The sequence below is a fragment of the Streptomyces coerulescens genome, assembly GCF_042657965.1.
Lineage (GTDB): Bacteria > Actinomycetota > Actinomycetes > Streptomycetales > Streptomycetaceae > Streptomyces > Streptomyces coerulescens.
The window spans coordinates 56114-110592 of sequence record NZ_JBHSKM010000005.1; the positions used below are offsets into that span (position 1 = coordinate 56114).

General features: G+C 69.7%; 62 protein-coding genes and 1 pseudogene (2 of these 63 running past the window's edge). 31 read left to right on the forward strand and 32 right to left on the reverse strand.

The features are described from left to right. Both ACFPQ9_RS10425 and ACFPQ9_RS10430 read right to left on the reverse strand, forming a co-directional pair. Positions 1 to 584 carry the start of a hypothetical protein gene (locus ACFPQ9_RS10425; RefSeq protein ID WP_380850221.1) on the reverse strand. It extends 991 nt beyond the left edge of the window, so the window shows 584 of its 1575 coding nt (coding positions 1–584); its start codon is at positions 582 to 584; the stop codon falls past the left edge of the window. A gap of 144 nt (positions 585 to 728) precedes the next feature. After that, positions 729 to 1847: an alpha/beta hydrolase gene (locus ACFPQ9_RS10430; protein ID WP_380850224.1), complete on the reverse strand. Its 1119-nt coding sequence runs from the start codon at positions 1845 to 1847 to the stop codon at positions 729 to 731. A gap of 256 nt (positions 1848 to 2103) precedes the next feature. Between ACFPQ9_RS10430 and ACFPQ9_RS10435 the strand changes: the two genes are divergently transcribed. The 6 genes from ACFPQ9_RS10435 (at position 2104) to ACFPQ9_RS10460 (ending at position 7350) form a co-directional block, all read left to right on the forward strand. Next, on the forward strand, positions 2104 to 3945 hold the full coding sequence (locus ACFPQ9_RS10435) for a phosphatidylglycerol lysyltransferase domain-containing protein (protein ID WP_380850227.1): 1842 nt from the start codon (positions 2104 to 2106) through the stop codon (positions 3943 to 3945). Between the two features lie 160 nt (positions 3946 to 4105). After that, positions 4106 to 5032, forward strand: coding sequence for a dihydropteroate synthase (folP, locus tag ACFPQ9_RS10440; protein WP_380850230.1), 927 nt, complete (start codon positions 4106 to 4108; stop codon positions 5030 to 5032). Next, a complete protein-coding gene (locus ACFPQ9_RS10445; protein WP_380850233.1) occupies positions 5029 to 5532 on the forward strand; it encodes a nuclear transport factor 2 family protein in 504 nt (167 codons plus the stop codon). The genes folP and ACFPQ9_RS10445 overlap by 4 nt, the downstream gene beginning before the upstream one ends. A 304-nt stretch (positions 5533 to 5836) precedes the next feature. Continuing rightward, positions 5837 to 6196, forward strand: coding sequence for a dihydroneopterin aldolase (gene folB / locus ACFPQ9_RS10450; protein ID WP_107904545.1), 360 nt, complete (start codon positions 5837 to 5839; stop codon positions 6194 to 6196). Further along, positions 6193 to 6804 (forward strand): 2-amino-4-hydroxy-6-hydroxymethyldihydropteridine diphosphokinase, encoded by a 612-nt coding sequence (gene folK, locus ACFPQ9_RS10455; protein ID WP_380850236.1) that lies wholly within the window; start codon positions 6193 to 6195, stop codon positions 6802 to 6804. Before folB ends, folK begins: the two co-directional genes overlap by 4 nt. Before the next feature lie 57 nt (positions 6805 to 6861). Further along, positions 6862 to 7350 carry a DUF3180 domain-containing protein gene (locus ACFPQ9_RS10460; RefSeq protein ID WP_380850239.1) on the forward strand — a complete coding sequence of 163 codons (489 nt, stop codon included), beginning with the start codon at positions 6862 to 6864 and terminating at the stop codon, positions 7348 to 7350. A 22-nt stretch (positions 7351 to 7372) separates the two neighbouring features. On the opposite strand, the gene folE is transcribed toward ACFPQ9_RS10460, so the two are convergent. The 6 genes from folE to dacB form a co-directional block, all read right to left on the reverse strand. After that, complete coding sequence (gene folE / locus ACFPQ9_RS10465) at positions 7373 to 7978, reverse strand: GTP cyclohydrolase I FolE (protein WP_380850242.1); 606 nt, start codon at positions 7976 to 7978, stop codon at positions 7373 to 7375. 139 nt (positions 7979 to 8117) lie between these two features. Next, positions 8118 to 10157, reverse strand: a complete 2040-nt coding sequence (ftsH, locus tag ACFPQ9_RS10470) for an ATP-dependent zinc metalloprotease FtsH (protein ID WP_380851000.1) — start codon at positions 10155 to 10157, stop codon at positions 8118 to 8120. Positions 10158 to 10340: 183 nt separating this feature from the next. Further along, positions 10341 to 10901, reverse strand: a complete 561-nt coding sequence (gene hpt, locus ACFPQ9_RS10475) for a hypoxanthine phosphoribosyltransferase (RefSeq protein WP_380851003.1) — start codon at positions 10899 to 10901, stop codon at positions 10341 to 10343. Positions 10902 to 10972: 71 nt separating this feature from the next. Further along, a complete protein-coding gene (gene tilS, locus ACFPQ9_RS10480; RefSeq protein ID WP_380850245.1) occupies positions 10973 to 12136 on the reverse strand; it encodes a tRNA lysidine(34) synthetase TilS in 1164 nt (387 codons plus the stop codon). Positions 12137 to 12348: 212 nt separating this feature from the next. Continuing rightward, a complete protein-coding gene (locus ACFPQ9_RS10485) occupies positions 12349 to 13488 on the reverse strand; it encodes a zinc-dependent metalloprotease (protein ID WP_380850248.1) in 1140 nt (379 codons plus the stop codon). Between the two features lie 71 nt (positions 13489 to 13559). Beyond that, the gene (gene dacB, locus ACFPQ9_RS10490) at positions 13560 to 15146 is read right to left on the reverse strand and encodes a D-alanyl-D-alanine carboxypeptidase/D-alanyl-D-alanine endopeptidase (protein WP_380850251.1); all 1587 of its coding nucleotides are present in this window, start codon (positions 15144 to 15146) and stop codon (positions 13560 to 13562) included. A gap of 124 nt (positions 15147 to 15270) precedes the next feature. On the opposite strand from dacB, the gene ACFPQ9_RS10495 reads away from it, so the two are divergent. Together ACFPQ9_RS10495 and ACFPQ9_RS10500 are read left to right on the forward strand one after the other, a co-directional pair. Beyond that, complete coding sequence (locus ACFPQ9_RS10495) at positions 15271 to 15762, forward strand: inorganic diphosphatase (protein WP_380851006.1); 492 nt, start codon at positions 15271 to 15273, stop codon at positions 15760 to 15762. Between the two features lie 119 nt (positions 15763 to 15881). Further along, positions 15882 to 17507, forward strand: a complete 1626-nt coding sequence (locus tag ACFPQ9_RS10500; protein ID WP_380850254.1) for a threonine/serine exporter family protein — start codon at positions 15882 to 15884, stop codon at positions 17505 to 17507. 28 nt (positions 17508 to 17535) lie between these two features. On the opposite strand, the gene ACFPQ9_RS10505 is transcribed toward ACFPQ9_RS10500, so the two are convergent. After that, the gene (locus tag ACFPQ9_RS10505) at positions 17536 to 18453 is read right to left on the reverse strand and encodes a DedA family protein (RefSeq protein ID WP_380850257.1); all 918 of its coding nucleotides are present in this window, start codon (positions 18451 to 18453) and stop codon (positions 17536 to 17538) included. A 139-nt stretch (positions 18454 to 18592) separates the two neighbouring features. Between ACFPQ9_RS10505 and ACFPQ9_RS10510 the strand changes: the two genes are divergently transcribed. Continuing rightward, positions 18593 to 18958 (forward strand): YbjQ family protein, encoded by a 366-nt coding sequence (locus tag ACFPQ9_RS10510; protein ID WP_380850260.1) that lies wholly within the window; start codon positions 18593 to 18595, stop codon positions 18956 to 18958. 43 nt (positions 18959 to 19001) lie between these two features. On the opposite strand, the gene ACFPQ9_RS10515 is transcribed toward ACFPQ9_RS10510, so the two are convergent. Next, positions 19002 to 19763 carry a MerR family transcriptional regulator gene (locus tag ACFPQ9_RS10515; protein ID WP_380850263.1) on the reverse strand — a complete coding sequence of 254 codons (762 nt, stop codon included), beginning with the start codon at positions 19761 to 19763 and terminating at the stop codon, positions 19002 to 19004. 88 nt (positions 19764 to 19851) lie between these two features. On the opposite strand from ACFPQ9_RS10515, the gene ACFPQ9_RS10520 reads away from it, so the two are divergent. Beyond that, positions 19852 to 21270 (forward strand): glutamate decarboxylase, encoded by a 1419-nt coding sequence (locus tag ACFPQ9_RS10520; RefSeq protein ID WP_380850266.1) that lies wholly within the window; start codon positions 19852 to 19854, stop codon positions 21268 to 21270. Positions 21271 to 21283: 13 nt separating this feature from the next. Here the strand turns inward: ACFPQ9_RS10520 and ACFPQ9_RS10525 are convergent, their stop codons facing one another. The 5 genes from ACFPQ9_RS10525 to ACFPQ9_RS10545 form a co-directional block, all read right to left on the reverse strand. After that, positions 21284 to 22045: an ABC transporter permease gene (locus tag ACFPQ9_RS10525; RefSeq protein WP_380850269.1), complete on the reverse strand. Its 762-nt coding sequence runs from the start codon at positions 22043 to 22045 to the stop codon at positions 21284 to 21286. Continuing rightward, on the reverse strand, positions 22042 to 23022 hold the full coding sequence (locus tag ACFPQ9_RS10530) for an ATP-binding cassette domain-containing protein (RefSeq protein ID WP_380850272.1): 981 nt from the start codon (positions 23020 to 23022) through the stop codon (positions 22042 to 22044). Before ACFPQ9_RS10530 ends, ACFPQ9_RS10525 begins: the two co-directional genes overlap by 4 nt. Before the next feature lie 96 nt (positions 23023 to 23118). Beyond that, on the reverse strand, positions 23119 to 23760 hold the full coding sequence (locus ACFPQ9_RS10535; protein WP_380850275.1) for a PadR family transcriptional regulator: 642 nt from the start codon (positions 23758 to 23760) through the stop codon (positions 23119 to 23121). A gap of 98 nt (positions 23761 to 23858) precedes the next feature. Beyond that, positions 23859 to 25319 (reverse strand): aldehyde dehydrogenase family protein, encoded by a 1461-nt coding sequence (locus ACFPQ9_RS10540; RefSeq protein ID WP_380850278.1) that lies wholly within the window; start codon positions 25317 to 25319, stop codon positions 23859 to 23861. A gap of 91 nt (positions 25320 to 25410) precedes the next feature. Then, on the reverse strand, positions 25411 to 26235 hold the full coding sequence (locus ACFPQ9_RS10545; protein WP_380851009.1) for a helix-turn-helix domain-containing protein: 825 nt from the start codon (positions 26233 to 26235) through the stop codon (positions 25411 to 25413). 333 nt (positions 26236 to 26568) lie between these two features. Between ACFPQ9_RS10545 and ACFPQ9_RS10550 the strand changes: the two genes are divergently transcribed. Then, complete coding sequence (locus ACFPQ9_RS10550) at positions 26569 to 27093, forward strand: ATP-binding protein (RefSeq protein WP_380850281.1); 525 nt, start codon at positions 26569 to 26571, stop codon at positions 27091 to 27093. Positions 27094 to 27177: 84 nt separating this feature from the next. On the opposite strand, the gene ACFPQ9_RS10555 is transcribed toward ACFPQ9_RS10550, so the two are convergent. The 8 genes from ACFPQ9_RS10555 to rpmG form a co-directional block, all read right to left on the reverse strand. Further along, positions 27178 to 27432 (reverse strand): DUF397 domain-containing protein, encoded by a 255-nt coding sequence (locus ACFPQ9_RS10555; protein ID WP_030944073.1) that lies wholly within the window; start codon positions 27430 to 27432, stop codon positions 27178 to 27180. A 168-nt stretch (positions 27433 to 27600) separates the two neighbouring features. Further along, complete coding sequence (locus ACFPQ9_RS10560; RefSeq protein ID WP_380850284.1) at positions 27601 to 28086, reverse strand: SRPBCC family protein; 486 nt, start codon at positions 28084 to 28086, stop codon at positions 27601 to 27603. Beyond that, positions 28083 to 28436, reverse strand: coding sequence for an ArsR/SmtB family transcription factor (locus ACFPQ9_RS10565; RefSeq protein WP_380850287.1), 354 nt, complete (start codon positions 28434 to 28436; stop codon positions 28083 to 28085). The genes ACFPQ9_RS10560 and ACFPQ9_RS10565 overlap by 4 nt, the downstream gene beginning before the upstream one ends. Before the next feature lie 15 nt (positions 28437 to 28451). Next, a complete protein-coding gene (locus ACFPQ9_RS10570; protein WP_380850290.1) occupies positions 28452 to 28823 on the reverse strand; it encodes a VOC family protein in 372 nt (123 codons plus the stop codon). Between the two features lie 87 nt (positions 28824 to 28910). Beyond that, entirely contained in the window at positions 28911 to 29141 is a 231-nt protein-coding gene (gene rpsR / locus ACFPQ9_RS10575) for a 30S ribosomal protein S18 (RefSeq protein WP_380850293.1), read from the reverse strand. Positions 29142 to 29144: 3 nt separating this feature from the next. Then, positions 29145 to 30320 carry a CobW family GTP-binding protein gene (locus ACFPQ9_RS10580; RefSeq protein WP_380850296.1) on the reverse strand — a complete coding sequence of 392 codons (1176 nt, stop codon included), beginning with the start codon at positions 30318 to 30320 and terminating at the stop codon, positions 29145 to 29147. 4 nt (positions 30321 to 30324) lie between these two features. Beyond that, the gene (locus ACFPQ9_RS10585; RefSeq protein WP_380850299.1) at positions 30325 to 30573 is read right to left on the reverse strand and encodes a type B 50S ribosomal protein L31; all 249 of its coding nucleotides are present in this window, start codon (positions 30571 to 30573) and stop codon (positions 30325 to 30327) included. Between the two features lie 8 nt (positions 30574 to 30581). Next, complete coding sequence (rpmG, locus tag ACFPQ9_RS10590) at positions 30582 to 30746, reverse strand: 50S ribosomal protein L33 (protein ID WP_015658813.1); 165 nt, start codon at positions 30744 to 30746, stop codon at positions 30582 to 30584. A gap of 62 nt (positions 30747 to 30808) precedes the next feature. Between rpmG and rpmB the strand changes: the two genes are divergently transcribed. The 4 genes from rpmB (at position 30809) to ACFPQ9_RS10610 (ending at position 32569) form a co-directional block, all read left to right on the forward strand. Then, a complete protein-coding gene (gene rpmB, locus ACFPQ9_RS10595; protein WP_380850303.1) occupies positions 30809 to 31045 on the forward strand; it encodes a 50S ribosomal protein L28 in 237 nt (78 codons plus the stop codon). Further along, positions 31045 to 31350 carry a 30S ribosomal protein S14 gene (gene rpsN / locus ACFPQ9_RS10600; RefSeq protein WP_380850306.1) on the forward strand — a complete coding sequence of 102 codons (306 nt, stop codon included), beginning with the start codon at positions 31045 to 31047 and terminating at the stop codon, positions 31348 to 31350. The genes rpmB and rpsN overlap by 1 nt, the downstream gene beginning before the upstream one ends. A gap of 159 nt (positions 31351 to 31509) precedes the next feature. Beyond that, entirely contained in the window at positions 31510 to 31995 is a 486-nt protein-coding gene (locus tag ACFPQ9_RS10605) for a hypothetical protein (RefSeq protein ID WP_380851012.1), read from the forward strand. 61 nt (positions 31996 to 32056) lie between these two features. Then, positions 32057 to 32569: a DUF4232 domain-containing protein gene (locus tag ACFPQ9_RS10610; RefSeq protein WP_380850309.1), complete on the forward strand. Its 513-nt coding sequence runs from the start codon at positions 32057 to 32059 to the stop codon at positions 32567 to 32569. Positions 32570 to 32605: 36 nt separating this feature from the next. Here the strand turns inward: ACFPQ9_RS10610 and ACFPQ9_RS10615 are convergent, their stop codons facing one another. Next, on the reverse strand, positions 32606 to 33733 hold the full coding sequence (locus ACFPQ9_RS10615; RefSeq protein ID WP_380850312.1) for a DUF2786 domain-containing protein: 1128 nt from the start codon (positions 33731 to 33733) through the stop codon (positions 32606 to 32608). Between the two features lie 99 nt (positions 33734 to 33832). Between ACFPQ9_RS10615 and ACFPQ9_RS10620 the strand changes: the two genes are divergently transcribed. Next, positions 33833 to 34615, forward strand: a complete 783-nt coding sequence (locus tag ACFPQ9_RS10620; RefSeq protein ID WP_380850315.1) for a Clp protease N-terminal domain-containing protein — start codon at positions 33833 to 33835, stop codon at positions 34613 to 34615. Between the two features lie 316 nt (positions 34616 to 34931). After that, positions 34932 to 36641 carry a bifunctional 3'-5' exonuclease/DNA polymerase gene (locus ACFPQ9_RS10625; protein ID WP_380850318.1) on the forward strand — a complete coding sequence of 570 codons (1710 nt, stop codon included), beginning with the start codon at positions 34932 to 34934 and terminating at the stop codon, positions 36639 to 36641. Between the two features lie 470 nt (positions 36642 to 37111). Here ACFPQ9_RS10625 and ACFPQ9_RS10630 read toward each other — a convergent pair whose 3' ends face one another. The 4 genes and pseudogenes from ACFPQ9_RS10630 to ACFPQ9_RS10645 all read right to left on the reverse strand — a co-directional run. Then, on the reverse strand, positions 37112 to 38005 hold the full coding sequence (locus ACFPQ9_RS10630; RefSeq protein ID WP_380850321.1) for a glycosyltransferase family 2 protein: 894 nt from the start codon (positions 38003 to 38005) through the stop codon (positions 37112 to 37114). A gap of 193 nt (positions 38006 to 38198) precedes the next feature. After that, positions 38199 to 38612: a DUF3052 domain-containing protein gene (locus ACFPQ9_RS10635; protein WP_380850324.1), complete on the reverse strand. Its 414-nt coding sequence runs from the start codon at positions 38610 to 38612 to the stop codon at positions 38199 to 38201. 210 nt (positions 38613 to 38822) lie between these two features. Then, positions 38823 to 40277, reverse strand: a complete 1455-nt coding sequence (locus ACFPQ9_RS10640; RefSeq protein WP_380850327.1) for a YyaL domain-containing protein — start codon at positions 40275 to 40277, stop codon at positions 38823 to 38825. 784 nt (positions 40278 to 41061) lie between these two features. Continuing rightward, positions 41062 to 41274 (reverse strand): annotated as a pseudogene (locus ACFPQ9_RS10645) (hypothetical protein); the annotation flags it as partial. A 103-nt stretch (positions 41275 to 41377) separates the two neighbouring features. On the opposite strand from ACFPQ9_RS10645, the gene ACFPQ9_RS10650 reads away from it, so the two are divergent. From ACFPQ9_RS10650 to ACFPQ9_RS10665, 4 genes are all read left to right on the forward strand, one after another. Beyond that, a complete protein-coding gene (locus ACFPQ9_RS10650) occupies positions 41378 to 41656 on the forward strand; it encodes a hypothetical protein (protein WP_260827028.1) in 279 nt (92 codons plus the stop codon). Continuing rightward, positions 41653 to 42045, forward strand: a complete 393-nt coding sequence (locus ACFPQ9_RS10655) for a type II toxin-antitoxin system VapC family toxin (RefSeq protein WP_380850330.1) — start codon at positions 41653 to 41655, stop codon at positions 42043 to 42045. Before ACFPQ9_RS10650 ends, ACFPQ9_RS10655 begins: the two co-directional genes overlap by 4 nt. 268 nt (positions 42046 to 42313) lie before the next feature. After that, a complete protein-coding gene (locus ACFPQ9_RS10660; protein WP_380850333.1) occupies positions 42314 to 43717 on the forward strand; it encodes a hypothetical protein in 1404 nt (467 codons plus the stop codon). A gap of 613 nt (positions 43718 to 44330) precedes the next feature. After that, positions 44331 to 45290 carry a hypothetical protein gene (locus ACFPQ9_RS10665; protein ID WP_380850336.1) on the forward strand — a complete coding sequence of 320 codons (960 nt, stop codon included), beginning with the start codon at positions 44331 to 44333 and terminating at the stop codon, positions 45288 to 45290. A gap of 617 nt (positions 45291 to 45907) precedes the next feature. On the opposite strand, the gene ACFPQ9_RS10670 is transcribed toward ACFPQ9_RS10665, so the two are convergent. Together ACFPQ9_RS10670 and ACFPQ9_RS10675 are read right to left on the reverse strand one after the other, a co-directional pair. Continuing rightward, positions 45908 to 46129 (reverse strand): hypothetical protein, encoded by a 222-nt coding sequence (locus tag ACFPQ9_RS10670; protein WP_380850339.1) that lies wholly within the window; start codon positions 46127 to 46129, stop codon positions 45908 to 45910. Positions 46130 to 46228: 99 nt separating this feature from the next. Then, on the reverse strand, positions 46229 to 46708 hold the full coding sequence (locus tag ACFPQ9_RS10675; RefSeq protein WP_380850342.1) for a hypothetical protein: 480 nt from the start codon (positions 46706 to 46708) through the stop codon (positions 46229 to 46231). Positions 46709 to 46919: 211 nt separating this feature from the next. On the opposite strand from ACFPQ9_RS10675, the gene ACFPQ9_RS10680 reads away from it, so the two are divergent. From ACFPQ9_RS10680 to ACFPQ9_RS10710, 7 genes are all read left to right on the forward strand, one after another. After that, on the forward strand, positions 46920 to 47207 hold the full coding sequence (locus tag ACFPQ9_RS10680; RefSeq protein ID WP_380850345.1) for a hypothetical protein: 288 nt from the start codon (positions 46920 to 46922) through the stop codon (positions 47205 to 47207). Positions 47208 to 47426: 219 nt separating this feature from the next. Continuing rightward, the gene (locus ACFPQ9_RS10685; RefSeq protein ID WP_380850348.1) at positions 47427 to 48140 is read left to right on the forward strand and encodes a hypothetical protein; all 714 of its coding nucleotides are present in this window, start codon (positions 47427 to 47429) and stop codon (positions 48138 to 48140) included. Continuing rightward, complete coding sequence (locus ACFPQ9_RS10690; protein WP_380850351.1) at positions 48137 to 48955, forward strand: zinc finger domain-containing protein; 819 nt, start codon at positions 48137 to 48139, stop codon at positions 48953 to 48955. The genes ACFPQ9_RS10685 and ACFPQ9_RS10690 overlap by 4 nt, the downstream gene beginning before the upstream one ends. Continuing rightward, complete coding sequence (locus ACFPQ9_RS10695; protein WP_380850354.1) at positions 48952 to 49242, forward strand: hypothetical protein; 291 nt, start codon at positions 48952 to 48954, stop codon at positions 49240 to 49242. The genes ACFPQ9_RS10690 and ACFPQ9_RS10695 overlap by 4 nt, the downstream gene beginning before the upstream one ends. After that, positions 49239 to 49427: a hypothetical protein gene (locus ACFPQ9_RS10700; protein ID WP_380850356.1), complete on the forward strand. Its 189-nt coding sequence runs from the start codon at positions 49239 to 49241 to the stop codon at positions 49425 to 49427. Before ACFPQ9_RS10695 ends, ACFPQ9_RS10700 begins: the two co-directional genes overlap by 4 nt. Continuing rightward, positions 49424 to 49768, forward strand: a complete 345-nt coding sequence (locus ACFPQ9_RS10705) for a hypothetical protein (RefSeq protein ID WP_380850359.1) — start codon at positions 49424 to 49426, stop codon at positions 49766 to 49768. Before ACFPQ9_RS10700 ends, ACFPQ9_RS10705 begins: the two co-directional genes overlap by 4 nt. A 14-nt stretch (positions 49769 to 49782) precedes the next feature. After that, positions 49783 to 50550 carry a hypothetical protein gene (locus tag ACFPQ9_RS10710; protein ID WP_380850362.1) on the forward strand — a complete coding sequence of 256 codons (768 nt, stop codon included), beginning with the start codon at positions 49783 to 49785 and terminating at the stop codon, positions 50548 to 50550. A gap of 59 nt (positions 50551 to 50609) precedes the next feature. Here the strand turns inward: ACFPQ9_RS10710 and ACFPQ9_RS10715 are convergent, their stop codons facing one another. Then, on the reverse strand, positions 50610 to 51545 hold the full coding sequence (locus tag ACFPQ9_RS10715) for a hypothetical protein (RefSeq protein WP_380850365.1): 936 nt from the start codon (positions 51543 to 51545) through the stop codon (positions 50610 to 50612). 88 nt (positions 51546 to 51633) lie between these two features. Between ACFPQ9_RS10715 and ACFPQ9_RS10720 the strand changes: the two genes are divergently transcribed. Further along, entirely contained in the window at positions 51634 to 52806 is a 1173-nt protein-coding gene (locus tag ACFPQ9_RS10720) for an HNH endonuclease (RefSeq protein ID WP_380850368.1), read from the forward strand. A gap of 84 nt (positions 52807 to 52890) precedes the next feature. Here ACFPQ9_RS10720 and ACFPQ9_RS10725 read toward each other — a convergent pair whose 3' ends face one another. Beyond that, positions 52891 to 53484, reverse strand: coding sequence for a hypothetical protein (locus tag ACFPQ9_RS10725; RefSeq protein ID WP_380850371.1), 594 nt, complete (start codon positions 53482 to 53484; stop codon positions 52891 to 52893). Positions 53485 to 53545: 61 nt separating this feature from the next. On the opposite strand from ACFPQ9_RS10725, the gene ACFPQ9_RS10730 reads away from it, so the two are divergent. Then, on the forward strand, positions 53546 to 53989 hold the full coding sequence (locus tag ACFPQ9_RS10730) for a helix-turn-helix domain-containing protein (protein WP_380850374.1): 444 nt from the start codon (positions 53546 to 53548) through the stop codon (positions 53987 to 53989). Continuing rightward, on the forward strand, positions 53989 to 54479 hold the 5' end (the start) of the coding sequence (locus ACFPQ9_RS10735) for a PBSX family phage terminase large subunit (protein ID WP_380851015.1). Its footprint extends 742 nt past the window's final position; only the first 491 of its 1233 coding nucleotides appear in the window; the start codon lies at positions 53989 to 53991; the stop codon falls past the right edge of the window. Before ACFPQ9_RS10730 ends, ACFPQ9_RS10735 begins: the two co-directional genes overlap by 1 nt.

Consider the following 54479-nt stretch of genomic DNA (forward strand, 5'->3'; position numbering starts at 1 on the left):
TCCGCCCCGGCCGGGGCAGCCACAGCCCCCGCCTCCTCGGCGGTCTCTGCGGTCCCGGCGACGGCGTCGTCATCGGCGGCCTCGGCCGCCGAGTCACCCGGCACCGGCGGCAGCGCACGCGCGGGCGTGGCGGCCTCTATCTCCAGAACCCGGCGCTCCTCCAGGACGCTCGCCCGCTCGGTCTCCGCCGTGGCGTACCGCCGCAGCAGCGAGGCGTGCTCGTTGCGCAGCCCGGCCAGCTCCGCCCGCTTGCCCCGCAGCCGCTGCTCCAGCTTCACGCGCAGCTCGCGCGACTCGTCGAGGTCGGCCTCCAGTTCGGCGACCCGCTCCTCGTGCCGCCACTCGTCGCTGGCACGCGCGCGCGTGAGGTCGGCGACCTGCTTGCCCGCCTGTGTGTCCCAGCGGCGCATGACGACCGCACCCAGGACCGCCGTAGCCGCGGCGGCCGCGGCGAGGCCGCGCAGCGCCATGGGTTCGGTGAACATCCAGGGGGCGAGCGCACAGACGACGGACACGCCCGCGATCGCCGACGGGGGCAGCATCCTGTGCAAGGGCGGGGAATGGCGGTGACGTCCACGTGGCATGGCCAGAAACTTACCGCGCGTAGGCGAATCTTGGAGCCCCGCCCCGTAAAAAGACAGCCATCCCGAGTCGTTCACTTGGCATCCGGATTCAGTTCCGCGATCGAATTGACCACGAACCAAGATCGAAGAGCCGGATCGGCCACCTCACCTGCCGCCCAGCCGTCCGCTCATCCACTCCAGCGTCCCCGGAATCTCCCGCCGCCAGGTGTTGAAGTTGTGCCCTCCGCTTTCGAGGATGATCGATGAGATCCGGGTCAGCCCGGTCGCCTTCACACGGTCAATGAACTTCAACGTGTCCTTGTAGTTGGATTCTCCAACTTTGCTGCTGCTGACGAGCAGTGAAGTGTCCGGAGCCGGCATGTGCTCGAGGTACCACCACAGGTTCGCGCGATTGCGCAGTTCCTCGTCGCCGTGGAAGAGATCGCCGGTCGTGGCGTCGATCGGCGCCTTGTAGTAGGCGGAAAGCCCCGCCCCCGCGGCGTACACCCGTGGATGGTGCATGGCGAGCTTCAGCGCGCAGTAGCCGCCGGTGGAGTCGCCGATGATGCCCCAACTGCCCGGACTCCCGCCGACCCTGTAGTGGCCGCTCACCGCCTCGGGCAGATCCGCCGCGAAGAACGTCTCGGTCCGCGGCCCCCCGGGAATGTCCACGCACTCCGTGTCCCGCGGCGGCGCCACGGTCGGCCGCATCATCACCAGGATCATCGGCTCCATACGGCCCTGCGCGACCAGCCGGGCTGCCGTGCGCGGGTAGTCGAGCTTGTCCACCAGCGCCCGGGCCGTGCCCGGATAGCCGGTGAGGACGACGGCCGCCGGGAACGTACGCGTCCGGTATTCCGGCTGAAAATACTCGGGCGGCAGATAGATGTACGCGGGCGTCGCGATGTGTGTCGTACGCCCCACGATGTCGACCTTCTGGATCTGGCCTCCCCGCTGCGGACCGTCGCTCGCCGCCCCCGGCATCCGCTGCGTCCCGGTGACCCGCAGCGGCCCGCCCGCCGGCACATGGTCCACGACGACGCCCTGGTCCTTCTCCTGCCCGAACAGGTCGGCCCAGCTCGCGTAGAACCCGAAGGCCTGGTTGGCGAGGAGCCCGACCGCCGCGAAGAGCGCCAACTGCGTGGCGAGCAGCAGCCCGACGCGCCCGGCGACGACCCGCGGCCCCTGCCGTGCCAGCCGTGGCCACAGCCACACCGTGCCGACGAACAGCCCTACGGCCGCGAGCACCGTCAGCGCCAGCACCTTGTCGCTCGTGAGACCCATCGATGGTTACCTGTCCGCACTTTCCGCCCGGGACCACGCGCGGACACTGCCGCACGCGTCACCTCCCCCGCTCCTTCGCAAGGGCTTGCCCCGGACTTTCCTTGGCCTTTGAAACGGTTTTGGGGAGCCGAGTGAACCTCTCCCCTCAAGACACCGTCCTAGAGGGCGCAATGTCGCCGGATGCCCGAATCGGCACCGGATCCAAGGTCTCTCGCAGAACTAATGGGATGCGATGTCTGTCAGGACAGATGTGGAAATGTCGGGCAAGGTTCCTCAACGATCACCCCAGGTGAACCAGGTGGGGCAGCTGGCGAGCCGCGCGCGGAACGTGCTGCGCGGCCCGCGCCCCGAGGCCGTTCCCGTCCTCCTCGGCAGAGCCTGCGCCCTGGTCGGCCTGCTGGACGTCGCCGCCGGCGTCTTCCCGCGCTTCCGGCACAGCCGTATGCACGCCATCGCCGAAGTACTGCCCGGCGCGACGGGCCCGTTCGCGGCCGCCCTCTCGCTCAGCGCCGGCGTGCTGTTGCTGCTGCTCGCGCACGGCCTCAAGCGCGGCAAGCGCCGGGCCTGGCGCGCCGCCGTCATCCTGCTGCCGGCCGGAGCGGTGGCCCAGTTCAGCTACCGCCACTCCGTCATCGGCGTCCTGATCTCTCTCGCGCTGCTCGCGCCCCTGCTGCGCCACCGCGACCAGTTCGCGGCCCTGCCCGACCCGCGCAGCCGCTGGCGCGCGCTCGCCAACTTCGTTCTCATGGGCGCCGGTTCACTCGCCCTCGGCCTGGTCATCGTCAGCGCCCACCCGGGGACCCTGCTCGGCGACCCGAGCCTGGCGGACCGCATCACCCACGTCCTGTACGGCCTGTTCGGCTTCGAGGGCCCGGTCGACTACCGGGGCAGCACCTCCTGGACGGTCGCCTTCTCCCTCGGCGCTCTCGGCCTGCTGACCGCCGTCACCACCATCTACCTGGCCTTCCGCCCCGAGCACCCGGCCGCGGCCCTGACCGAGGACGACGAGGACCGGCTTCGCGCCCTGCTCGCCAAGCACGGCGGCCGCGACTCCCTCGGTCACTTCGCGCTGCGCCGCGACAAGGCCGTCGTCTTCTCCCCCAGCGGCAAGGCCGCCGTCACCTACCGCGTCGTCTCCGGCGTGATGCTCGCCAGCGGCGACCCCATAGGCGACGTCGAGGCCTGGCCCGGCGCGATCGAGCGCTTCATGGACGAGGCCAAGGCCCACTCCTGGACCCCCGCCGTCATGGGCTGCTCCGAGACCGGCGCCGAGGTGTGGACCCGCGAGACCGGACTCGACGCCCTCGAACTGGGCGACGAGGCGGTGGTGGACGTCCCGGATTTCTCCCTCACCGGCCGCGCGATGCGCAATGTGCGTCAGATGGTCAAGCGCATCGAGCGCGCCGGTTACGAGACCCGGGTACGACGTGTCCGTGACCTCGGCGAAACCGAACTGGAGCGGATCCGGCAGGCCGCCGAGGACTGGCGCGGCACCGACACCGAGCGCGGCTTCTCCATGGCCCTGGGCCGCGTCGGCGACCCGTCCGACGGCGACTGCCTGATCGCCACCGCCCACAAGGCCGACGAGGAGCCCGGACCGTACGGCGACCTCAAAGCGATCCTCCACTTCGTGCCCTGGGGCACCGACGGCGTCTCGCTCGACCTGATGCGCCGCGACCGCGCGGCCGACCCCGGCATGAACGAACTGCTGATCGTGGCCGCCCTCCAGGCCGCCCCGAAGTTCGACATCGCGCGCGTGTCCCTCAACTTCGCCATGTTCCGCTCGGCGCTCGCCCGCGGCGAGAAGATCGGCGCGGGCCCGGTGCTGCGCGCCTGGCGGGGCCTGCTGGTCTTCCTCTCCCGCTGGTTCCAGATCGAGTCGCTGTACAAGTTCAACGCCAAGTTCCAGCCCCGCTGGGAGCCCCGCTTCGTGGTCTACCGCGCCTCGGCGGACCTGCCCCGCCTCGGCCTCGCCGCCATGCAGGCGGAAGGCTTCGTGAACATGGCCCTGCCCCTGCCCCGCTTCCTGCGCCGCCGCACGGCCGCACGCCGCCCGTGCGCACACCGGGTGGCGGAGCGCGACGTCCGGGCGGCGTAGCAGCCAACGGTTCAGCAGCCCACCAAGGGGCGCGAGGCTGTGTTCGACATGCGGCTCCGCCGCGTGGGCGCGACCAGCCACGACGGACCCGCACCCGCCCACAGCCCGGTCCAACCCCCACCTGTCCCGGCCCTCCCAGCGGAGCGCCTACGCTGAACGTATGAGCAAGCACAGCGGACGCGGGCGCGTCGCGGGCCTTCCCCAGTGGGACCGGTGCGCGGTCATGGGAGTCGTCAACGTGACCCCCGACTCCTTCTCCGACGGCGGCCGCTGGTTCGACACGACGTCCGCCGTGAAGCACGGCCTCGCCCTGGTCGAGGAGGGCGCCGACCTGGTCGACGTCGGCGGCGAGTCCACCCGCCCCGGCGCCACCCGGGTCGACGAGGCCGAGGAACTGCGCCGCGTCATCCCCGTCGTCCGCGGCCTCGCCGCCGAGGGCGTCACGATCTCGGTCGACACCATGCGCGCCTCCGTCGCCGAGCAGGCCCTCGCCGCCGGAGCCGCCCTCGTCAACGACGTCAGCGGCGGCCTCGCCGACCCCGCGATGATCCCGGTCGTCGCCGACGCCGGCGCCCCCTTCGTCGTCATGCACTGGCGCGGCTTCCTCGCCGGCGGCAACGTCAAGGGCGTGTACGACGACGTCGTCGCCGAGGTCGTCGAAGAGCTCCACGCACGCGTGGAGGCCGTTCTGGAGGGCGGCATCGCCCCCGACCGGATCGTCGTCGACCCCGGCCTCGGCTTCTCCAAGGACGCCGAGCACGACCTCGTCCTCCTCGCCCACCTGGACCGGCTGCTCACCCTCGGCCACCCCCTGCTCGTCGCCGCCTCCCGCAAACGGTTCCTCGGCCGGGTCCTCGCCGGCCCCCAGGGCGCGCCGCCGCCCGCCCGGGAGCGCGACGCCGCCACGGCCGCCGTGTCGGCGCTCGCCGCGCAGGCCGGCGCATGGGCCGTACGCGTGCACGAGGTGCGCGCCACGGCGGACGCGGTGCGCGTCACACGCGCCATCGAGGAGGCGCGTGAGGCCGGGACCGCGCCCGGCGCGCACACCGAGCGCAGCGTCGCGCACGGCCCCGAAGGAGCCCGGTGAGCGCCCCCCACACCGACGTCGAGCAGGTGGAGGCCGCCAACACCGCCTTCTACGAGGCCGTGGAGCGCGGCGACTTCGAGCAGCTGTCCAAGCTCTGGCTCACCCCGACCGACCTCGGCATCGACGAGACGTACCACGACCCGGCCGACGCCGGTGTGATCTCCTGCGTGCACCCCGGCTGGCCGGTGCTCACCGGACGCGGCGAGGTCCTCAGGTCCTACGCGCTGATCATGGCGAACACCGACTACATCCAGTTCTTCCTCACCGACGTACACGTCTCCGTCACCGGCGACACCGCCCTGGTGACCTGCACCGAGAACATCCTCAGCGGCGGCCCCGCGCCCGACGCGGGCGAGGAGCTCGGCCCGCTCGTCGGCCAGCTCGTGGTCGCCACGAACGTGTTCCGGCGCACGACCGAGGGCTGGAAGATGTGGTCGCACCACGCCTCGCCGGTTCTGGCCGAAAACGACGACGACGAGAACGACGACACCCCCGCCTGACGGGGTAGGCGCCCTACAGGACCCTCAGGGCCGCAGGCCCACCACCACCCGCACGGGGGTCCGCCGGACCCGCCGGGACCAAGAAGTGGTTGGAATCACGTGTGCGCGGGTAGGGGCGGCTACCAACCCGTGAGCCGCCGGATTCCCCAGGGGAAACACACGGTGAATCCTGCCGGCCCCGGACCGGGCCCACGCCCCCGTGGCCCGGCCCTGTCAGTGCCCGCAGGTAGATTCGTTCGAGGCCGGTGTGCCGCCCGCACACGGCATCGACCGGCCGTCACCGACGATTGCAGGAGTGATTCGCGTGGATCGTGTCGCGCTGCGCGGCCTGAAGGCCCGCGGGTACCACGGCGTGTTCCCCGAGGAACGCGCGCAGGGCCAGATCTTCGTCGTGGACCTCGTCCTGGGGCTCGACACCCGGCCCGCCGCCGCCGACGACGACCTGGCGAAGACCGTGCACTACGGCATCGTGGCGGAGGAGGTCGTCGCCGTCGTCGAGGGCGACCCGGTCAACCTCATCGAGACGCTCGCCGAACGCATCGCCCAGGCCTGTCTGAAGCACGAAGGGGTCCACGAGGTCGAGGTCACCGTCCACAAACCGGACGCGCCGATCACGGTCCCCTTCGACGACGTGACCGTCACCATCACCCGGAGCCGAGTATGACTGCACCCTTCATCAAGGGCCCCAGCGACCCGACCGTACAGCCGGTACCCGCCTCCGTCGTCGAGCAGGTCGACGCCGCCGACACCACCCTCAGCAACCCCAAACGAGCCGTGATCTCCCTCGGCTCCAACCTCGGCAACCGCCTGGAGACCCTCCAGGGCGCCATCGACGCGCTCGAGGACACCCCGGGCGTGCGCATCAAGGGCGTCTCCCCCGTCTACGAGACCGAGCCCTGGGGCGTGGACCCCGGCAGCCAGCCCTCCTACTTCAACGCGATCGTGGTCCTCAAGACCACGCTCCCCCCGTCCTCCCTCCTGGAGCGCGCGCACGCGGTCGAGGAGGCCTTCCACCGGGTCCGCGACGAGCGCTGGGGCGCACGCACCCTCGACGTCGACATCGTGGCCTACGCCGACGTCGTCTCCGACGACCCGCACCTCACACTCCCCCACCCGCGCGCCCACGAACGGGCCTTCGTCCTCGCCCCCTGGCACGACCTGGAACCCGAGGCGCAGTTGCCCGGCCGCGGCACCGTCGCCGAACTCCTCGGCACGATCACCCTGGACGGCGTGGCGCCGCGCGCGGACCTGGAACTCCAGCTGCCCGAATAGTCGTTAAGGTCAAGACGACCACAATCCGCGGGCACCCGGGGGAGCTGAAGGAACACCGTGAGAGAGCTGCGCATCAGGCTGCTGGCCGGCGTGTTCATCATCGCCGGAGTCCTGTCCTGGGCGGGTGCCCGCCTGTGGAACGCCGTCGGGACCCTGCCCAGCGTCCCCCTGGCCGCCCCCATCGTCCTCGCCCTGATCGCCGTGGTGCTCCTGTCCACGGCGATCTCGATCCGCGCCCGCCTCAAGGCCCAGCGCGAGCGCCACCCCGAGGCCAAGGGCGTCGACCCGCTGATGGCAGCCCGCGCGGTCGTCTTCGGCCAGGCCAGCGCCCTGGTGGCCGCCCTGGTCGCCGGCATGTACGGCGGCACGGGCGTCTTCCTCCTGGAGTACCTCGACATCCCCGCCCGCCGCGACCAGGCCATCTACGCCGGCTTCTCCGTCCTGGCCGGCCTCGGCGTCATAGCGGCGGCAGTCTTCCTGGAACGAGTCTGCAAACTCCCCGAGGACGACGAACACAACGGCGCGGGGGCCACGCCGACGACGTAGCCCCCGATCGGCGTGCGACGGGTCAGCGGGCCATGATGAGGCTCATCGCCTCGTTGCGGGTAGCAGCGTCCCGCAGCTGACCGCGCACGGCTGACGTTATGGTCTTCGCGCCCGGCTTGCGGATGCCACGCATCGACATGCACATGTGCTCGCACTCCACGACGACGATCACTCCGCGCGGCTCCAGGATCTCCATCAGCGAGTCCGCGATCTGCGTAGTGAGACGTTCCTGCACCTGCGGCCGACGGGCATAGACATCCACCAGCCGTGCCAGCTTGGACAGCCCCGTGATCTTGCCGGACGTGGCCGGGATGTAACCGACGTGAGCAACACCGCGGAACGGCACCAGATGATGCTCACATGTGCTGTACACCTCAATGTCCTTCACGAGCACCATTTCGTCGTGCCCGATGTCGAACGTCGTCGTCAGCACATCTTCGGGCTTCTGCCACAGGCCCCCGAAGATCTCCTTGTACGCCCGCGCCACCCGCCCCGGCGTCTCCCGGAGTCCCTCGCGGTCCGGGTCCTCGCCGACCGCGATCAGCAGTTCGCGTACGGCGTTCTCGGCGCGCTTCTCGTCGAACTCGCCGATGCGGCCCTCGCCGTCCAGCGTCACGGGGTCGGTCATGTGGTGCCTCGTTCCTTCGCGGGTGGCGCGTGTGGGTCACGCGTCTGAACTGCGGGCATACGAAATGCCGCGCCCCCCAGGCTAGAACCAGGGGGGCGCGGCATCCATTCCGGGCCCGGTGCGCTCACCGGGCGGGGCGTCAGCTCTCGGGACGCTCCTCGGGAGCCGGCTCCGTGGCCGGGGCGGGCTCCGTGACCGTGGACTTGGCGGTGCTGATCGCCGGGGTCGCGCCGTTGGCGCCGTTCGTCAGGGCGAGCTCCTTGGGGGAGAGCACCGGCGGACGGGTGGACGGCGTGCGGCGGGAGGACCCGGTCCAGGCAGGCCGCGGCGGGCGCTTGACGATGGGGGCGAAGATCTCGGCGATCTCCTCCTTGCCCAGCGTCTCCTTCTCCAGCAGCTGCAGGACGAGGTTGTCGAGGACGTCGCGGTTCTCGACCAGGATTTCCCAGGCCTCGTTGTGCGCGTTCTCGATGAGCTTCTTGACTTCCTCGTCCACCAGCGCGGCGACCTCTTCCGAGTAGTCGCGCTGGTGAGCCATCTCACGTCCGAGGAAGGGCTCGGTGTTGTCGCCGCCGAACTTGATCGCGCCGAGACGCTCGGTCATGCCGTACTGCGTGACCATCGCGCGTGCGGTGGTCGTGGCCTTCTCGATGTCGTTCGCGGCGCCGGTGGTCGGGTCGTGGAAGACGAGCTCCTCGGCCGCGCGGCCGCCCAGCATGTAGGCCAGCTGGTCCAGCATTTCGTTGCGGGTCGTGGAGTACTTGTCCTCGTCCGGCAGGACCATCGTGTAGCCCAGGGCACGGCCTCTGGACAGGATCGTGATCTTGTGGACCGGGTCGGAGTTCGGGGAGGCCGCCGCGACCAGGGCGTGTCCGCCCTCGTGGTACGCGGTGATCTTCTTTTCCTTGTCCGACATGATCCGGGTCCGCTTCTGCGGGCCCGCCACGACGCGGTCGATGGCCTCGTCGAGCATCTGGTTGTCGACGAGCTTCTTGTCCGAGCGGGCGGTGAGCAGCGCGGCCTCGTTGAGGACGTTGCTCAGGTCCGCGCCGGTGAAGCCCGGGGTGCGGCGGGCGACCGCCGACAGGTCGACATCCGGGGCGACCGGCTTGCCCTTCTGGTGGACCTTGAGGATCTCCAGACGGCCCTGCATGTCCGGGCGGTCGACCGCGATCTGGCGGTCGAAGCGGCCGGGACGGAGCAGTGCCGGGTCGAGGATGTCGGGGCGGTTCGTGGCGGCGATCAGGATGACGCCGCCCTTCACGTCGAAGCCGTCCATCTCGACGAGGAGCTGGTTCAGGGTCTGCTCGCGCTCGTCGTGACCGCCGCCGAGGCCGGCGCCGCGGTGGCGGCCGACCGCGTCGATCTCGTCGACGAAGACGATCGCCGGGGCGTTCGCCTTGGCCTGCTCGAACAGGTCACGGACTCGGGAGGCACCGACACCGACGAACATCTCGACGAAGTCGGAACCGGAGATCGAGTAGAAGGGGACGCCCGCTTCGCCGGCGACGGCGCGCGCGAGGAGCGTCTTACCGGTGCCGGGAGGCCCGTAGAGCAGGACGCCCTTGGGGATCTTTGCGCCGACGGCCTGGAACTTGGCGGGCTCCTGGAGGAACTCCTTGATCTCCTGGAGTTCCTCGACGGCCTCGTCCGAGCCGGCGACGTCGGAGAACGTCGTCTTCGGGGTGTCCTTGGTGATGAGCTTGGCCTTGGACTTGCCGAAGTTCATGACTCGGGAGCCGCCGCCCTGCATCTGATTCATCAGGAACAGGAAGACGACGACGATGAGGACGAAGGGGAGCAGGGAGAGCAGGATCCCGACGAACGGGTTCTGCTTGGACGGCGAGACGGTGTAGCCGTCCGGGATCTGCTTGTCCTGGTACTTGTTCTGCAGCGTGCTGGCGATGGTCACGCCTTGGTCGCCGATGTAGCTCGCCTGGATCTTGGTGGCGCCCTCGACCTTTTCGCCGTCCTTGAGCTGGACCTTGATGGTGTTCTCGTCACCTGTGGTCAGCTTGGCCGACTCGACCTTGTTGTCATTGATCGCCTGGACGACCTGGCCGGTGTCCACCGTCTTGTAGCCGCCGGACGAGCCGACGACCTGCATCAACACGACCACGGCAAGGACGGCCAGCACGATCCACATGACCGGCCCACGGAAGTATCGCTTCACGTCCATCCATACGGAGCGGTGCCGCCCCGTCCCTCCTGCCATAGTGAGTTTGATAAGACAGTTCTTCTGACGGTACCCCAGCTTCGACGCCCGTAGCTGCACGGGACGGCTGCCAAGCCCGTCTGCATGCTCCAACGGCGCGAAACCCGCTGGGGTTCCCGATCGTCCTACAAAGACGGCCCTGTCGGCTCAGCCGCCGTAGACGTGGGGCGCGAGCGTACCGACGAACGGGAGGTTGCGGTACTTCTCGGCGTAGTCGAGGCCGTAGCCGACGACGAACTCGTTGGGGATGTCGAAGCCGACCCACTCGACGTCGATGGCGACCTTGGCGGCGTCCGGCTTGCGCAGCAGGGTGCAGATCTTCAGGGTCTCGGGCTCACGCGAGCCGAGGTTGTTGATCAGCCAGGACAGGGTCAGGCCGGAGTCGATGATGTCCTCGACGATCAGGACGTGGCGGCCCTTGATGTCGGTGTCGAGGTCCTTGAGGATCCGCACGACACCGGAGGACTGGGTGCCGGCGCCGTAGGACGACACCGCCATCCAGTCCATGGTGACGGGGGTGGACAGGGCCCGGGCGAGGTCGGCCATGACCATCACCGCGCCCTTGAGGACACCGACGATGAGCAGGTCCTTGCCCTCGTATTCCGCGTCGATCTTCGCTGCCAGCTCTGCCAGCTTGGCGTCGATCTCTTCTTTGGTGATGAGTACCTGCTGGAGGTCGGCACCCATGTCTTTCGCGTCCACCCGCATCACTTTCGGTCGGTCGTCCCGCATTCTCGGCTCACCGGCCCCTCCTTCGTCTGCTGTGGAGGGGTCGGGAATCAGCCTTGCCGAATCACCAGTCTGCCACCCTGGCGCTGGGCGACGACTTTGCCGGGGAGATTGATGGCTCCCTGGCCGCGCCAGCCGGTGATCAGACGGTCGACTTCCTCGATGTGACGGGCGAACAGCGAACCGGCGGGTGCCCCGGCGTCGATGGCGGCGCGGCGCAGGATCCGGCGGCGTACGGCGGGCGGCAGCGCGTAGAGCTTGGCGCATTCCAGGAGGCCGGTGGCGTCGCGTACGGCGGCCTCGGCCTGGCTGGCCCAGGCGTCGAGGGCGTCGGCGTCGTCGCGGGAGAGCTGGGCGGTGCGGGCGAGGGCTTCGACGACGCCCTTGCCGAGTGCCTTCTCCAGGGCGGGCAGGCCTTCTTGGCGCAGGCGTGACCTCGTGTAGGCGGGGTCGGAGTTGTGGGGGTCGTCCCAGACCGGCAGGGCCTGGACCATGCAGGCCTTGCGGGCGGTCTGCCGGTCGAGTCCGAGGAAGGGGCGGCGGTAGCGGCCGCCGGCCCCCGAGACCGCGGCCATTCCGGACAGGGAGCGGATGCCGGAGCCGCGGGCGAGGCCGAGCAGGACGGTCTCGGCCTGGTCGTCGCGGGTGTGGCCGAGCAGGACGGCGAAGGCGCCGTGGCGTACGACCGCGTCGTCGAGGGCGGCGTAGCGGGCGTCGCGGGCCGCGGCCTCGGGTCCGCCGGTGCGGCCGACGGTCACGGCGAGGGACTCGACCGGGTCGAGGCCGAGTTGGCGCAGCCGCAGGACGACTTCTTCGGCGCGTAGGTCGGAGCCGGGCTGGAGGCCGTGGTCGACGGTGATGCCGCCGGCGCGGATGCCGAGTTTGGGGGCTTCGAACGCGAGGGCGGAGGCGAGGGCCATGGAGTCGGCGCCGCCGGAGCATGCCACGAGCACGAGCGGGGAGGGGGGCCGCTCGTGCGGGGCAGCGCGCGGGGGCTCCTGCGGGCTCTGGCCGGGGAGCTCGTACGACGTTTCGAGCGCGGTGCCGTGGGCGGCGCGCCGGCTGCCGGGGGACGGCGCGGGCGGCGTCTTGATGGCCGTGCGCGGGCTGCTCGGCGCGGGTACGTCGTAGATGCGGCTGTGTTCGGTGAGGATGTCGTGGAGGACGCGGCGGACCGCCAGGCGTATCGCCGCGACCGCAGGATGGGGACCCATGTCCGGTTCCCTTCATGAAGTTGTCGGGGGGTGAGCCCGAGGTTCGGTCACTCAGAGTGTGTAGATGGTGACAGAACCGGGCCGTGCCCCGAGCATTGCACGCCTACCCATGGCTCACGGTCCCTCGGACGGGTGATTGGAGGGGCGTTCGCCTGCCGTCGGCCGGATTCGGTTCACGACCTTCGTATGAGATGCACGACTCGGCGCGCGTTTCACGACTCCGCCTTGCGGTGCACCCGCGCGATCCAGTCCGCCGGTTTGGCGATCTCCGTCTTGGTGGGGAGGGTGTTCGGGGACGTCCACACGCGGTTGAAGCCGTCCATGCCGACCTGTTCGACGACGGCCCGCACGAAGCGTTCGCCGTCGCGGTACTGCCGGAGTTTGGCGTCCAGGCCGAGCAGTTTGCGCAGGGCCATGTCCAGTCGGGAGGCGCCCTTGGCGCGGCGCTGCTGGAATTTTTCGCGGATCTCGGCGACGGAGGGGACGACGGCGGGGCCGACGCCGTCCATCACGAAGTCGGCGTGGCCTTCGAGGAGGGACATGACGGCGGTGAGGCGGCCGAGGATCTCCCGCTGGGCGGGCGTCTGCACCAGTTCGACGAACGAACGTCCGCCGTCGTCCTCCTCGGCGTCGGGCCGGCTGCCGGAGAGGGACTGGGCGGCCTCGCGGATGCGTTCCAGGACGGTCATGGGGTCGACGTCGGTCTCTTCCAAGAACGACTGGATTTCGCCCTCCAGGTGGTCCCGCAGCCAGGGCACCGCGCTGAACTGGGTGCGGTGGGTCTCCTCGTGCAGGCACACCCACAGGCGGAAGTCGTGGGGCTGTACGTCGAGTTCACGCTCGACGTGCACGATGTTGGGGGCGACGAGAAGGAGGCGGCCGCCGCCACTCGGTGAACCGGGGGGGCCGCCCGCGGGGAGGTCGCGGGTGGCGGGGGCGAAGGTCTCGTACTGGCCGAGTACGCGGGAGGCGAGGAAGGACAGCAGCATGCCGAGTTCGACGCCGGTGACCTTGCCGCCGACCGCGCCGAGGACGGCTCCGCCGGGGCTGGTGGTGCGTCGTTCCTGCATCTTGTCGAGCAGGGGCTTGAGGATCTCCCGGAAGCCGGCGACGTTGGCCCGGATCCAGCCGGGGCGGTCGACGACGAGGACCGGGGTGTCGTGGATGTCGTCCGTGCCCATACGAGTGAAGCCCCGGACGTGTTCCTCCGAGGCCTTGGCATGTCGGCGCAGCTCGGCGACGACGGCGCGGGCGTCGTCGCGGCTCACCTCCGGGCCCGGCCTCACGAACCGGGTCGCGGTCGCCACCGCGAGATTCCAGTCGACCATCTCGGCACCACCGATGCTCGTCATGTGTCAACCGTACGTGAGCGGTCCCGCTTGGGGCAGGCCATGGAGTTCGGTGGCACCGGGTGCGGGTGGGGTCAGCTGCAGCCGCAGGACGCCAGGGCGGTCGCCGTTCTGTCCAGTGCCGACCGGGCCGCGCCCGTGTCGTCGCCCGTCGACAGGAACGCGAAGGCGAGCAGCCGGCCGTCCTGGTCGACGACCGTGCCGGCCAGGGAGTTCACGCCGTGCAGGGTGCCCGTCTTCGCGCGGACGACGCCGGCAGCGCCGTCCGTGTAGCGGCTGCTGAGGGTGCCGGTGAAGCCGGCCACGGGCAGGCCGGTGAGGACGGGGCGGAGTTCGGGGTGGGCCGGGTCGGCGGCCTTGGCCAGCAGGGCCGTCAGCAGGTCGGCGGTCAGTCTGTCGGCGCGGTCGAGGCCGCTGCCGTCCTTGAAGTCGGCGCCCGCGACGGGGAGCCCGAGCTTCTTCAGCCGGGCTTCGATGGCCTTGCCGGCGCCGTCGAGGTCGGCGCGTGCGCCGCTCGCCACGGCGGTGTGGCGGGCGAGGGCCTCGGCGATGTCGTTGTCGCTGTTGGTGAGCATGCGCTCGACCACGGAGGACAGGGGCGGTGAGGAGACCTCGGCGAGCGGCTCGGCCCGGTCGGTCGCCTTCGAGGGTCCGGGCGCGGTCGTCTTGATGCCGTGATCGGCGAGGAGGGCCGCGAACCGGTCGGCCGCGTCCTTCGCCGGGTCCTCCACCCGCTCGACCGGGCCGCTGGTGGAGTCGTCGGTGCGGGCCTCGTCGACCATCAGCGCGCTGATGGGGGCGAGGTTCTCGTTCTCCCCGATGGGGTGCAGTTCGGGGCCGGCGTAGAGCGTCTTGTCGTACGAAAGGGTGACCTGGCGCAGGTCCCGCTTCTTCAGTGCCTGGGCGGTGCGGTCCGCCAGTTCGCGCAGGCTCGCCCAGCCCTCGGCGTCCTTGCGGGCCGTGAGGGTGGGGTCGCCGCCGCCGACGAGCACCAGTTCTCCGGTGTCGGTCTCGAGTGCGGTGCGGGTGGTGAGGCGGTGGTCGGGGCCGAGCGCGGAGAGGGCGGCGACGGCCGTGGCGATCTTCGTGGTGGAGGCGGGGGTGAGGGCCTTGCCGGAGTCGTCGTCGTAGAGGCGTTCACCGCTGGCGACGTCGATGATCGCCACGGATCTGCTGCCGAGTGCCGGGTCGTTCAGGAGCGGGCCGACGAGTCCGGCGACGGCCTTGCCGTTCGGGGCCGACCCGGCGGTTCCGACGCCGCCGCCGACGCCGGTCAGGACGGAGGCCGCGCTGGGGGCCGGGCGGGGTCCTTCGGCCGCTGTGCGGGAGGAGTCGGACGTATCGGTATGACGACCGTGATCTGTGCCACCCGTACGTTCCTGGGCGACCGCCCGGTCCCGCTCGGCCGTACGCTGACCGGTGGAGTCCCAGGGGCCGGCGACGGTCACCACTCCGGCGGCCAGCGCCAGTCCGGCGGTGGCGGCGCCCGCGGTGTACTGCCAGGTCTTCAGCTTGTGTGTCCGCGCGGTCTGTGGGGAAACGGCTCGGGCGAGCCGTGCGACCCGCGGTTTCGTGGCCGTCGCGGCGCGCGCGAGACGTGGCCGTACGGCTTCCGCGGCTCGTGCCAGACGGGGTCGTACGGCGCCCGCGACCCGCGTCATATGCGGTTTCGCGGCTCGCCAAGGCCTCATCTCCGGCACGACCACCAGCCCCTTTCGCGATCACACACCTGCGTGAGGGACACTTAACCACCAGAACTATGTGTTGATCATGGAGGAGCCACCGGTGGAGTTCGACGTCACGATCGAGATTCCGAAGGGTTCGCGGAACAAGTACGAGGTGGACCACGAGACCGGTCGGATCCGCCTGGACCGTCGACTCTTCACTTCGACCGCCTACCCGACCGACTACGGCTTCGTCGAGAACACCCTCGGCGAGGACGGCGACCCGCTGGACGCGCTGGTCATCCTGGACGAGCCGACCTTCCCGGGCTGCCTGATCAAGTGCCGCGCGATCGGCATGTTCCGGATGACGGACGAGGCCGGCGGCGACGACAAGCTGCTGTGCGTCCCGGCGACGGACCCGCGTCAGGAGCACCTGCGCGACATCCACCACGTCTCCGAGTTCGACCGCCTGGAGATCCAGCACTTCTTCGAGGTGTACAAGGACCTGGAGCCCGGCAAGTCCGTCGAGGGCGCCGACTGGGTGGGCCGCAGCGACGCCGAGGCCGAGATCGAGCGGTCCTACAAGCGCTTCAAGGACCAGGGCGGCCACTGAGGCACATCCTTGGCTTTTAGCCATGTGAACGGGCTGTACGCGTGCGCGTGCAGCCCGTTCGTGTGTCTGTGCGCATACTGAGTGCGGCAGGAGGGTGTCGTACGAGGAGTGCTGCGCAGGTGACGGAAGCGGAGGACCGCAAGCCGCAGTCGGACGAGGCGAGGATGGCCTTCACGCCGCCGGCCGGTATCGAGGTGGGGGAAAGCGAGTCGGAGACCACCTCCGAATTCGCTCTCCCCACGGGGCTGGACGCACCCCAGCCGCCGGAACCGGAGGGCTCGGCGTTCAGTACGCCGGGCGTGTACGGCGTCGAGGACGCCGCGCCGGCGTTCACGCCCGCGACCGGCATCCCGCGGATAAGCCTGACGAAGGATCTGCCCTGGCAGGACCGGATGCGCACGATGCTGCGCATGCCGGTGGCCGAGCGGCCCGCGCCGGAGCGGATGCCGAGGGTGGAGGAGGAGGGTCCGGCCGTTCCGCGCGTGCTGGACCTGACCCTGCGTATCGGCGAACTGCTGCTGGCGGGCGGTGAGGGCGCGGAGGACGTGGAGGCCGCGATGTTCGCGGTGTGCCGGTCCTACGGCCTGGACCGCTGCGAGCCGAACGTCACCTTCACGCTGCTGTCGATCTCGTACCAGCCCTCACTGGTGGACGATCCGGTGTCGGCGTCGCGTACGGTGCGGCGGCGCGGCACCGACTACACACGGCTGGCCGCCGTGTACCACCTCGTCGACGAGCTGAGCGACCCGGAGAGCCATATCTCCCTGGAGGAGGCCTACGGGCGGCTCGCGGAGATCCGCCGGAACCGTCACCCGTACCCGACCTGGGTGCTGACCGCGGCGAGCGGACTGCTCGCGGGCGCGGCGTCCGTGCTGGTCGGTGGTGATCTGATCGTGTTCATCGCGGCCATGTTCGGCGCGATGCTCGGCGACCGGCTCGCGTGGCTGTGCGCGGGGCGCGGGCTGCCGGAGTTCTACCAGTTCACGGTGGCCGCGATGCCGCCGGCCGCGATAGGGGTCGCGCTGACGCTGGCGCACGTCGATGTGAAGGCGTCCGCGGTCATCACAGGTGGGCTGTTCGCGCTGCTGCCCGGGCGGGCCCTGGTCGCGGGTGTGCAGGACGGGCTGACCGGCTTCTACATCACCGCCTCCGCGCGGCTGCTGGAGGTGCTGTACTTCTTCGTCGGCATCGTGGTCGGGGTGCTGGTGATCCTGTACTTCGGGGTCAATCTCGGCGCCAAGCTCAACCCGGACGCGGCGCTGAGCATCTCCCCACGGCCGTACTGGCAGATCGCGGCGTCGATGCTGCTGTCGCTGACGTTCGCGGTACTGCTCCAGCAGGAACGATCCACCGTGATCGCGGTGACCCTCAACGGCGGTGTCGCCTGGGTCGTGTACGGCGCCATGCACTACACCGGCGAGTTCTCGCCGGTCGCCTCCACGGCCGTCGCGGCGGGGCTGGTGGGCCTGTTCGGGCAGCTGATGGCCCGGTACCGGTTCGCGTCGGCGTTGCCTTACACGACGGCGGCGATCGGGCCGCTGCTGCCGGGTTCCGCCACCTACTTCGGGCTGCTGTCGATCGCGCAGAACGAGGTGGACGCGGGGCTGGTGTCGCTGGCCACGGCGGCTTCCCTGGCCATGGCCATCGCGATCGGGGTGAACCTGGGGTCCGAGATCTCCCGGCTGTTCCTGCGGATCGGGTCGCCGGAGAAACGGCGGGCCGCCAAGCGCACCCGAGGGTTCTGAGCGCCTGGCAGCCCGGTCGTGGGGTGCTTCAGTAGCCCTGGTTCGGCGGGTACTGCTGGTTCTGGTTCTGCTGTCCGCCGTAGGGCTGCTGCTGGCCGTAACCCTGGGGGTACTGCTGGGCGTACGGCTGCTGGGGCTGGTTGCCGTAGTACTGCTCGTCGTAGCCGTACTGCCCGCCGCCCTGGTTGCCGTAGTGCTGCTGGTCCTGGTTGCCGTACGGCTGCTGGGGCCGGTCGTCGGACGGGATGCGGCGCAGCTGGGTGGTCGCGTCGTCCATCTGCTGGTGCTGCTGGGGCTGTGCGGCGGCAGGGGCCTCGGCCGCGGCGCGCTTCTTCTTGGCGCGCTCGCGCAGGACCTCGATGATGATCGGGACCACGGAGACGAGGACGATCAGCACGAGGATCGCTTCGACGTTCGTCTTGATGAACTCGATCTGGCCGAGCCAGTAGCCCGCGAGGGTGACGCCGGTGCCCCAGGCGATGCCGCCGATGATGTTGTACGTGAGGAACGTGGCGTACTTCATACGGCCGGCGCCCGCGACGATGGGGGCGAAGGTGCGCACGATCGGCACGAAGCGGGCCAGCACGATCGCCTTGGGGCCGTACTTCTCCATGAACTCGTGCGCCTTCTCCAGGTTCTCCTGTTTGAAGAGCTTGGAGTTGGGCCGGCTGAACAGCTTCGGGCCGAAGAACTTGCCGATCATGTAGCCGACCTGGTCGCCGATGACGGCCGCCAGGACGATCAGCGTGCAGACCAGCCACAGCGGCTGGCTGATGTAGTTCCCCTCGGCCACGAACAGGCCCGCTGTGAACAGCAGGGAGTCCCCGGGCAGGAACGCGAAGAGTCCGGACTCGGCGAAGACGATCAGCAGGATGCCGGGGAGGCTGAAGGTCTCGATCAGATAGTCCGGGCTGAGCCACTCGGGGCCGAGCGCAAGCGTGGTCACGGGATTGTGGCTCCTGCGGGGGGAAGGGACGGGCGGGCTGTGACTGGCGGGTCAAAAATATCAACGCTGCGCCGGTCGCCCAGGTTCCTTGGACCCGTTCAGGATGCACTGTGCCCCCGCTGGGACAAAGCTGTGAGCCATGGGCATCGAAGAGTACGGCGGCGGGCAGGGACCGCATCCCGACGTTCTGGTGGTGACCACGAACGACATTCCCGGCCACCGGGTCACGGAGGTCATCGGTGAGGTCTTCGGACTGACCGTGCGCTCCCGCCACGTCGGCAGCCAGATCGGCGCCGGGCTGAAGTCGCTGGTCGGCGGTGAGATCAAGGGGCTCACCAAGACTCTCGTGGAGACCCGGAACCAGGCCATGGACCGGTTGGTCGAGCAGGCACGCGCGCGTGGCGCGAACGGCGTGCTGGCGTTCCGGTTCGACGTGACCGAGGCGGCCGACGTGGGCACCGAGGTGTGCGCCTACGGGACCGCGGTGGTCCTGGCCCGGGAGTGACCTCGGTGGTCCTGGCCCAGGAGTAGGAGCCCGGGCCAGGACGTCAGGAGGAGTGCCGGGCCGCGTTGGCGACGATCGCGGCCCGCAGATGCTCGGCGAAGCCCGGACGCATGCTGTCGTAGAACGCCGTGAAGCGTTCGTCCGCGACGTACATCTCGGCGAGGCACTGGTGCATCTCGTAGCCGCACTCGTAGTACCAGCTGCCGATGTGCTGCCGGTGTTCCTCGGCGAGGTCCATGGCGCCTTCACCGGTGGCCGGTTCACCGGCGGCGAGCAGGGCGATGTAGCGCTCGCTCCAGTCGGCCGCCTCCGCTTGCATCCGCTGCCAGTCCTCCTTGGTGTAGGTCGCGGCACGGCGCTGTGACTCGGCGTAGGCCTCCGTGTTGCCCCAACGCCGTTCCGTCTCCTCGGCGTACTGCTCCGGGTCGTTGTCGCCGAAGACCTCGAAGCGCTCTTCCGGCGTCAGATTGATTCCCATCTTGCGTGCCTCCATGGCGTGCTCCACGGCCTCCGCCATCTTGCGCAGCTTCTCGATCCGGGCGGTCAGCAGCTCGTGCTGCCGGCGCAGGTGTTCGCGCGGGTCCGCGTCCGGGTCGTCGAGCAGGGCGGCGACCTCTTCGAGCGGGAAGCCGAGCTCGCGGTAGAACAGGATCTGCTGCAGCCGGTCGAGGTCGGCCTCGTTGTAGCGCCGGTGGCCCGCGTGGCTGCGCTCGCCGGGTACGAGCAGGCCGATGTCGTCGTAGTGGTGCAGGGTGCGCACCGTCACGCCGGCGAAGCCCGCGACCTGTCCCACGGAGTAGCTCACTTCCGCTCCCTTCTCGGTTCGCGCTCCACACTGGGGCCTCACGCGGCGTGAGGTGCAAGCCGGGCGACTCGGATCTACCGTCGATTACATGCCACTGCACCGTGGGAACAGCGAAGCACCGGACGGCGGCGGCCCGCGCAGGCTCTCCGTGAACCCCTTCTACGGCGAGGCGAACCCGGTGGGCGGAATGACCGAGGCCCCGCCCACGCATCGGCTGCCCGACGCCCCCATGTCGCCGTCGTCGGCGTATCAGCTGGTGCACGACGAACTGATGCTGGACGGCAACTCACGGCTCAATCTCGCCACCTTCGTCACCACGTGGATGGAGCCGCAGGCGGGCGTTCTCATGGGCGAGTGCCGCGACAAGAACATGATCGACAAGGACGAGTACCCGCGCACCGCCGAGCTGGAGCGGCGCTGTGTGGCGATGCTCGCCGATCTGTGGAACGCGCCCGACCCGTCGGCTGCGGTGGGCTGCTCCACGACCGGCTCCAGCGAGGCGTGCATGCTCGCCGGGATGGCGCTGAAGCGCCGCTGGATGGCACGCAACACCGACCGTTACCCCGCGGCCCGCCCCAACCTGGTGATGGGGGTCAACGTCCAGGTCTGCTGGGACAAGTTCTGCAACTTCTGGGAGGTGGAGCCCCGTCTGGTGCCGATGGAGGGCGAGCGGTTCCATCTCGATCCGCAGGCGGCGGCCGAGCTGTGCGACGAGAACACCATCGGCGTCGTCGGGATCCTGGGCTCGACCTTCGACGGTTCCTACGAGCCGATCGCGGACCTGTGCGCCGCGCTCGACGCCCTCCAGGAACGCACCGGGCTCGATGTCCCGGTGCATGTCGACGGTGCGTCCGGGGCGATGGTGGCGCCGTTCCTCGACGAGGACCTGCGGTGGGACTTCCGGCAGCCGAGGGTCTCCTCGATCAACACCTCGGGCCACAAGTACGGCCTGGTCTACCCGGGCGTCGGCTGGGCCCTGTGGCGGGACAAGAAGGCGCTGCCCGAGGAACTGGTGTTCCGCGTGAACTATCTGGGCGGCGACATGCCGACCTTCGCGCTGAACTTCTCGCGGCCGGGTGCACAGGTCGTGGCTCAGTACTACTCGTTCCTGAGGTTGGGGCGGGAGGGGTACCGGGCCGTGCAGCAGGCCGCGCGGGAGGTGGCCGGGCAGGTCGCCGAGGCGGTGGAGAAGCTCGGCGACTTCCGGCTGCTGACCAGGGGCGACGAACTGCCCGTGTTCGCCTTCACGACGGCGCCGGACGTCAAGGCGTACGACGTCTTCGACGTCTCGCGGCGGATGCGTGAGGCCGGCTGGCTGGTTCCGGCGTACACGTTCCCGCCGAACCGCGAGGACCTGTCGGTGCTGCGGGTGGTCTGCCGCAACGGCTTCTCCACCGATCTGGCCGAGCTGTTCGTGGAGGACCTGAGCCGGTCCCTGCCGGAGCTGCGCCGGCAGCCGCACCCCGTCACCCGGGACAAGGGCGCGGCCACCGGCTTCCACCACTAGGGCCGGGGCGGAGTCAGCGGCTCAGGCGGCCGAACCGCCACACCGCCAGCGGGAAGAACACCGCCAGGAGCAGCAGGGGCCAGACGATCGCCGGCCCGAGGTGTTCGGTGCCGGTGCCGCGGAACAGGTCGCGTACGGCGGTGGCGGTGTGGGACATCGGGTTCCACTCGACGACCGTGCCCAGCCAGCCGGGCATGGAGTCGGGCAGGGCGAGGGCGTTGGACAGGAAGCCGATGGGCCAGACCAGGATCTGCACGGCCTGCACCATTTCCGGCTTGCCCGCCACCAGGGCCAGGTGGATGCCGATCCACAGCATGGCGAAGCGGAACAGCAGCAGCAGTCCCAGGGCGCCCAGGAAAGCCACCGGGCCGCCGTCCACGCGCCAGCCGAGCGCGAACCCGACCCCCATGAGGGCGAGCAGGGCCAGCGCCGACTGGAGCATGTCGGCGACCGAACGGCCCACCAGGACCGCCCCGTTGGTCATCGGCATGGACCGGAAGCGGTCGATCACGCCCTTGTTGAGGTCCTGGGTGACCGCGATCATCGTGCCCTCCAGGCCGAAGGCCATGGTGAGCGCGAGCATGCCGGGCAGCAGGTAGTCGATGTAGGAGCCCTCGACGCCGCGTCCGCCGCCGATGAGATAGCCGAACATCAGCAGCAGCATCACGGGAAAGACCAGGTTGACGACGACCTGCACGGGCTGGCGCGCCCAGTGCGCCAGTTCGCGGCGGGTCATGGTCCAGGAGTCGGCCAGGGCGTAGGCGTACGTGCTCATGCGGGCTCCTTCACTCGGTTGTCGTCCCCGGTCAGGTGCAGGAACACCTCGTCCAGCGTCGGGCGCCGCAGAGCCACGTCCTCGGCCTCGATCCCGGCCGCCTCCAGGGCCCGTACGACGCCGGAGAGCGCCGCCATCCGGTCGGTGACGCGGGCGCTGAGCAGCCGGCGGTCCGCGTCGACGGAGACGGCGTCCTTCGGTACGGGCAACAGGGCCACGGCGGCGCCCAGTTGGCCTGCGTCGCGCAGGACGACGTCGATGCGGTCGCCGTCGGTGAGCGCCTTGAGCTGGTCCGCCGTGCCGTCGGCGGTGACCCGGCCGGCGTCGACGACCGAGATGCGGTCGGCGAGCTGGTCGGCCTCCTCCAGGTACTGGGTCGTGAGCAGGACCGTGGTACCGCCGCCGACCAGGGAGCGGACGGCGGACCAGACCTCGGCGCGGCCGCGCGGGTCGAGTCCGGTGGTGGGTTCGTCCAGGAAGAGCACCTGCGGGTCGGTGCCGTGCCGGTTGCCGATGAGCGAGGCGGCCAGGTCGAGGCGGCGCCGCATGCCGCCGCTGTACTGCTTGACCGGCTTGCGGCCGGTGTCGGCCAGGCCGAAGCGCTCCAGGAGTTCACCGGCGCGCACGCGTGCGTGGCGGGCGCCGAGGTGGTGCAGGCGACCGAACATCTCCAGGTTCTGCCGGCCGTCCAGTTCCTCGTCCAGGGCCGCATGCTGGCCGAGGAGGCCGATGCGCAGGCGCACCTCGTACGCCTGGCGGACCACGTCGTGCCCGGCCACCTCGACGCGGCCGCTGTCCGGCCGCAGCAAGGTGGACAGGATGCGGACCAGGGTCGTCTTGCCCGCGCCGTTCGGCCCGAGCACTGCGTGCACCGTGCCGCGCGCGACCGTGAGGTCGAGCCCGTCCAGTGCGTACTTGCCGTTCTTGCCGCCGTACTTCTTGCGTGCCCCTTCGACGATGATCGCCGTGTCGGCCACTGAGAACTCCCTCGCTAGTCAAACTTGACTACCAGCCCGAAGCTAATACCCCGCGTTCGGTTAGTCAAACTTGATTAGCGGTCGTCCTCGGCTTGATCAGTGATCGTCCTCGGGGTGCCGCTCCCCCGTCGCGTACGGATTGTCCTCGTCATCGGCGAGGACGCCGACGAAGGGGTCGCCCTCCCCGGCGAACGTGTACGCGCCGCCCTCGATCCGGCCGATGAGCCCTTGCGTCCACTCGGCCTCGGCGTCGGCGGTGTGGATCCAGAGATTCATGATCTCGCCGATGTGACCGAGCTGACCCGGCCCGTCCTCCGGCACGTAGTGCTCGGTGACGGCGGAGCGCCACTCCTCGATGCGCCGGATGCGCTCCTTGAGCAGGGCGACCGTCTCGCCGCGCGGCAGGTCGACCATGAAGCCGATGGCCGCCGACTTGACGTCCATCTTCTGGTCGTAGGAGGTCAGCGCCTCGCGAACCAGGCCGAGGTACTCCTCGACGCCCTTGTCGGTGATCTCGTACTCGGTGCGCGGCGGCCCGCCGGCCGTGGACGGCGCGACCTCATGGGCGAGCAGCAAGCCCTGCTTCGCCATCTGCTTCAGGGCGTGGTAGATCGAGCCGGGCTTGGCGTTGGACCACTCGTGCGCGCCCCAGTACTCCAGGTCGTTGCGCACCTGGTAGCCGTGGGCACGCCCGTGCTGGCGCACCGCGCCGAGCACGAGAAGACGGATCGCTGACATGCGGTCCAGGTTGACATACGGTCCAGGTCATGCCCGCGCCGCCCGGCGCGCCGGGCCGGGGCCGAGATCAGCCCCGGCGGGGGCGGGGAGCGATCCGGTCAGAACGGGAACCCGCTGCGCCCGTGCTGCACCGAGATCCACTTGGTCGTGGTGAACGCGTCCAGCATCGTCTCGCCGTTCAGCCGGCCGAGGCCGGAGTGCTTCTCGCCGCCGAAGGGCACGATCGGCTCGTCGTGGACGGTGCCGTCGTTCACATGGAACATGCCCGTGTCGATCTGCTTGGCGAAGGCCACACCGCGCTCGATGTCGCCGGTGTGGACCGCGCCGCTCAGACCGTACGGGGTGTCGTTGACGAGGCGTACGGCCTCCTCCTCGCCGTCGAAGGTGAGGAGGAAGGCGACCGGGCCGAAGACCTCCTGCCGCAGCAGGGGCGAGTCGGCCGGGAGGCCGGTCAGGACCGACGGCTCGACCAGGTTGTCGCGCGTCGTGCCGTGCACCAGAGCCGTAGCACCCTCGGCGATCGCCTGCTCCACGGCGCCCGAAATGGCGTCCGCCTGGGAGGAGTTGATGACCGGGCCGATGACGGTCTCGGGGTCGCGCGGGTCGCCGGCCTTGAGCGACTTCACCTTGGCGACGAACTTCTCGGTGAACTCGTCCGCGATCGAGCGGTCCACGAGGACGCGGTTCGCGGCCATGCAGACCTGGCCCTGGTGGACGTACCGGCTGAAGACCGCCGCGTCGACGGCGTAGTCGACGTCGGCGTCGTCGAGGACCACGAGCGCGCTGTTGCCGCCGAGTTCGAGGACCGAGCGCTTGAAGTGCGAGGCGCAGACGGTGGCGACGTGGCGGCCGACCTTGTCGGAGCCGGTGAAGGAGATGACCTTCGGGACGGGGTGCTCGATGAAGGCGTCGCCGATCTCGGCGATGTCCGTGATGACGACGTTCAGCAGACCGGCCGGAAGGCCCGCGTCCTCGAAGATCTTCGCGACCAGGGAACCACCGCAGATCGGGGTGTTCTGGTGCGGCTTCAGCACCACGCCGTTGCCGAGCGCGAGCGCCGGGGCGACCGACTTCAGGGAGAGGAGGAAGGGGAAGTTGAAGGGGCTGATCACACCCACGACGCCTACCGGCACGCGGTAGACGCGGTTCTCCTTGCCGTCCACCGGAGAGGGAACGATCTTGCCCTCGGGGCGCAGCGCCAGATGGACCGCCTCGCGCAGGAACTCCTTGGCCAGGTGGAGTTCGAACGCCGCCTTCAACCGGGTGCCGCCGAGCTCGGCGATGATCGCCTCGGCGATCTCCTGCTCACGGTCCTCTATCAGGCGCAGCGCCTTCTCGAAGACGGCACGGCGGGCATAGGGGTTGGTCGCGGCCCACTGCTTCTGGGCGCGGGCGGCGGCCTTGTAGGCGTCGTCGACCTCGTCGACCGTGGCTATGGTGATCGACGCGAGCTTCTCGCCGTCGTAGGGGTTGAAGTCGATGATGTCCCAGGAGCCGGTGCCCGGGCGCCACTCACCGTCGATGTACTGCTGAGCCAGGTCGGTGAAGTAGGACGACATGTGATCCCTCAATCCCTAGCAGACCCGCGATCGGCACGGCCGCCATCGCGCTCGTCTTCACGGTCTGATCACACGTCATCGTACTTGTGATTCAAGAGAGTTGAAGGAGACCCCGGAGAAGATCCCGGCTCTCGTCCGGACCCGGGCTGTCCTGCTGTAGCTCCTTGAGCGCCGTCTCGTACTGGGCGACGTCCTCGTGCTTGTCGAGATAGAGCGCCGAGGTGAGCTGCTCCAGATAGACGACGTCCGACAGGTCGGACTCGGGGAAGCTGAGGATCGTGAAGGCGCCGGACTCGCCGGAGTGACCGCCGAGGCTGAACGGCATGATCTGGAGCCGTACGTTGGGCCGCTGGGAGATCTCGATCAGGTGCTGGAGCTGGCCCCGCATTACCTCGCGGTCGCCGTAGGGACGGCGCAGCGCGGCCTCGTCCAGGACGATGTGGAATTCGGGGGCGCTCTCGGAGACGAGGTACTTCTGCCGCTCCAGGCGCAGCGCCACGCGCTTGTCGACGTCGGTCGCGCTCGCGCCCTTCATACCGCGCCTGACGACCGCGCGGGCGTACGCCTCGGTCTGGAGCAGACCGTGCACGAACTGCACCTCGTAGGCGCGAATGAGACTTGCGGCGCCCTCCAGGCCGACGTATGTGGGGAACCAGCTGGGCAGGACGTCCGAGTAACTGTGCCACCACCCGGCCACGTTGGCCTCGCGTGCGAGGGAGAGCAGTGAGGCGCGCTCCTGCTCGTCCGTGATGCCGTACAGCGTCAGCAGGTCCTCGACGTCCCGTGTCTTGAAGCTCACCCGGCCCAACTCCATGCGGCTGATCTTCGACTCGGACGCACGGATCGAGTAACCCGCCGCTTCGCGGGTGATTCCGCGCGCCTCCCGCAGTCGCCTCAGTTGCGAGCCGAGCAGCATGCGCCGCACCACCGATCCGGGCTCTCCCGCGCTCACGTTCGCCAGCCTCCCCAACCGTCTTCAGGGCCCGCAGTCTGCCACTAAATCACTTCGAGCAGTACTCGTCCGATTACAGAGATGGAAAGAAGACAAGGATTTCACCCAGGAAGGAGACAGTGGAACGCAAGGAGAGGAAGCGAAGTTGGCGGAAAAAATGGCCAACAAGCGGTACGGGAGCGTCCAATTCGGTCACGTGCACGTGCATCTGCCCTTGCATCTGCTCTGCGCATCAGAAACCATGGTCCCGCGCAACCGCTGCATCGCAACGACCGCGAACTCTCGGGAGTGCCTCGCATGGGGACGAATGGATCGACCATGCTCGAGCCGTTACGGCAGGGCCTTCCGCCACTGGACCCCGCAGCCGTCTCCAGCGCCGCCTCCTGCGCACTGCCCGCCCGCTACGAAGCGGTCCGCGAGGCACGCAGGTTCACCCGCCGCACGATGGACCAGTGGGAACTGGGCTACCGCTTCGACGACGTGTGCCTCGTGGTCTCGGAACTGGTGACCAACGCCCTGCGGCACGCGCTGCCCGCCGGTGCGCAGCTGCTGCCCGAGCAGACGCCGCCCGTGCGGCTGCATCTGATGCGGTGGACCGAGCGGCTGGTGTGCGCGGTGCGCGATCCCAGCCACGACAGCCCGGTGGCGCGCGACTCCGACGACTTCTCGGCGGAGTCCGGGCGCGGTCTCTTCCTCGTCGACTCCTTCAGTGACAGCTGGGGGTGGCAGCCGCTGGCGGGGACGCTCAGCGGGAAGGTGGTCTGGGCGCTGTTCCGGCTCCAACCCGATCAGGCCGCCGCCGGTGGCCCGGCGGACTCATGAACCGCGGTGCTCGTCGGCGCCGCGGTTCTACGCGCGTCACGGAGTGGAACGCGTCGATTGCCCTGGGTTGTACACCCAGATAGGTCAGCCCACGACGAGGTGGTCGAACTCGCCGTCCTTGACGCCGAGGAGCATGGCCTCTATCTCGGCGCGGGTGTAGACGAGCGCCGGGCCGTCCGGGAAACGCGAGTTGCGTACCGCCACGTCCCCGCCGGGCAGCCGCGCGAACTCCACGCAAGAACCCTGCGAGTTGCTGTGGCGGCTCTTCTGCCAGGCGACCCCGTTCAGCTCCGTGGCTGCCATGCCGTTGTACACGTCGTTGTACACGTCGTGGTCCACAGGTCGCTCCCCGGTGGTGCGGTGGCTCGAGGCCATTGAGGCAAGAGGTGATGCAGTGGTGCGGAAGTCAACTGCTTCCGGATCATAGCTCTGTTCACGTGCAACTGCATGAGCAGATGCACGTGCACGCGGGGTGTTCCTGTGGTTACTCCTGTGACGTACGCGGGCTCACATGCGTTCCAGCGCATGCCCCAGAGATCGCATCACATGCGTCCGCCAGCCCTCGCCCATGATTTTCCTCGCCATGACTTGAGCCGGGTCGTCCGGATCGAATCCCTCGTGCACTAGAAAGAGACGCGTTCCGCGCCCTTCTTGTTCCAAACTCCAAGTAACCGTCCAATTGGCGGAGTTGAGCGGAGAAGGGTCACTCCAGCGGAGGCTCAGCATCCGCTCGGCCCGGTACGCCAGGACCTCCACCTCGATGGTTCCGGAGAAGTTCGTGTTGGGCCGCGGGACCGAGGTCATCGTGTAGCGGTGCCCGACCTCCAGCCGGAAACCCTCCACGCCCTGCATCTGCCACTGCACGAGCAGGTCGGATTCGGTCAGGGCGCGCCAGACCTTGGCGGGCGGGTGCGGGAAGTACTGATCCACGCGCACGACGGTCAGGTCGTCATCGGGCTCGGGGCCGAGGTGCGGGCCGGGTTCGGTGCTCATGCCGGCCCATCGTCGGGCATACGGTCGAGCAGTTCGCCGAGACCCTTCATACGGTCGCGCCAGAACCGCTCGTACGGATGGAGCCAGTCCTGCACCTCGGCGAGCGGGGCCGCCTCCAGACGGTAGATGCGTTGCCGGCCGGAGCGCTGCTCGGAGACGAGGCCGGCGTCCCGGAGCACCTTCAGATGCTCCGAAAGGCTGGGCCGGCGCATGTCGAAGCGGTCGGCCAGGGCCTGGACCGACTGGGGCCCGCCGTCGCGCAGCAGCCGCAGCACCTCACGGCGCGTGCCGTTGGCGAGCGCGGCGAAGACGCGGTCCTCTGCGGCCTCGCGGGCCCCGGTCGCGGTCATGCCCTGCCCTTTCCGTTACTGAGCGGCCTCCGTCAGCAGCATCAGTCCGTTGCCGTCGGGGTCCTGGAAGCCGGCCATCCGCCCCCAGGGCAGATCGTCCGGTCCCTCGACGGAGACTCCGGCCCGCGCGAGCCTCGCGCAGTCCGCGTCGACGTCGGTCGTGACCAACATGATCCCCCGGGTCGTGCCGGGCTCGAAACCGCCCATCCCCGGACCGGACAGCGTGAAGACGGTCTGCGCACCCTTGGGCGCGACCTGGAGCCACCTCCCCTGCGGCATGTCCAGGTCGGCGGTGACCTCGAAGCCGAGGACCTCCGTGTAGAAGCGCAGGGCGCGGTCCTGGTCGGCGACGGGGAGCGTGACGAACGAGGCGTGAGTGATGTTCATGGGTACAACAATAGGTAGGAGATTCCCTACGAGTCAAACGTAGGGAATCTCCTACCTATAGAGTCCCGAGGGGATCGCGGGAGACGGCTACCGGGACGAGTACGGCAGCAGCGCCATCTCCCGCGCGTTCTTGACGGCCCTCGCCAACTGGCGTTGCTGCTGGGCCGTGACGCGGGTGACCCGGCGGCTGCGGATCTTGCCCCGGTCGGAGATGAAACGCCGCAGCAGGTCGGTGTCCTTGTAGTCGATGTAGGTGATGCCGGCCTGGTCCAGCGGGTTGGGCTTCTTGGCGGGCTTGCGTTCGGGCTTGCGGGGCATGGGTCAGACCTCCAGGAGGGTGTCGAAGGCGGGCGGGAGCCGCTTCCAGGCATCGCGCCCCGCGGCGTACTCGGCATCGGTGAGCAGGCAGGACTCCAGCAGCCGTTCCAGGCCGTCGCGGTCCAGGCCGGGCGAGGTGAAGACCAGGTGCTGGCAGCAGTCGCCGTGCTCGGGGTGCCAGTCCAGCGCGGCGGCGGCCCGGCGCACCGGCGGGACCATGTCCCAGGCCGCGTCGGGAAGCGAGGCGAGCCACGGACCCGCGCTCTCCACACAGAGGGCACCGCCCGCCGCGTCCCAGTGCAGCAGTACGTCGGGCTTGTCGGCGAGCCAGAAACGGCCCCTGCTGCGGGCCGCCGCGCAGGTGATGTCCTCCAGCGCCTCGTAGAGCCGCTCCGGGTGGAAGGGGCGGCGGCGGTGCCAGACGAGGGTGGCCACGCCGTGCGCGTCGGCCTCGGCGGGGAGCAGCGCGCACGCCGGGTGCTGGGCGGCCGCGGCCGACTCGACATCGAAGCCGGCCAGCGCCGCACGCGCCAGCGGGCCCCGGCGCGGAGTGGGGACCGTGAGGCCGTCCTCCGCCGGGGCACCGTGGCCGATCGGGACCCGGCGGGCCGTCGGATGGAGCTGGGCGAGCAGTTCGCGGTCCTCGTCGTCGGCCTCCGCGGAGTCGGCGAGGGCGAGGACCGGGGCGTACTCCAGCTGGCGCGCGAAGGTGTCGGCGACGGTGCGCTGATCGGTCGCCGCCGCGGCCAGACCGCGCTCGGCCAGGTCGTCGCCGTTGCCCAGATACGGCAGCACCAGCGCCGGATCGACCGCGGTGATCACCCCGGTGACCGTGAGCCCGCCGGCCGTGACCACCTCGGCCATGGCCTTCGGCTCGACGGAGTCCCACAGCTCGACGACGGCCATCCGCGTGCCGCCCGCGTCCCGGATCCGCAGCAGCTCCGGCACCAGGTCCTCGCGCAGGGCGCAGCAGGCGCAGTCGTTGACGAGGGGCGCCTCGCCGGCGCCGAGAAGGCCGGTGGCGTCGCGGATCGTCCGGACGACGGTGCCCGCGGCGGCCGTGGCCAGGTCGTGGTGGAGTACGACGCTGCCGGGGACGTCGGCGAGCAGCCGCTCGACGGCCGCCTTGCGGGCGTCGGCGTGCAGCCCGCCGACGATCACGACGGGGAGCTCGGGCACCGGGTCAGCCCTGCTTCCCGTACCGGCGCTCGAAGCGCTCGACACGGCCGGCGGTGTCCAGGACGCGGGCGGTGCCCGTGTAGAAGGGGTGGCTGACGTTCGAGATCTCGACGTCGACCACGGGGTAGGTGTTGCCGTCCTCCCATTCGACGGTCTTCTCGCTGGTCATCGTGGAGCGGGTGAGGAAGGCGTGGTTGGCGGCACGGTCCCGGAAGACGACGGGGCCGTAGGCCGGGTGGATTCCGTTGCGCATGACGTGCCTCAGCGCTCCTCTCGGAAGTCGACGTGCCGACCGGCGACCGGGTCGTACTTGCGCAGGGTCATGCGGTCGGGGTCGTTGCGGCGGTTCTTGCGGGTCACATAGGTGAAGCCGGTCCCGGCGGTCGACCGGAGCTTGATGACCGGACGGAGTTCGTTGCGTGCCATGCTGCTATCTTACTGAAAATGAATTCCATTAACAGCTACGAGCGAGGAGAGGTTCGTCACCCATGTCCGCCCACTGCATGCTGACCGGCGCGCGGCCCGGCTTCGGCAACTCGATTTCCCACTCGCACCGGCGGACCTCCCGCCGCTTCGACCCCAACATCCAGACCAAGCGCTACTGGCTGCCGAGCGAGGGCCGGCACGTGCGGCTGCGGCTGAGCACCAAGGGGATCAGGACGGTCGACGCCATCGGCGTGGAGGCGGCCGTCGCACGAATCCGCGCCCGGGGAGTGAAGGTCTGATGGCCAAGAAGAGCAAGATCGCGAAGAACCGCCGGCGCCAGGAGGTCGTCGCGCGGTACGCCGAGCGGCGGGCCGAACTGAAGGAGATCATCCGTCGGCCGTCGTCCACGGAGGCCGAACGGCTCGCCGCCCGGAGTGAGTTGGACCGCCAGCCCAGGGACGCCAGCGCCACGCGCGTACGCAACCGCGACCAGGTGGACGGACGTCCGCGCGGCTACCTCCGCGCCTTCGGACTGTCCCGGGTGAGCCTGCGGCAGCAGGCGCACGCCGGGTATCTGCCCGGGGTGCGCAAGGCGTCCTGGTAGAGCCGTAGGAATGCTGGGGTCCGGACCCGACTCCCTGGTAACTTGCTGCGGTCGTTTCGGCCACGTCGGCCGAATCGGCCGTATGCCGACCGCTACAGCTTGGAGCCTCCAGTGACCTCGGCGACTTTCTCGCGCACGCGCACGATGTCGGGCCGGCGGATGCGGGTCGTGGCCGCGGCCGCGACGCTGGCGGGCGCGCTCGCGCTGACCGCGTGCAGCAGTGACGGCGACTCCGACGGCGACGCCGCTCCCAGCGGCTCCGCGAGCGCGAGCGCCGACACGGGCGGGGGCACGGGCGGCGGTACGGGCGGTGGGTCCGCCTCCGCGTCCGGCGAGTTGGAGGGCAGCTGGCTCGCCACGACCGACGGCAAGGCCGTCGCGCTCGTCGTCACCGGCAAGCGGGCCGGCCTCTTCGCGACCGGCGGGACCGTCTGCAGCGGGACCGCGGGCAAGAAGGACGGCATGCGGATGATCCGGCTGAAGTGCACCGACGGCAGCAAGGACCGGGCCACCGGGATGGTCGAGTCCCTCGACAAGACCTCGCTGAAGGTGAACTGGGAGGGCGGCATGGGCGCGGAGACGTACACCAAGGCCGAGGGCGGCAAGCTGCCGACGGGCCTGCCCACGGCGAATCTGGGATCGTGAGGTTTGATGCGGTGACTGCCCGCGATCACCGACGTGACTCCATGACTCCCTGAAGGACTCCATGCGCGCCACCTCCCTCACCGTCGCCGCCCTCGCCGCGGCCCTCGTCCTGACCGCCTGCGACAGCGGCGGCAGCGGGGACGACACCAAGGACAGCAAGACCGGCTCCGGCTGCGTCGACGAGCTGGCCGTGGAGTTCGGGCCCGGCAACGCCGCGCCCGCCGCCGGGGACACCGGCAACGTGCCGGTCACCGTCACCAACGGCGGCGGCGGCTCGTGCAGCCTAAACGGGCTGCCGGCCCTCGCGTTCGAAGCGGGCGGTGCCTCGACGGCCGTCGCGCCCGACCAGGCCGCCGCGGGCGGGAAGACGACCCTCACGCAGGGCGCCTCGACGTCCTTCACGCTCACCTATGTCCTGGGCGACAAGGGCCTCGACGCGCAGAAGGCGAAGGTGACGCTGCCGGGGGCCGCCAAGGCGCACAGCTTCAAGTGGTCGTACGGCGTCGTCGCGCTGAAGAGCGACGGGAAGACGCCGGACGCTTCGCTGAGCGGGTTCCAGCAGGCCGGTGACTGACGTCCCCTGACCTCCCCTGACGTTCCCTCCGGAGGTTCAGCGGAGCGGTCGGCGAGGGGTCATCTGCGCCCGGTCGGCCGCCTCCGCGCCCTCGACCCAGCCCGCCTCGTCGCTGACGCCGCGCAGGCGGGTCGTGGTGGTCTCGGGGAACATACGGTCCAGGCGGGCGGTGACCGCGACTTCGCGGGAGGCGAGGACCGGGAGCAGGTCCTCGGTCACCGGCGTGCGCGCCGCCTCGGTCAGCCGGGTGCCGATGCGGTGGGCGTAGGCCGCCAGGAACGACTGCCGGAAGGTCTTGGTCCGTCTGCGGCCGCCCGCGCGCTGGGCCGCCTCCGCCCTCGTCATCGCGGTCTGCGCCTGCACGAGGAGCGAGGTGTACAGGAGCTCGACCACCTCCAGATCGGCCTCGAAACCGACGACCGTGGAGAAGGTGAAGGGCTCGTTCCACACGGCACGGCAGTGGTTGGCGGTCGCCACCGCGTCCAGCAGGACGGCCTTGGCCTGCTCGTACGGTGGCTCCACCCCGATGCGGCAGGCGCCGGGAGCGTTCTGGGCGTCGGGCGTACGGGACGCCAGCAGGGCCTCGTCGATGCTGTGCCGGGCCATCAGCTCCTGTGCCTTGGCGCTCAGCGCCTCCGCCTCCTCCGGGAACCCGGTCGCCTCCGCCTTCGCCAGCAGCGCGCGGATACGGGTGAGCATGCGGGACTCGGGCCGGGCGGCCCGGCCGGCCGGATCGGCCGCCTCGTCCAGCGGCTCCAGCGCGGGCAGCCGCAACAGCAGGCGGTACAGCTCCAGGACCGCCGTCGCGTGCGAGAAGCGGTCGGTGCGGGGCGGGGCCTCGGTGGGCAGATCGTCGAGCTGCGCCTGCCAGCGGGGGCCGCGGGGGCGGTCGTGCGGGGCCTGTGCGCGGATCAGCGCGGCAAGCAGTCGTATATGTACGTCCTTGTGTACGTCCTCCAGCTCGCGCCGGACGAGCCGTACGACATCCGCCGGCTGCCAGCCGCGCCGCCAGGCAGCCGCCACGAACTCCTGGCCGCGCCGCGCGAGTTCGGCGTCCGCCCCCGGGTCGGCCGCGAGGAGGGAGGCGCCGGTGTCGAGCGTGGTGTGCTCGGTGTCGTAAAGGGCCGACTCGAAGGCGCGGTCGACGGTGCTGGGCTTGCTCACCAAGGGATCGTAAGTCGGATGTGGGAGGCGTGGGCCGCACCCGAAGATCGATGTCAACCGCGAGTTGACACTCTCTGACTGTCAACCTACGGTTGACATATGTCGACGAACCCATCGATCACGTCATCCGTACGTCTCGACGAACTCATCGCGGCCATCAAGAAGGTCCACCCCGAGCCGCTCGACCAGCTCCAGGACGCGGTGATCGCCGCCGATCACCTCGGCGAGGTGGCCGACCACCTGATCGGTCACTTCGTGGACCAGGCCCGCCGATCGGGCGCGTCCTGGACCGACATCGGCAAGAGCATGGGCGTCACACGGCAGGCGGCGCAGAAGCGGTTCGTGCCCAAGGAGGGGACCGATCTGGACCCCCAGCAGGGCTTCGGCCGCTACACCCCGCGCGCCCGCAATGTCGTGATGGCCGCCCACAACGAGGCCGTCGCGGCCCGCAACCCCGAGGGCCGCCCCGAGCACCTGGTCCTCGGACTGCTGGCCGAACCGGACGGCATCGCCGCGAAGGCGATCACGGCCAGGGGGTTCCTCCTGGACTCCGTGCGCCAGGCCGCCACCGCCGCACTGCCGCCCGCCGCCGACGAGGTCCCCGAACTCATCCCCTACGGCTCCGACGCCAAGAAGGTCCTGGAGCTCACCTTCCGCGAGGCCCTGCGCCTCGGCCACAACTACATCGGCACCGAGCACATCCTGCTGGCCCTGCTGGAGTTCGAGAACGGCACCGGCGTCCTGTCCGGCCTCGGCATCTCCAAGGAGGAGGTCGAGCAGTACATCGTCGATCTGCTGGCCCAGTTCCTCAAGAGCGGCGAGGAGACCACCAAGCAGGCTCGGGAGGAGGGGGAGGAGAGGGAGAAGGGGGAGGAGGGCTGAGAGGAAGCCGGCGGTTGCGGGGCCGGGGGTGACAGCTGTGCGCCAGTCGGCGGTCCGAGGAAGCCAGTAGTCGTTGAGCCGGGGATGACAGCTGTGCGCCGGCCGCCGGTCCGAGGAAGCCAGTGGCCGTTGAGCCGGGGATGACAGCTGTGCGCCGGCCGCCGGTCCGAGGAAGCCAGTGGCCGTTGAGCCGGGCATGACAGCTGTGCGCCGGCCGCCGGTCCGAGGAAGCCAGTGGCCGTTGGGCCGGGCATGACAGCTGTGCGCCGGCCGTCGGTTCGGGGGCGTTGTCAGACCCGGGTGCCAGACTCGCAGCATGACCGACCGGTGGGCTCTCGCTCCGGCCGAGGACGGTGGCGTGGAGGTCGCCCCCCTCGGTCCTGACGGGCTGCTCGCCGGGCCGGTGCGCCGGGAGCCGGACCCGGCCGAGGCCGTGCGCGGGCGGCCCGAAGTCGCACGGTGGGTGTGGCGGTCCACCGCCGAGGTCTATCCGAGGCTGCTCGCCGCGGGGGTGCGAGTGGAGCGGTGCTACGACATCGAGGACGCGGAGACCCTTCTGCTCGGCCACGAGGGGCGGTACGGCGAACCGAGATCGGCCGCCGCCGCACTCGCCCGGCTGCGCGGCGGCCCCGTGCCCTCCGACCCGCCCCAGCGCGCCGCCGAACCCGGCTCGCAGTCCCCGCTGTTCGAGCCCCAAGCGGTCCACGTACCGCTCACCGACCTCGTCGAGGTCTACGCCGAGCAACAGCGGCGGCACGACAGCACGGCGCACCCGGACCGGATGCGGCTGCTCACGGCGGCCGAGTCGGCAGGGATGCTCGTGGCGGCCGAGATGAACCGCTCGGGACTGCCGTGGAGCGCGGACGTGCACCGCGCGCTGCTGCACGACATGCTCGGCGAGCGCTATGCCGGAGGTGGCGAGCCGCGCCGGCTGGCCGAGTTGGCCGACGAGGTGTCGGCGGCGTTCGGGCGGCGGGTGCGGCCCGATCTGCCGGCCGATGTGATCAAAGCCTTCGCGCAGGCCGGGATCAAGATCAGATCGACCCGCCGCTGGGAGATCGAGTCCGTCGACCACCCGGCCGTGAAGCCGCTGATCGAGTACAAGAAGCTGTACCGGATCTGGGTGGCCCACGGCTGGTCCTGGCTCCAGGACTGGGTGCGGGATGGGCGGTTCCGTCCGGAGTTCCTCGCGGGCGGCACCGTGACCGGGCGGTGGGTGACCAACGGCGGGGGCGGATTGCAGATCCCCAAGGTCATCCGGCGTGCGGTGGTCGCGGACCCGGGCTGGCGGCTGGTGGTGGCCGACGCCGACCAGATGGAGCCGCGCGTGCTCGCCGCGATCTCCCGCGACCCCGGGCTGATGGAGGTGGCCGGCCGCGAGAGCGACCTGTACCAGTCGGTGTCCGACCGCGCCTTCTCCGGAGACCGCGCCCAGGCCAAACTCGCCGTACTGGGCGCCGTCTACGGGCAGACCTCCGGCGACGGCCTGAAGAACCTCGCCGCCCTCAGACGCCGCTTCCCCAAGGCGGTGGCCTACGTCGACGACGCGGCGCGCGCCGGGGAGGAGGGTCGGCTCGTACGGACCTGGCTGGGGCGGACCTGTCCCCCGGCGGCCGGCACGACGACCGACGCCGACGAGGAGGCCGGCATCCCGATCCCGGACGCGCCCGGCGAACCGGCCGACGGCTCCGGGCCGCAGGAGTGGGGACGGGCCTACGGCTACGCCTCCACCAACGCCCGCGCGCGGGGCCGTTTCGCCCGCAACTTCGTCGTGCAGGGCAGCGCCGCCGACTGGGCACTCCTGCTGCTCGCCGCGCTACGGCAGGCCTGTGCCGCAATGGCGGCGGAGCTGGTCTTCTTCCAGCACGACGAGGTGATCGTGCACTGTCCGCAGGAGGAGGCCGAGGCGGTGGTGACGGCGATCCGCGAGGCGGCGGAGCTGGCGGGGCTGTTGACGTTCGGGCAGACGCCGGTGCGATTCCCGTTCACCACGGCGGTGGTGGAGTGTTATGCGGACGCGAAGTGAGCGAGTGAGATGGCTGAGATGGCCGGCTCGGGTGCTGTGGCGCCGGGGTCGTGCCTGACGTTTCTGACGTCCCTGACGGGCGGCTGACGTTCGCCTGACGCGCGCCCGAGGTGCGCCTGACCTGCCGGGTGCAGGTCTGACGTGGTTGCCCGAGGTAACAGTTGCGTGTCGCGGAACACAACTGATGAACTGTCTGCGATCTGTCGGCATGGCTTAATCTGATCACTACATCGGATCCGGCCCGACGGCGCGCGCGTGTGACGCGCAGCTCGGGGGAGCGTCGCCGCCGTGGCCGGATCCGGGGACGCGGCGGGTCCCGGTCGGCGGAGGTGAACGACCGGGGCCCGCGTCCCGCTCCCCTTGCTCTCCCGCTCCCCTTGCTCTCCCGTTGCTCACGCGGCCCGTTGGCGACGGCCCGCCGTACCCAGCCTCCGCCCCCTGTCGCCTGTCGCCTGTCGCCTGTCGCAGGGTCAGATGACGGGTGGTCGTCCCAGTCGGCTCAGCTGCCACACCGTGCGCCAGCGCATGGGCCGCCGCTCGCCGGCCGACTCCCGCAGACCCTCTAGGAAGCCGCCGAACCAGGCGCGCAGGCCGCCGAGCGACCGGGTCCTTGCGAGGGTGAGCAGCACCCAGATGCCCAGGTGGACAGGGATGAGCGGCAGCGGCAGCCGACGCCGGGTCAGCCAGACACGGTTACGGGCGTTCACGCGGTAGTAGATGGCGTGCCGGGCGGGCGAGGTCTTCGGGTGCTGGAGCAGGAGTTCGGGGGCGTAGAGGATGCGCCAGCCGGCGTCGACGGCACGCCAGGCCAGGTCGGTCTCCTCATGGGCGAAGAAGAACTCCGCGGGCCAGTTGCCGGTCCGGTCCAGCATCGCCGTACGCAGGGCGTGCCCGCCGCCGAGGAAGCCGGTGACATAACCGCCCCTGAGCGGATCCGACTTGCCGATCCTGGGCACATGCCGCTGCTGGGTCTCCCCGTGCTCATCGGCGATACGGAAGCCGACGATGCCGAGCCGGTCGTCGGCGGCGAACAGATCCCGTACGCGGCGCAGCACATCGGCGTCGACGAGGAGCCCGTCGTCGTCCAGCTCCACCACGACATCAACGTCCCCGAACGCGCGCAGCCGCTCCAGCGCCGCGTTGCGGCCGCCCGGGCAGCCGAGGTTGTCGTCCAGTTCGAGCGATGTGAACTCACCGGGCAGGGAGAGCCGTTCGGCGAACTCGGGCAGCGGGCAGCCGTTGCCGACGACGACGATCCGATCAGGGGCGAGATCCTGCTTGGCCACGGACTCCAGCAGCGCGTCGACCTCGGCGGGCCGGTTGCCCATGGTCACCACGGCGACGGCGATCCTCAGCTCCGACATACCCCACCCCCTCGCTTAGTTCGGGCATCGAATACCGGCGCGATGCTAGTGGTTAACGGTAAGGACTTTTCAAGTTCGCCGAGATGAAGGGTAGTCGGCGGGGGGAGGGGTGGCCGCTGACTGGCGGGCAGGGCGAGGTGCCCGCCGGAGGGCGAAGGCGACCGACGGCCTACGGGCCGACTGGCCCACTGGCCTACCTACGGCGGTTCTCCAGGCGCCGTACGAACTTCAGGCCGGACCAGTCCTCCCCCAGCGCCGCCACCTTCACGTCGACCACGCCGAAGGGGAGGAGGAGGTCGCGCAGGGAGTTCTCGGTGATGTCGCTCGAGTGGCCGGCCGCGCGCCGGGGCCAGGCGATCCACAGCATGGCGTGGTCAGCGAGATCACCGACCAGTGCGGGTCCTTCGGCGACGAGTTCGCCGTACGACCGATAGAACGCGAGGGTGACGTCCGCGCCGCGCGGACCTCCCTCGGCGACCTCGCAGCCCTCGGGCAGGCCGGGGATGTCCCACGGGGCGGGCGCGTGCCGGAGCCGGACCCGGTGGCCGGACTTGATGCCGATCTTCTTGGCGAGTGGCGTACCGGATCCCGGTTCGGATCCGCCCATACGGAACCCACCACCTCTCTCCGCGCCACCAGGAACTGGGCGCCACCTCACTCCGAGCCACCAGGAACTGGGCGCCACCTCACTCCGCGCCGCCCGGCACTGGGCGCCGCCTCACTCCGCGCCGCCCGGTACCGGGCCGTCCAGATGCCATCTTCACTCACCGGCATCCGACTTGTCCTGTTCTACGGCGGCCCCGTCGCCCGCCCGCCGTCAGCTGCTGCCGAGACCCAACGGATTGAAGCGAGTCGCCGCCATCAGATACCAGGCGGTGGCTCCGACATGCCGGTACGGGTAGTAGCCGAACCCGAACCCGGTGTCGAGCGGACTGCTGGCCGACACGACGCCCGCCCGCTCGGGCAGCGCCCGTCCGCCGACGGTCTGAGCGCCCCCGAGCAGTTCCTGCGCCCGCTCGATGGAGCCGATCAGCCGTCGAGCGCGCGCCTCGTCGCCCCGTCCGCGCCGCTCGCGCAGGGCGAGCGCGAGGTGGGCGGTGCCCTCGAACCACACGCCGTTCCTGTCCGGCTTGGGCTGGGAGTCGGCGATCGGCGCATCCTCGTTCGCGACGAGGCTGGCGGAACTGAAAGTGACACCGTCGTACGACTGCCCCGACGGCACGGTGCTGTTGCGCCGCTCGGCGTGATCGAGAACGGCGAGCTCCCGGGCGGCCCAGTCCAACGACCGTGCGTGGGCACGGGAGTCGAGGGCGAGGTGGGTCCAGGTCTGCGTGTCCTCGGGAATCGGCGAGGTATTGATGGTCACCCCGTCGTTGGTCCCGGTGTAGAAGAACCCGCCGTCCGACTCCCACATCCTCAGGACGAACTCCCGGGCCCGGGCCCGCCGTTCCCACCAGACCCGATCCCCCGTGAGCCGGCCGAGCCGACCGAAGAGACAGACGAGGTCGGTGTTGTGCTCGGTGGAGGTGAAAGGCAGCTTCTGATTGGCGCCGTCGACCCCGAACTTGTACCCGCCGAGCGGTTCGTCGGTACGTCCGTTGCGCTCGATCCATTCCCCGATCCGCACGGCACCTTGCAGGAACGACCGCTCCCCCGTCCGCCCCGCGAGCGCACTGAGCGCGATCCCGGCCCACGCCATGTCCCCCACGGCGGTACCCGTGAACCCGAACTGCGTCCCCACATTGACGGTCCCGTCCGCCCGCACGAACCCGTCCGGCTGCCGCGAGCCGTCGTAGAAGGTGTACGGCCCGACGTTGTACCCCTGCCGAAGCCGACCGTCGTCATGCACCGGGTCGTGCGCCTGCGCATACAGCAGGGCGTCCCCGAGCGAAACGGCTCTCTCCCGCCCGCGCGGGGCACGGACGCCGAGCAGCGCGAGAATCGCGAGGGCGTTGTCGTAGGTGAAGGCGGTACTGAACAGCCCGGCCTGATCGGCGTAGCTCTGGGCGAGACGGATGGGGCCGTGGTCGGGGTAGGCATCGGTGGCGGCGGCGAGGAAGGCGACGGCGCGGCGGTGTGGGGAGGCAGACGTGGAGCCGGACACGGAGGCGGACACGGAATCGGAATCGGACACGGAGGCGGAGGCGGACGTGGAGCCGGAGGCATACGCCGGTCCCACCCCGCCTGCGGCAAGCACCGCGGCACCGATACCGGCGCCAATGAGCGTGCGACGGCTGAACGCCGGGTCGGGTGTGCCGGACATACCGTTCATGGGTCTCCCTTGCCACGGCTTGAGAGCGCTCTCAACAAGCACGGGGCCATTCTGCTGGTATGGGCGGGGCGGGTCAACGGGCTTGAGGTTCTGATCGGTTGAGCCTGCGCGGAGTTGATCGAGGGCCACCTCCGAAGCTCCGACGACGTCGGACCCCCGGAGCGGAACGGGCTATGTCAGGTCGATGAGCAGCAGAACTCTTCCGGGGTCTCCTTCGAAGCCGTACGAGTTGTTGCCCGCGCCCCGCACGAACTGAGACCGCAACTGAGGCCCCCGACACCCGCCCGGCCCGCTCCCACCGACGTCGCCGCATCGACTGAACAAGAAAACCCCGGGTCAGCGACTATCTGACCTGGGGTTTGATGGAGCCGCCTTCGGGATTCGAACCCGAGACCTACGCATTACGAGGGCGGTAGAGATCGTGACGAGCCATGCCCCGCGATCGCATCAGATCCAGTTTTCGCAGATCAGAGCACTGACCACGGTCCCGCTGCTCGTACGTCGTGTTGCACCGTCCACAGGCGTCCGCGCTCCCCGCCCCTTTGGCATCGCGATGAACCGGCCTACAAGGTCGGTGGCGCCATCATGATCGCACGGCTTGTCGAGATCTCACATACGAGACCGACCGCCATCATCCGTGGTCATCCCACCCACACGCCTGACGCCGACGAGCACAGCGGCACCCACAGCAACAACAGCAGGTCGACGAAGGGCGGCTTCCTTCCGCCTCGGGCGTGACAGCCGTCGGCTCGTCGACACCCGCGGGCTCCCGTACGTCGATGTGGAGCAGTTTGAGGAGATCGGTGGTGACGATCCGGTAGGCGTTGCCCAGCCGCAGGACCGTGCACGGATACCGGCCGCGCTGTGAGAGGTCATACCCCGTCGTCCGGCCGAGGGACAGCGCACGGTTCGCCGTCTCCAGGTCCACGGCCGCAGGAAGCGCGAGCAGCTCCTCGCACGTCAGCCCACGGGTCGCATCGTCGCGCTCTGTGATCACGGAGGATCTGTACCCCGCGAGCCGATCCGCCACCTACCTCCGACCAAGCCGCACCTCGCAGAATCACCTCACCCAATAACAAGAGTTTTGTTAATGTGGCTCCATGGCCACCATCCCAGACCCCGCTCCCGGCGAAGGTCCCGTTCGCCCGGTCTCCGTCTCCCTCCACGAAGGCACCATCGCGGCCCTCAAGGCGCGTACCGGTAAGCGGGGCATGTCCGCCTACGTCGAAGCCCTCATCCAGCGACAGCTGGAGCGCGACCGGCTGCGCGAACTGATCGAGGACGCCGAAGCCGAACACGGCCCCGTCGACCAGGCCGCGGTCGAGGCCAAGCGGGCCGTCCTGCGCGGTGACGCAGCCGGCTCGGCGGATGCCGCGTGAGCGGTACCCTCGTCCTCGACTGCGAGGGCCTGTCCAATCTCGTACGACGCGCCCCCGAACTCACGGAATGGCTAGCCGCCGCCGAAGCCGAAGACGTCCGCGTCATCACCAGCTCCGTCACCCTCGTCGAAGCCCGCGACCCCAAGACCAATCAGGCCCGCTTCGACTACGCCGTCTCCCGCGTCAACATCATCCCGCCCACCGAAGCCATCGCCCGCCACGCCAGCAAACTCCTCGTTGCAGCCGGACTCCACGGCCACAAGTACGCCATCGACGCGATCGTGGCCGCTACCGCGATGGCCTCCCCCTCTCCCGTGACCGTCCTGACCTCGGACCCCGAGGACCTCTTGATGCTGTGCGGCCCCGGCGTCCGCGTGATCAAGATCTGACGCAGTGCGATTCCGGGCCAGCCGCGAGGTTCAACTCCCTGCTGATCGACGCAGTTCTCTCCTCTCATCTCGGCGCCCGCTGTCGGTGCACTGAAGTACGCTGTCTTTCCGCACGGTCCGGACCGCCGGCAGCACCGGGGGCACCAGCCGCGGCTCACACTCTTCCCCGTCCGGGAGTGCGCCAGTACCGCGCTCACCAGCGGTGATCTCCTCCTTCGCATGCGCTCCCGCAAGGCTGCGCACCCAACGCGTCCCCGGAGTCTCCCGCATGGCCACTGAGCCCGAACTCACACCCCTCTTCGACTTCCTGTGCGAGCACAGCACCAGCAAGAGCCGCGTGATGGCCTTGATCGGTCCCTACCACGGCTCTCGATCCCTCACCGGAGTGTTGACCTGCAAGGACAAGAACCACGCATACCAAGCGGTCCAGCTACTGCGCCGCGCGCTGGCCTCCCGCGACACCGCCGCCGTCGAGGAAGACCTGCATGCCCTGACCTCGGCACTGCCCGAAGCCCCCGCCAGTTCCTTGCGCACGGCCACGGCCCACGCGGCCTCAGGAACCTGGCCCACCCCCGCAGGCACAACGTTCTTCCCGCCTGACGAAAATCTTGGGGAGGACGAGGAGACGCATGGCGACGAGAACGCCACCTCGCCCGAGTCAGAAACGCCTGATGGGGCACGTCTGAAGGACCTGCGGGGCAAGGTCGTACGCATCGCCCATCTACGCGAGTTCCACATCACTGACGAGGATGCACTCATACGGGCGGCCATGGATGAGGGCTGGGAGCCGTTGCCTGCATCCGAGTTGGACGAGGACGATCCGCGTGACCTGATCGGCGCCGTGATGACGCTCACCGAGAGCGGTGGCTGGATCACCGGGGCGGACGCCCTGGAAGACCAGAGCGAGGCAAGACTGCTGCGCGTCGAAGACGGCGATGAGCTCACCGACTGGAGCCCCGTCCCGGTGACAACCCATTTCCACCACGGCTGGCGACTGCATCGGCTGGCCTCCAACACACCGATCGAAGAGGAGCAGCAGCCCGACTTGGTCGCGCTGTTCCCCGTCAAGGAGTGTTCGTGCGAAGACGAGGAGTGCGAGGACTGCAGCTGGCAGTTGACCCCTCGCACCGCCGATCTGCTCCTGACATCACTGAGCGTCCTGGCCGACCAGGCCTACGACGATGCCGACGAGCTGCGCGACCAGCCCGTGACCAAGCAACGCCCAGGCAACTGGGAGTTGTTCACCCGCCTGCCCTCTCTCACTTGGTCCGCCGACCGGAGCTGGCGCCGACGAATGGCGCGAGCCTTCGACGACCTATCCGATGAACTGGAGCACGGCCGGTGGCCCCAACCCTCGTGCACGGCCGAGGAGATGGCCCTGCACTTGGCGATCGAGGATGCGCCCAGCCACCTGGACGCCATCGACACGAGCGATACCGCACACACTCACTTGCCCGAGTACCGCGACGACTACGACTGGGACGCCTGCTCCGATCTGTTCTTCCAGGACCATGATGTACTCATGCTGTTCGACGCACGCCTCGACGGCATCGAGGACCCGGACGGCGACGTGAACCAGCACCTGGGCATGGGCGACCTGCGCGCGGCAGCGTGGTTCGAGTCGTTCGGTTACCCGCCCGCCCGGGACCCCAAGCGCGGTTTCCGACGCTGACCAACGCTCTCGTGGCGGCTGTGCCGACGACTGGCTGAGCAGGGCCACGAGAGCGGAAGAAGTCGGAAGTTCCGGCAGACGGCGCTCGCGTCGCCGGCTCTTCACACGCCAAACAGGGATTGGGTCGCGTGGGAGAGTGGCACGGTCAGGAACCGAGGCAACTGCCCTCTTCCCTTCTTCGCGTCGATACCACGACGGACGTGACCCAATGGGGTTCGCTCCTTTTTCGCACGTGCACTTTGGCCTTCAGCCTCACACTCCCATGCCGCGTCCACGAACGTATTCCGCGGACCCGCCACAGTTTCGGGCCGTGCGCACTCTGCTGACCGCGTATCGGCCGAAGAAGCCCGTGTACCAGGCGGCTGCCGTGCTGTCCGCCTCGTTCGCCACCGCGTAACCGGCACCGCCCCTACAGGTCCGCCCCGGGGTGGCCTCAGAGGTCTATCCGAGTTGGCTGACCTCCCGAAGAAGCGCACTGTACGCGCCCATTGCCGACAGGCAGAGCCCTTCAGGGCGAAACCGGCCCGGATGGGGAGGGTCCGCCGCGCCCCCGTCCATCAGCGCGACTACGCCGACAAACAAAGGACTCCAACTCCGAGAAGGAGCACATGCCATGGCCATCACGTCTTTCCATCGCAGCGGTGCCACCACGAACCTCACCACCTTCCCCTCCCAGCTCGCCAACGGCTCACGAAGAGACCGCGACTCCCGTCGGCGCAGCGCAACCGAGTGCGTCAGCGGCAGCGTGGCCGACGGTGCGCACCAGCACGCGGATGACGACGCTCAGTACCTCCCCGAGCTGGTCCGCGAGTGCGAGCGCCTGGGCTTCGACCTGCAACTGACCAACGATCCGGCCGTGGACGTGCCCGAGATCAAGGTCATCAACGACCGCCGCACCGTCATCGCGCGGTCCGATGAAATCGGCGTGGCCCGCGACGATGTCCGCGCGATCGGCCGCTGCATCGAGTGCGACAGCGAACTCGACGACACCGCAGTCCTGTACTTCCCCGCCGATGCCCTCCTCAGTTTCCAGCCCTGCAAGGACATGACCGGCGCGGACATCAGGATGTGCCGCCCGTGCGTGGAGGCGTCCTGTCTCCCGCTCACCGCGGCCCAGCGCGGTCCCGAGTGGATGCTGCGCTATGGCTGCACCCCGTGGTGTATCAACGACCACGCCGAGCCGGTCGCCGCCGAGTGGCACAGCGCCCTCCCGATTGAGACCGAGCTACGGGACGCTGCCATCGACTCCGGCGGGTGCAGCGCCAACGGTGACACCCTGCCGTGGCTCACTGCTCAGGTCGTCGTCACCAATGACAAGCCCCACGCTTACGGCCGCCGCACGCGGGTGTGGCTGGGCTATGGCGTCCACACGGGCGAGTTGCCTCCTGCCGAGGCTCGCGAGGCCTTGGAGGCGATGCGCAGCTTCGTCTGCCGGTTGGAGCATGTGGTCAAGCAAGCGGAGGAGATCGCGCGGGACGACTTCGACGGCGACCCCGACATCGCACGTCTCGACCTAGAGGCGGAGGACCGCCGGATCCGGGCAATCACGACTGCACGAAACGGGGCAGCGTAGCTCCCCCGGCCAGACGGCCCCGAAGACGACGACGCTACCGCCGGTACGGGGCCTGGATCCGGGTTCAGAGATCGCCGCCATGAAACGCCGGCCGCAGCCACCGGCACGCCGTCCGTCACAACACTTCGGCATCACAATTACCCGCCCATCAGAAAACCCCAGGTCAGGGTCCTGGGCTACGGAATTCCAATGCGCACCCCTTGCGCTCCCCTCCACCGAGGGCCACCCCACGAACTGACCAACCATCAGGAGGACAGCACAAAAGACCAGGTCAGAGCGGGTCTGACCTGGTCTTGAATGGAGCCGCCTTCGGGATTCGAACCCGAGACCTACGCATTACGAGCGCCAGATGAGTCCTGCCGGATAGTTCCACGGGGTGCCGCCGTATGGCGATAACCGCAGCTCAAGCCGTGCGGCGGTGCCTTCCCGTGCCGACTCGTGACATCCGGTACAGAGCAGTTCGGGCACGCAATGGGCACGCATTGGGCACGCAATGGGCACTCAGAAACTGGTCCCTGACCTGCACAAACGTCGCCTGCTCGAACCACACGCTACACCGGCCCACCGACACACAGAAGGGGCCGCACGGTTCGCACCGTGCGGCCCCTTCTGCCGTCTTAGCCCTGCCGCGCCTTGCCGGGGTCGCTCTTGGGCCGCGGCTCGCTAGCTCGGTCCCGGCCGCCCTCGACGGGGGGAAGGGCGTTCAGGACGAGCTCAAGGGCGATCGCGCCGGTATCAGTGATGTGCCGGTCGTCGATCAAGATGTGTCGATCTGCTTCGTCAGCAGCGCCGGCGGCCGGCGCTTTGTCGTCGAGTCGGGTACGGCGGACGCGGAACAAGATGCCCCCCCTTGTGGCATGGCGGAGCCCTTCACTCGAACATATGCCCGAGGCAAGAGCTCAACCAACATACCCGCACAAACACCGCAGGTCACGCGCTTACGGCGCAGAGTCACCGACGTCTGCGGACACGACTCGGATGTTCCCGAGCCCCAGAGTTTTTAGCTTCTCTTTAAGCAGGGGAAGATCGTCAGCCGTAGTGCCAGACTCGTAAGCCACGACAACGGTTGTAGTCGAGTTACTCGCGCGTAGCAGGTCGCCGACCTGTAGGCCGGTCCACTCCTCCGCCGCGGCGCGCTGCACCTCGACGAGCGGACGCCCTACGGCCGCAGCAACTGCGCCGATGAGCCACCGCTCGCGTTTGTACCCGTCGCCCTTGGCGATCTTGGGTAGTTGGTTGTGCGGGATGCGCTTGCCCGTCTCAGGGTCAACGGCGCGCGCGGAGACGCTCCGTAGAGGCTCCCCCGCGATCGCCGCCGCCACTAGGGCCGCAAAGGGACCGCCGGCGCTTGAGTCGGGGGCACGCCCGGCCGCCCCATCGGCCGTCGGCTCACCTATCGGGGTGTCGTTCTCCGACACGGTTTCTCATCTCCGTTCTTGTCGCAGAACGCGAACAGTCTCATCTAACCAGTGATCTTGCCCGGTTGCACACCTCGGAACTGCGTTGACGTCGGGTTTCTGCCATGTCTACGTTGTTCTTGTTCGTGAACACGAACGGACCTTAGCGCCGTTTCGGACATGCCAACAAGCATGTCTGTTCGCGTTCGGTGACAGATCAGAGGGGGATCTAGTGACAGTCAAGTTCATCGCCGGCCCGCCGCCGGCACGGCAGAAGAACGTCAAGCACGCGCTGATCGTCGAGCTGCTCAAGGCGCACCCGAACCAGTGGGCCGAGATCCAGCAGAAGGAAACGAGCGCCCGAGCGTCCTCGGCGGCGCAGGCGATCCGGTCCGCGCAGCTCGCGTCTTACGCGCCGGCTGGCTCGTTTCAGGCGATCGCCCGGACCGTGGTCGAGAACAACGTGCCCCGTTTCGTGGTCCTCGCTCGGTACGTCGGCCGCCCCGATCGCGCGGCGTGATCTGTGAGCACTGGGACGGCTCCGCCGGCGACTACTGCCGCGCGATCGGTACCCGCCGCTACATCGTCGGCAACCGCTGCCCCGCACACACGCCCGCCGCAGTCGCCGGCCGGCCCGAACCTCCGGGCTCGCCGATCCCCTTAAGGAGACGAACCATTGAGCCTCGCCGCGACGGATTGGGTCTGGTCCCAATCCGACAGCCGAGGCGCCGCTCGTCTGGTGCTGCTCGCGATCGCTGATCGGGCCGACGCCGACGGCGTCGCCTACGCCGGCACCGCCTCGCTCATCCGCCGCACCCGCGCCGCTCGGTCCACCGTCCGCGACGCCGTCGACACCCTGCTCGCCTCGGGCGAGCTCGGGATCGTCGAGGGCGAACTCGGCCCCGGCGGAGAAACGGTCTACCGCCTTCCCCTGCTCGACGAGAGGGGGACCGAGGACCGGCCCGGGCCGGATTCCAACCCGGGCCGGACATCGGCCCCGGGGGGACCGGCTACCGGCCCGGGGGAGGGCCGGACATCGGCCCCCGGGGGGCCGGCTACCGGCCCCCAGAACAAAAGAAGCTCTCTACAAGACGAACAGCAGCAGCCGCGCGCGACGAACACCGCGGCTGCGCTGATTCCCGAACTGCGTCCGCTCGACGCCGCTCTCGTCGCCGCCTCGATCGCCGTCCGGTGGTCGCTCGGCCTCGGCGAGCAGCGCGACGTCTACCGGCTCGTACAGGCGCACGGCGTCGAGGCCCTTGTCGACATCGCCGCCCGCCGCACCAACCCGGGCGAGGCACCGAAGAGTGCCCGCTACTGGCTCAAGGTCTGGAGCGACCTCGACCGGCCGGCGCCGAACACGCCGCCTCGGGCGCCCGCCTCGACCGCGAACTACGCCGACAACCTCGCCGCCGGCCTCGCCCTGCTCGCCCAAAAGGAGAGCCGCCCATGACGCCCGAACAGATCGCCGCCCTGCTCGCGTTCGCCGGAACGCTCGACAGCCGAGTGCGCCGCGCCCTCGCCGATCCGCAGCAGTCCGCCCGCACCATCTCGGAGTGGACCGCCGCCGTCGCCGATGTGCCCGCGACCATGCCCGAAACCGGATGGGACGCCGCCCGCGCCGCCCGCCGCTACTACGAGCAGCAGGGCGGGAACAAGAGCTCGCAGTTCCGGGCGATCGAGCCGCACGACCTGCTCGCCGCGTGGGGGCCCCATCGTGCCGAGCTCATGAACCGGCACACCGACCCTGTGCCGACCGCCGACCCGGACAACCCGCAGGCATGGCGAGAGGAACTGCTCGGCACCCGCGCCGCTGTCGCCCGCGGGCACGCCGCGCCGGCGCAGTACCGGGCCGAGATCAACGCAGCAGGGCAGAGACGTCTCGCCGCGCTCATGTCCGGAGTCGGCGCCGGCCCGCGTCGGTACATGCCGGCTCATGTCGCGGCCGAGCTGCGGCAGTTCCGGCCGGCCCGCGCCCACCGCGAGCAGCTCGTCGCCGAGGGTCTGCCCGACCCGCTCAGTGTCCGGTGCCCGCACTGCCTCGCCGCGATCGACGAGCAGTGCCGATCGAGTTTCCGCAACCGCGGGAAGGGCCGGCGACCGCTCACCGGTGCTCATCCCTCGCGCGTCGAGGCGCTGATCGCCGAGCACGGCAACGGAGAGGCCGACACCGAGCAGGTGCGCGTCGCTCGGATCATGTGCCAGCCGCCGGCCCCGCGCCGCGACGGTCGCGCCCGCCACACCAGCGGCGGGGGCGAGGCCCGATGATTCCGCTCGCCGCCCGGGCCGCGATCGCCGCCCATCTGACCGACGAACTCGACGTGCCCCCGCACCGCGCGACCGTGTTCGTCGCCTCGCTCGCCGACCGCCTCGCCATCGACGGATGGCACATGACTGCCGAGTTCGGCCGCGCGCTGGACGCCGGTGGCCACCTGCACCACGAACACCACCGCGCGCGACCGGTCGCGCCTCGCGCGCGGGAGACCCGCGGCGCTCGGCGCGCCCTCGATCGGCTGCTGCGCCGTGCCCGAACGAACGGAGAGACGACCCCGTGAGCGTTGCCCTGCTTGCCCTCGCCGTGACGCTCGCGCTCGCCCTCGGCGCCGCCCTCGCGTACGCGGTCCGGATCGACGACCGCCTCGACCGCGAGCTGCGCCGCCTCGGCCGCCGGCCGTGCCCGACCACCTGCACCACCTGCTCGACGACGCGCCGAGCCGAGAACGGAGAGAGCACACCATGACCACGAACACCCTCCCCCGCATCCGGTCTCGGCGCGGCCGGAGCGACGCCCGCGAGGCAGTCCGCCACGAGCGACGCACGGCGCTGCGAGTCCTGCTCGCCCGTGCCGACCGAGGGGTGCTCGGTCCCGAGGACACGGCGCGGCTGCGGCAGCTCGTCGAGGCCGAGATCGCCGACTGCGACAACTTCCGCCGCTCGGCCGGCGGGCAGCAGGCCGCGGCGCTGCGGCTGACACACCGAATCGCCGCCGCCGAACAGGCCATCGTCGAGGCCGAGGCCGAGCGCGACGAGTACGCCGCCGAGGTCGAGGCACTGCGCGCATCCACCGAGGGGGGACAGTGAGTTACACACAGGCTGTGCACGAGACTGTGCGCGCGCTGCGGACGATCCGCGGCCGGTGGGCCGAGCTGCTGCTCGCGATCGAGGAACCGCCGGCCGATCACTGGCCACCGCGGCAGCTCGCACACACCATGCGCGAGAGCGACGAGCAGCTCGTCGTCGAGGACCGGTCCCCGCTCGTGCTGCGCGAGCACCCCGCCCCGATCAACCTCGGCGCCCTCGACGCCGGCCGCGGCGTCGAGCGGCTCGTGTTCGACCTCGCCGACACCCTCGCCGCCGCCGTACAGCGCACCGAGCAGGGCGACCCCCGGGCATGGCTGTCCGCCGACCCGAGCGCACCCGACAGCCGGCGTGCCGCCGGATCGCGGGTGCACGGGCTGCACTGGGCGTGCGTGTGGATCGAGGGGCGCGTGCAGGATGAGGACACCGCCCCCGAGCGCGAGCTCGACGGCGCCCTCGCCCCGCCACCGTTCGAGGTGCTGCCGCTGCACCTGCTGCACGAAGCGCGGCGTACCGCGCGGATCGCCGAGGCCCGGGTGCTGCGCGCCCTCGGCCTCGACCAGCGCGACACCCCACTGCCCGAGCCGTGCCCGTGGTGCGAGGGCGAGCTCACCTTGCACAGTGCCCCCGACGGGCCGCCGGCCGTGACCTGCTCGGGTGGGCGCGCCTGCTCAGCCCCCGTGCCGCTCGACAGCAGGGAGCGGGCGCGGGTGTGGGAGTGGGACGACCTTCCCGAGCTGATCGCCGCGCTCGGGGTGGACCTCAGCGCCGTTGCGGCGGCCTAAACAGCGACCGGCGGCGACCCGAGGAAGATCGGGCCGACGCCGGTCATTGCTGCATTGCGTCACGCACTGTTGAAGTCCCCTTCGGCAGCGCGCTGAATCGTGATGGTGATGCCCTGGACCACCTTCGTGATGGGCGGGTCGAGCTCGGCACCGGTGTATGCCGCCCACCGCTCAAGCCACACCGTCAGCAGGGCTTTCGTGAACCACAGCAAGTACAGGACGGACCCACCGTCCGGCGGCGTCTCCCTGGCGCTCCGAAGGAGCCATGGCCGGCTGTGCGCGCCGCCCGACAACAGGTTGTAGGGGTCGTGATCGTCGTGGCCCAGGAACGCACGGGCCGCCTTGGCGATCCCCATGTCGCCACTCGTCTTGTGGCCGTCGAGGTCGGTCTCGATGAGTTGACCCCGCTTGTTCCTTCGGTGCGTGACCCCGGCTCCATCAAGCAGGGCGAGCAGTTCCTGTTCCGTCTGCTGCATGGCGGCGACGAGATCGGGGCGCTCGGTGTGGGATTCGGCGAACCGCAGGGCCGTATCGACGTCCGCCATCTGGATACCGGCGATCCGTGCGAGGAGCTCGCGCACGTCGACGTCGCGATCGGTGAGGTAGGCGAACATCCCGCCGGCTTCCATGGCTACCCGGGCGAGGGTCAGGTGCGAGAACGTCGGCTGCGGGTCGCGCATGAGGTCGGCAGGGAGCGCCCGAAGGTGATCAAGAGCACTGCACTGTGCGAGCTCGGCGGTCTCGTGCAGCAGCTCATAGAGACGCAGCCGTGCATCTCGCGTCGGCCCGCTTACGCCGTCCTTGATCGCGACTATGTCTTGCTCCTTGCCGCGGCCGTCGAGCCCGCGGCCGAGCAGCTTGTCGGCGTGGTCCAGAGCGAGGCTGATCGAGTGGGCCGCCCGTTCGAGGAGTCGGGGGGTGAGCTGTACATCCGATGCCTTGGGCGGCGGGGGCTGCGGAGGGAACGTCATGCGGAAACGGTACGGTCGCGCCACAGCCCGCGCCGCCCGTTTACGCAGCTCGTCACGCCCTGTCAGTCCTGTTGTCTACGCTCAACTCGACACGGATGACTGAGGGGTGCCAGTGAAGATCCAAGACTTGACGGATGCCGAGGCCGTGAAGGCGGCCCTTGCCGAGTTTGACGACCTCGGCGGGATCGCATTCCGGAAGCGGTACGACTTTGGCGCCTCGACCCGCTATTACGTCAGCCACGCCGGCCGGCTCTACGACGCAAAAGCTATCGCAGGTGTGGCCCACGGGCATCAACACCCAGACGCCGGCGCGCTCACGAACGATCAGTTCGACGGCGGAGAGGCAGCGACCAACAAGGTACTCCGCAGCCTGGGGTTCACGGTGCTGGATAGCCACTCTCAGACGGTGGAGCAGGAACGTGCTTGGCGACTCGCCGTGTGGGCGAACCTCATGGACCGTCGAGACGACAACGGACTGCTTACCGCCGATGCCGTTCGGGATGCCGGCGCATACGGCAACTTCCGAGGCATCTGGGCTGACCTGTCGCGCACGAAGAAGGTGCATCCCTACGGCGTGACCATGGGGCTCAAGCACACGGGCCAGCACTATCCCGATGACCTCAGCGAGACCGGAGTGCTCTACCACTACCCGGTAACAAAGGCCCGAGGGCGTGACCTCGCCGAGGTCAACGCCACAAAGGCCGCCGCGGAACTCAAGCTTCCCGTGTTCGTGATCGCCGAAGTGGGCGAGTACCGCACCGTTCAGCTTGCCTGGGTTGAAGGTTGGGAGGACGAGAGCAGCCTGTTCCTCGTCGAGTTCGGCGACAAGGCCCCCGAGCGCATCATCGACAGGGACCGCTCAGACGACGAGCCGTTCTCCCTGGAGGGCAACCGCAGCCGCAAGCGCACTTCCTCCGTGACCGTCCGCCCCGATCAGGCTCGGTTCAAGCTTGAAGTGTTCCGCCGCTATGGGCCTCGCTGCCCCCTCTCCGGCATCGCAGTTCCGCAGATGATAGAGGCTGCCCATCTACGCGGAGACGCTGACGGCGGAAGCTCCGACGCCCGCAACGGCCTACCGATGAACGCGGCCCTTCACCGAGCGTTCGATGCCCACCTCTTCGCGATTCACCCCGACACGTTCACCGTAGAAGTCCGCCCAGAGGGCCCGAGCCTCGATGAGCTCGGCATCATTCACCCACGACTTGACCTCCCCCGCCCGCCGCACACGGATGCGCTTGCATGGCGCTACAAGGAGTGGCTGAACCGCACCGGCCGCTCGGTGTGAAGCTGGCGAGCCCAAGAACACCCTTGCGCCGTTATCGGGCCGTGACCTAATGTTGGTGGCGCCTCCGGCGTGCCCGAAAGCTCTCTACCGTACGGGGGCGAGTCGCTCGACCCCTCCAGCCACGCGAAGCAGCGCATCCAGGTCCGACCGAGTTTGGTTGTACTTGTCTTCGCTGGAAGGGTCGTCGGCGAATTCGTGGAGACTGCCAGGCATGTTGAGCCCCAGTTCCGCGACTTCGTCGATCTCAGCCGCATGGACTGCCGACCACACCTCGGAATCGTTCGCGGGATGACACCGATCCCCCAGGGACACCATCGAGAGCTCTTCGGCCGCTCGGACATCCAACTCGCCGAAGAGCTGCACGAGACACTGACGGACACTCTTCCTGCGGCGCGGCGACATCTCCCACGCGCGGGCCACCATGTCGCAGAGACGACGCGACCTCGCCGCGTACGTCAGAAAAGCATCCGGATAGGTCTCGTGCAGCTCGTACCGGCGCCAGTGATACGACAAGTGAGCGCGCAACTCCACGACTTCCGCACGGAGTGCAAGTTGGGCCGCAGCACGAGCCTTGCCCAGCTCCTGACGACCGGCCACATGCGACGCTAGGACAAACCCGAGAACGCCAGCGACAAGGACCGGCAATCCTCTGGTAGTGAGTTCAGAAAGTACGGTCACCCGGCCAGTATGCGCAGCGGTCCGCATCCGCAAACCGCATCGGTCAAGGAGGTGAGCAGCTATGGCTCAACCGATCCAAGACCACGACCGCGAGGCAGTTCGCCGGCTGCACGCCGAGGGCAAGTCCCGTAATCAGATCGCCCGCGAGCTCGGCCGCGGAGCCGCCACCGTCTCTAAGATCGCCGCCGCCGAGGGGCTCGCGTTCTCGGGCGGGGCGCGGGTCGCCGCCGCGACCGAGGCGCGCACGGCGGACGCCGCCGCCCGCCGCGAGCAGCTCGCCGACGACGCCCTCGACGGCGCCCTCGCTCAGGTTGAGCGGGTCGGCGCCGCCGACTCTGCACGCGACGCCCGCGACTACGCAACCGCCGCCCGCGCGCTCACCGAAGTGCACGCCAAGGTCGCCGAGCTCGCCCGTAACACCAAGACCAGCAGCGCCGGCGGAATGCTCGACCGCCTCGCCGACGCCCTGCTCGGCCCGCAGGACGGTGCACCGGACGGGGGGTGATTGCCTCGGCGGGACACCTTTCCGACAAGCAACTGCGCTCGATCCGCGAGGCCACGGCCCGTATCAACTTGTGGCACGGGTCGGTGCGCTCCGGTAAGACGATCTCCAGCCTGTTGCGCTTCCTGCTCGCCGTACGGCGTGCACCCCCCTCGGGACTCATCCTGATTGTGGGACGGTCGCTCGCCACGATCGAGCGGAACGTGATCGAGCCGCTTCAAGACCCCGAGTTGTTCTCGGACACCGCGGCCGAGGTCCACCACACCCGCGGTGCAACAACGGCCGTGATCCTCGGCCGAGTTGTACACCTGATCGGCGCGAGTGACTCTCGGTCCGAGGGCCGGCTGCGAGGACTGACCGCTTCCGTCGCATACGCCGACGAGGTCACGTTGCTGCCGGAAGCGTTCTTCACTCAGCTACTCGCCCGACTGAGTGTCGCCCGCGCAATCCTGATCGGCACCACCAACCCCGACGGCCCTCGGCACTGGCTCAA

Bases quoted from the DNA above. Each gene is read 5' to 3' on its own strand.
- ACFPQ9_RS10550 (WP_380850281.1), top strand. From the start codon at position 26,569: ATGGGGACGAATGGATCGACCATGCTCGAGCCGTTACGGCAGGGCCTT.
- rpmG (WP_015658813.1), bottom strand. From the start codon at position 30,746: ATGGCACGCAACGAACTCCGTCCGGTCATCAAGCTCCGGTCGACCGCC.
- ACFPQ9_RS10535 (WP_380850275.1), bottom strand. From the start codon at position 23,760: ATGTCAGCGATCCGTCTTCTCGTGCTCGGCGCGGTGCGCCAGCACGGG.
- ACFPQ9_RS10570 (WP_380850290.1), bottom strand. From the start codon at position 28,823: ATGAACATCACTCACGCCTCGTTCGTCACGCTCCCCGTCGCCGACCAG.
- ACFPQ9_RS10705 (WP_380850359.1), top strand. From the start codon at position 49,424: ATGACCACGAACACCCTCCCCCGCATCCGGTCTCGGCGCGGCCGGAGC.
- ACFPQ9_RS10430 (WP_380850224.1), bottom strand. From the start codon at position 1,847: ATGGGTCTCACGAGCGACAAGGTGCTGGCGCTGACGGTGCTCGCGGCC.
- ACFPQ9_RS10540 (WP_380850278.1), bottom strand. From the start codon at position 25,319: ATGTCGTCCTACTTCACCGACCTGGCTCAGCAGTACATCGACGGTGAG.
- ftsH (WP_380851000.1), bottom strand. From the start codon at position 10,157: ATGGACGTGAAGCGATACTTCCGTGGGCCGGTCATGTGGATCGTGCTG.
- rpmB (WP_380850303.1), top strand. From the start codon at position 30,809: ATGTCCGCCCACTGCATGCTGACCGGCGCGCGGCCCGGCTTCGGCAAC.
- ACFPQ9_RS10640 (WP_380850327.1), bottom strand. From the start codon at position 40,277: ATGAACGGTATGTCCGGCACACCCGACCCGGCGTTCAGCCGTCGCACG.
- dacB (WP_380850251.1), bottom strand. From the start codon at position 15,146: ATGACGCGGGTCGCGGGCGCCGTACGACCCCGTCTGGCACGAGCCGCG.
- ACFPQ9_RS10620 (WP_380850315.1), top strand. From the start codon at position 33,833: ATGTCGACGAACCCATCGATCACGTCATCCGTACGTCTCGACGAACTC.
- ACFPQ9_RS10665 (WP_380850336.1), top strand. From the start codon at position 44,331: ATGGCCATCACGTCTTTCCATCGCAGCGGTGCCACCACGAACCTCACC.
- ACFPQ9_RS10545 (WP_380851009.1), bottom strand. From the start codon at position 26,235: ATGCTGCTCGGCTCGCAACTGAGGCGACTGCGGGAGGCGCGCGGAATC.
- ACFPQ9_RS10635 (WP_380850324.1), bottom strand. From the start codon at position 38,612: ATGGGCGGATCCGAACCGGGATCCGGTACGCCACTCGCCAAGAAGATC.
- ACFPQ9_RS10565 (WP_380850287.1), bottom strand. From the start codon at position 28,436: ATGACCGCGACCGGGGCCCGCGAGGCCGCAGAGGACCGCGTCTTCGCC.
- ACFPQ9_RS10525 (WP_380850269.1), bottom strand. From the start codon at position 22,045: ATGAGCACGTACGCCTACGCCCTGGCCGACTCCTGGACCATGACCCGC.
- tilS (WP_380850245.1), bottom strand. From the start codon at position 12,136: ATGGGTCCCCATCCTGCGGTCGCGGCGATACGCCTGGCGGTCCGCCGC.
- ACFPQ9_RS10730 (WP_380850374.1), top strand. From the start codon at position 53,546: ATGGCTCAACCGATCCAAGACCACGACCGCGAGGCAGTTCGCCGGCTG.
- ACFPQ9_RS10605 (WP_380851012.1), top strand. From the start codon at position 31,510: ATGCGGGTCGTGGCCGCGGCCGCGACGCTGGCGGGCGCGCTCGCGCTG.
- rpsN (WP_380850306.1), top strand. From the start codon at position 31,045: ATGGCCAAGAAGAGCAAGATCGCGAAGAACCGCCGGCGCCAGGAGGTC.
- ACFPQ9_RS10435 (WP_380850227.1), top strand. From the start codon at position 2,104: ATGTCGGGCAAGGTTCCTCAACGATCACCCCAGGTGAACCAGGTGGGG.
- ACFPQ9_RS10690 (WP_380850351.1), top strand. From the start codon at position 48,137: ATGACGCCCGAACAGATCGCCGCCCTGCTCGCGTTCGCCGGAACGCTC.
- folK (WP_380850236.1), top strand. From the start codon at position 6,193: ATGACTGCACCCTTCATCAAGGGCCCCAGCGACCCGACCGTACAGCCG.
- ACFPQ9_RS10660 (WP_380850333.1), top strand. From the start codon at position 42,314: ATGGCCACTGAGCCCGAACTCACACCCCTCTTCGACTTCCTGTGCGAG.
- folE (WP_380850242.1), bottom strand. From the start codon at position 7,978: ATGACCGACCCCGTGACGCTGGACGGCGAGGGCCGCATCGGCGAGTTC.
- ACFPQ9_RS10650 (WP_260827028.1), top strand. From the start codon at position 41,378: ATGGCCACCATCCCAGACCCCGCTCCCGGCGAAGGTCCCGTTCGCCCG.
- hpt (WP_380851003.1), bottom strand. From the start codon at position 10,901: ATGCGGGTGGACGCGAAAGACATGGGTGCCGACCTCCAGCAGGTACTC.
- ACFPQ9_RS10610 (WP_380850309.1), top strand. From the start codon at position 32,057: ATGCGCGCCACCTCCCTCACCGTCGCCGCCCTCGCCGCGGCCCTCGTC.
- ACFPQ9_RS10560 (WP_380850284.1), bottom strand. From the start codon at position 28,086: ATGAGCACCGAACCCGGCCCGCACCTCGGCCCCGAGCCCGATGACGAC.
- ACFPQ9_RS10510 (WP_380850260.1), top strand. From the start codon at position 18,593: ATGGGCATCGAAGAGTACGGCGGCGGGCAGGGACCGCATCCCGACGTT.
- ACFPQ9_RS10520 (WP_380850266.1), top strand. From the start codon at position 19,852: ATGCCACTGCACCGTGGGAACAGCGAAGCACCGGACGGCGGCGGCCCG.
- ACFPQ9_RS10695 (WP_380850354.1), top strand. From the start codon at position 48,952: ATGATTCCGCTCGCCGCCCGGGCCGCGATCGCCGCCCATCTGACCGAC.
- ACFPQ9_RS10585 (WP_380850299.1), bottom strand. From the start codon at position 30,573: ATGCGCAACGGAATCCACCCGGCCTACGGCCCCGTCGTCTTCCGGGAC.
- ACFPQ9_RS10630 (WP_380850321.1), bottom strand. From the start codon at position 38,005: ATGTCGGAGCTGAGGATCGCCGTCGCCGTGGTGACCATGGGCAACCGG.
- rpsR (WP_380850293.1), bottom strand. From the start codon at position 29,141: ATGCCCCGCAAGCCCGAACGCAAGCCCGCCAAGAAGCCCAACCCGCTG.
- folP (WP_380850230.1), top strand. From the start codon at position 4,106: ATGAGCAAGCACAGCGGACGCGGGCGCGTCGCGGGCCTTCCCCAGTGG.
- ACFPQ9_RS10485 (WP_380850248.1), bottom strand. From the start codon at position 13,488: ATGACGAGCATCGGTGGTGCCGAGATGGTCGACTGGAATCTCGCGGTG.
- ACFPQ9_RS10625 (WP_380850318.1), top strand. From the start codon at position 34,932: ATGACCGACCGGTGGGCTCTCGCTCCGGCCGAGGACGGTGGCGTGGAG.